Source organism: Devosia lucknowensis (assembly GCF_900177655.1).
GTDB classification, from domain to species: Bacteria; Pseudomonadota; Alphaproteobacteria; order Rhizobiales; family Devosiaceae; genus Devosia; species Devosia lucknowensis.
Window position 1 is genome coordinate 1,132,837 of the sequence record NZ_FXWK01000002.1, and the last position, 44,673, is coordinate 1,177,509.

Below are 44,673 nucleotides of genomic sequence, written 5' to 3' on the forward strand. Positions count from 1 at the left end.
GCATCAATTCGCCGCATGGCAAGAATCTCGTCGGCGCCTTTCACCAGCCCAAGCTGGTGCTGGCCGACCTTTCGGCCCTCGATACGCTCAGCGCCCGCCAGTTCGCCGCAGGCTATGCGGAAGTGGTCAAGTACGGGCTGATCGACGATCCTGATTTCTTCGAGTGGCTCGAGGCCAACAGGGCCGAAATCTTTGCCGGTGGCCCGGCGCGCGGCGAGGCCATCGCCCGCTGCTGCGCCCACAAGGCGCGGGTGGTGATCGAGGATGAGAAGGAAATGGGTGTTCGCGCCCTGCTCAATCTCGGTCACACATTCGGGCATGCGCTGGAAAAGGACACGGGCTATTCCGACCGCCTGCTGCATGGCGAAGGCGTCGCCATCGGCATGGTGCTGGCGCACGGCTTCTCCTGCAGGCTGGGCCTCGCGCCGGGCCAGGACAGCGGCCGGGTCGCGGCACACTTGAAGCTGGCGGGCCTGCCCACCACATTGGCTGATATCCCCGGAACGCTCGGCTCGACCGATACCCTGATGGCGGCGATCGCGCAGGACAAGAAGGTTTCGCGCGGGGCGCTGACCTTCATCCTCACCCGCGGCATCGGGCAGGCGTTCATCGAGAAGAACGTCGATCCCGACCAGGTTCGGGGATATCTCGAAGAGATGCGTGCGCTCTAGGCGGCCGGCAAAACCTCGATGGCCAGGGCGTGCACCCGGGCCTTCAATTCTGCTTCAAGCGCATCCATCACCGCACGGTGTTGCGCAACGCGGCTCATCCCGTCAAAATTGCGGGTCGCGATTCTGACACGAAAATGGGTTTCACCACCCTCCCGCCAGCCGGCGTGACCATGGTGGGACATGGATTCGTCGATCACCTCCAGTTGGGTGGGCGCGAATTTTTCGGTGAGCTTGGCGTGGATCGTGTCCGTCATGGACATGGGCTTTCGCCTTTCAAAAACGTCTGTAAAAGAACTAGCTAGGCACGATGAAACTGCAATCCAAGCTCTTCGACAACATTCGCATCCGTTCGCGCCGGGATGAAAAGCCCGAGCCTGTGGACGCGGTCTGCGATTGGGAAGGCTGCGAGGAACCCGGTGAGTTCAAGGCGCCCAAGGGCGTGCGGTCGGAGGGGCAATATCACACCTTCTGCCTCGAGCATGTGCGTCACTACAACAAGGCGTTCAATTATTTTGCCGGCATGAGCCCGGATGAGCTGGAAGAAGCGCTGCATGCCCCGCCCAAGGCGGAGTCGCGGTCGAGCTTTGCCACCGGCAATCCGAATACGGCGCGTGCCGCCGCTGGCCGTGGCAACGCGCAACTGGGCGACAAATACGGTGATCCCTTCGGCGTTTTCGCCCGCTACCGCTATCAGCAGTCCAAGCGTCCGGCTGCCGAACGCGTCAAGCCGCTCAACGAGCCGGACCGCCGGGCGCTGGAAACGCTGGGCTTCACGCGCCATGCCAAGTCCGACGAGATCAAGGCCGCCTACAAGGATCTGGTCAAGAAGCACCATCCGGACGTCAATGGCGGCGATGCTTCGTCCGAAGAGCGCCTGCGTTCGGTGATCGCCGCCTATACCCACCTCAAGAAGCAGGGCTTCGTGGTGCGCTGAAACCCGCTGCGGCGGCTAGTGCGTCACGCCATCCCCAGGCTACCCGGCTCGTCACAATGCTGCTATAGAGCCACCGCCTTTCAGAATTTCTTTCCGACCTTCCAAGAGCCCGACCATGACCGAATTCGCCAATCTGCCCGACCACGAATACAGCGCGCGGGAAATCTTCGGCATCGATACCGACATGAAGGTCATGGGCTACAAGGATCGCACCGACCACGTGCCGCCCGTCGACCCCGACTATCTGTTCGATCGCAATACCACGCTGGCCATCCTCGCCGGCTTTGCCTTCAACCGTCGTGTCATGGTCCAGGGCTACCACGGCACCGGCAAGTCGACCCATATCGAGCAGGTCGCGGCGCGCCTCAATTGGCCGCTGGTCCGCGTCAATCTCGACAGCCACGTGTCGCGTATCGACCTTGTCGGCAAGGACGCCATCGTTCTCAAGGACGGCAAGCAGATCACCGAATTCCGCGACGGCATCCTGCCCTGGGCCGTGCAGAACAATGTCGCGCTGGTCTTTGACGAATACGATGCCGGCCGTCCGGACGTGATGTTCGTGATCCAGCGCGTTCTGGAGCAGTCGGGTCGCCTGACCCTCCTCGACCAGAACCGCGTGATCGTGCCGCATCCGGCTTTCCGCCTGTTCTCGACCACCAATACCATTGGTCTGGGTGATACGTCGGGTCTCTATCACGGCACGCAGCAGATCAATCAGGGCCAGATGGACCGCTGGAGCATCGTGACGACGCTCAACTACCTGCCGCACGACAAGGAAGTCGGCATCGTCCTGGCCAAGAACAAGGCCTATGGCGAGAGCGAGAAGGGCAAGAAGCAGGTCGCCAACATGGTGCGCCTGGCCGATCTCACGCGCTCGGCCTTCATCAATGGCGATATCTCCACGGTCATGTCGCCGCGCGGTGTCATCACCTGGGCCGAAAATGCCGTGATCTTCGGTGGCGATATCGGCTTTGCCTTCCGCCTCACCTTCCTCAACAAGTGCGACGAACTCGAACGCCCCGTCGTGGCCGAGTTCTACCAGCGCGTGTTCGGCGAAGACCTGCCGGAATCGTCCGCTAACCTCGCCGTCATGGCTTAGTGTCGTAAGGCCCCCTCATCCGGCCTTCGGCCGGCCTCTCCCCCAAGGGAGAGGTGAAGGGGGCACCGAGTTTCTTGCCTTTCCCTTGGGGGAGAGGTCGCCGCGCAAGCGGCGGGTGAGGGGGCCTTCCTCACAATCGGCGAGCGTAATCATGGCAATTCCTCCGCGCAGCAAGCCCAACAAGCCCGACCAGACCCAGGCCTTCAAGTCGGCCATGGGCGCCACGGTGCGTGCGATCGGTGGCAAGGCCGACCTGGAAGTGACCTTCACCGCCGATCGGCCGTTGCTCACCTCGGATCGGGCGCGCCTGGCAAACCTGCCGCGCCTGCCCACCAGGCGTGACATCGCCATTGCCCGCGGCCAGGGCGACGCCATGGCCATGCGCCTTGCCAGCCACGATGCCGATGCTCACCGCAAGCGCAGCCCGATGGATCCGCAGGCACGCGCGGCATTCGACGCGCTGGAGCAGGCGCGCGTGGAGTCGCTCGGCTGCATCCGCATGCCGGGCATGGTGGGCAATATCCATGAAATGCTGGAAGACCGGCTGTTCCGCGCCAATTTCGCCGAGGTCGATGCCAAGGACGATGCGCCGCTGGCCGAGGCCCTGGGCCTGATCCTGCGCGAGAAACTGGCCGGCGTGGAGGTCCCGCCCTCCGGTCACGCGCTTGTCGACCTGTGGCGCAAGGAAATTGAATCCAAGGCCGGCACCTCCATCGATGCGCTGATCGACACCTATGAGGACCAGGACGCCTTCTCGAAGGCCGCCCGCAAGGTGCTGCGCGACCTCAACCTCATCGCCGAAAGCGATATGCAGGATCCTGCCGACAGCGACGAAGAGGCGGCCGAGGACAGCCAGCCCGAGCAGGCGCAGGGCGCCGATCAGGCTCAGGAGCAGGGTGACGGCGAAAACGAGCAGTCGGAAAGCGAAGAGGACCAGCAGGCCGGCGAAAGCGAAGAGACCGGCGACGTCGAAGGCATGGAGGCCGACATGGCCGACAGCGACGACGATGCCGAGGCAGAGGCCGGCGAAGATGCGCCGATGCCACCGCCCGCCAAGGACGGCGGCGAACGTCTCTCGAACCAGTTCAACTACAAGGTCTTCACGCAGAAGTACGACGAGATCGTCAAGGCCGCCGAACTCTGCCCGCCCGACGAACTCGACCAGTTGCGGGCGCTGCTCGACAAGCAGCTCGAAAACCTCGCCGGTGCAGTGGCGCGGCTTGCCAACAAACTGCAGCGCCGCCTGATGGCCAAGCAGAACCGGAGCTGGCAGTTCGATCTCGAGGAAGGGCTGCTCGACACCGCGCGCCTCACCCGCGTTGTCACCGATCCGTTGCAGGCCCTCAGCTTCAAGGTCGAGAACGACACCGATTTCCGCGACACCGTCGTGACCCTCCTGATCGACAATTCCGGCTCCATGCGCGGCCGCCCGATCACCATCGCGGCGATCTGCGGCGACATTCTCGCGCGCACGCTCGAGCGGTGCGGCGTGAAGGTGGAAATCCTCGGGTTCACGACGCGCGCCTGGAAGGGCGGCAAGTCGCGCGAAGCCTGGCTCGAAGCCAATCGCCCGGCCAATCCCGGCCGCGTCAATGATATCAGGCACATCATCTACAAGGCCGCCGACGAGCCCTGGCGCCATGCCCGCCGCAATCTGGGCCTCATGATGCGCGAAGGTCTCCTCAAGGAGAACATCGACGGTGAGGCGCTCGAATGGGCGCGCAAGCGCCTGATGGCACGGCCCGAGCAGCGTCGCATCCTCATGGTGATCTCCGACGGCGCTCCGGTCGATGACTCGACCCAGAGCGTCAATGCCGGCAACTATCTGGAAGCGCACCTGCGCCAGGTGATCGAGGACATCGAAACCCGCTCGCCGATCCAGCTGGTGGCCGTCGGCATCGGCCACGACGTGACGCGCTATTATCGCCGCGCCGTGACGCTGCTCGATGCCGAGGAGCTGGCCGGCGCGCTCACTGACGAGCTGGCAGCGCTCTTTGACGAGGAAATGCCCGCTCAGGCCCGGCGTCGGGGCCGGGGATGATCTGCCGCGTCGCGCTTGTCGCTGCCCTGCTGCTTCCGGTGGTCCCCGCGGGGGCCGTGGATGCGACGGTCAGCGCCGCGCCGGTGACGCGGTTCAGGGGTGCCGATCTCGACCAGCCGGTGGATAGGCTCATCTTCCGCGGCGGCATGACGCTGCAAAGCCCCGACGATACGTTCGGCGGCTTGTCGAGCGTATCCCAGACGGGCGCCGATCAGCGCGTCAGTTTCGTCACCGACAGGGGCAATTTCGTTGCCGGACAACTGGCCTATGACGAGGCCGACCGTTTGATCGGCTTCATCGGCGTCACCATCGAGCCCATGCGCAACTCGGCCGGCGACGTGCTGCCCCGTCAGTATGCGCGCGATGCCGAGGGCATGGACACGATCTGGCGCGACGGCGTGCCCGTGGCGGTGCGCGTGGGGTTCGAGCACCTGACGCGGGTTGCCGATTTCGCCATTACGGACGGGCGCCCGGGCGGTGCGGCGCGTGAAGTGCCCATTCCGCAGTGGCTGACCGACCTGCGCACCAATGAGTCCATCGAGTCGGTCTGCATCGCGCCCGAGGCGTCGCCGATTGCCGGATCGACGCTCCTGCTCACCGAAGAGGCGCTGGACGAGGACGGCAATCATCGCGGGGAATTCCTGGGCGTCAACGACAAGGGGCCCGTGACCTATGTCAATAGCCCGATCGTCAATCCTACCGACTGCAAGTTCCTTCCCAACGGCGACCTGCTTGTGCTCGAGCGGGGGGTGTCACTCTTCGCCTTCGTCATGAACCTCCGGCGCGTTCCCGCCGATCAGGTGAAGCCGGGCAATCTGATGAAGGGCGAGCTGCTGCTCTCGGCGCAGGGCGGCGAGATCGACAACATGGAAAGCCTCATGGTGCATCAGACGCCCGGCGGCGAAACGCGCATCCTCATCGGCTCGGACAATAATTTCAACGACTGGCAGCGCACCCTGATCCTGGAATTCGCGCTGCCCGAGTAGTTCCCACCGGGCCTCCCCCCGAAAGGCGGGGAGCGGCCGGCCCGTGCGTAAGCAAAATATCGAGACGAACGCGATGCGCTCCTCCCCCTTCGTCAGGGGGAGGTTGGGTGGGGTCCTGCGACTACGCCGCCACTGGAATCCGCTTCAGCACGAGATCGCGGACGGTCTTGTAGGGCGCGAGCATCAGCACCGCCATCACCAGCTTGACCAGGAAGTCTCCGAGGGCGAGCGACTGCCAGAGTTCCACCTCGGGGCCGACGCCGAGCAGCGGAGCGGGGAAGGCAAGCGAGGAATCCTCGAGCCCGAAGAAGCTGTCGATGCCGGCAAAGGCCGGCGCCATGGCCAGCGAAAAGAAGATCGCCGTGTCCAGCGCCGACGAGAACAGCGACGAGAACATCGGCGCGTGCCACCAGGCGCCATTGCGCAGCCGGTGGAAGATCGAAATGTCGAGCATCTGCGCGACCAGGAAAGCCGAGCCCGAAGCAATGGCAATGCGCGGCGTCGCCAGCCAGATCGAGAGGATCACCGCAACCACAAAGCCTGCCACGACCACGAGGCGGGCCCGTTGCGGCCCGAAGGCGCGATTGGAGAGGTCGGTGACGAGAAAGGCCACGGGGTAGGTGAAAGCACCCCAGGTGAGGATGTCACCGAGATTGATGCCCCCCAGCGTCACACCGACTGGAAATTGCACGAGAACGTTGGAGGCGGCGACCACGGCCACCATGGCGGCAACGGCCACCAGGAAACGAGACAGCATCGGACTGTACCTTTAATTGTCCGCGGCCGGCAGGAGACCGGTGCGGATGTCGTCATTTAGCAGGAAATTCCCGCCATCGTCACTACCCGGCTTGACCGGGTAGTCCAGGGGGCGCTGTCGCATCGTCTGGATTGCCCGGTCAAGCCGGGCAATGACGAAGGTGGAGACCCCAAAACAAAACCGCGCGGCGGTTGCCCGCCACGCGGTCGAAACTGGTCTGGAAAACCGCTTAGCCGGCGAGAGCGGCGCGGACTTCCTTCTTGATGCCCAGAGCCAGCGGCGACAGGTCGGCGTCGTCCTGCTTGATCAGGAAGGCATCGAGGCCACCGCGGTGCTCGACGGTGCGCAGTGCTGCAGCGGAGACGCGCAGCTTGACCGGACGGTTCAGCGCTTCGGAGAGCAGCGTGACGTTGATGAGGTTGGGAAGAAAACGGCGGCGGTGACGGTTGAGGGCGTGCGAAACGGTGTTGCCCATCAAAACGCCCTTGCCGGTAAGCTCGCAGCGACGTGCCATTGGTGATATCCTTGTTTGTGTAAAGGTCCTGCGTGGCGGGATCGTCCCGCTACGGGCCTCGATTGTGATGAAATCCCGCGCTCTTTAGAGAATTGGGGGCTGCGCGTCAACCCGAGCGCCGATTCAAGCGCCCGCGAGCGCCTTGCTTCAGCCCCGAGGGAGCGGCACCTTCTGACGATCCAGTGATTCGTTTGCCCGCCGGGATGCGCGGGCATCCTGCAGCCGAGAAGACCCAACGTGATCCGACCCGCCCTCGCACTCTTCACCGTGCTCGCCCCGCTCGCCGTCCACGCAGCCGAGGTGGACGCGCGCGCCAGTTACGTCGTCACCGTGGGTGGTATCAACGTGGCGCTGGTCGATGTCGGGCTCACCGACAATGGGCGGCAATACGGGCTGGATGTGTCGGCGCGGGTCGCCGGCCTCGGAACGGTCGTCGCGAGCGGCACCGCCAATGCCAAGGCGACCGGCTCTTCCTCCGGATCGACGCTGCAGTCGGAGACGTTCGCGCTCGAGACCAAGGCCAATGGCGAGACCTTCAACGTCAATGTCGGTTATGACGGCCGCAATGTCAGCACGTTCCAGGTCAATCCGCCGGTGCTCGATTCCTACGACCGGATCCCGCTCGAGCGTCGCCACCTCAATGGCGTGGGCGATTTTCTGTCGGCTTTCGTGATCAAGGGGACGGCCCTCGACCGCAGCCTCTGCGACCGCACGCTCAAGATTTTCACCGGCGTCGAGCGCTTCGACATCAAGATGGGCTTTCTCGACAATGACGAGGCCACGTCACCGCGGACCGGCTACCAGGGTCCCCTCGTTGCCTGCTCGGTCGATTACCAGCCGATCTCCGGCCATTTCGAAAGCTCGGAAATGACAACCTACATGGCTGAGACCAGCCGGATGATCCTGTGGTACGCGCCGCTCGGGCAGACCGGTTACTTCATTCCCTACCGCGTCAACATCGGCACCAGCATGGGCGACCTGTCGATCGTCCTGACCCGCGCCCAGAGCTGACGCTCGACCCACTGTCCCGTAATCGGACGGTCAAAAGCTTTTTTGACAATTTTGCAGTTTTAGGTGGCCGCAGCACGCGGGGCCAAAGGTTAACCTATGGTCAGCAAGTACCCGCGCAGACGCTAAGTTTCCGTCAGCATCTGACCGGTAAACGTCAAATTTAACCGCATATTCATGGGTTTTAACCGGTTTCCTACCTAGGACGCTGGCTGTGCCGCGCCATAGCCCCGTGGCCGGTCGAGACGTACCATATGTGGTGGAGAACAAACCTGCATTGGTGATTCAGGCCCGATTCTGTCTCCGTTCGTTCCGGGTTTGGTTCAATGGTAAAGGTCCGCGCCGGTCCGGGAACATTAATGTTCCAAAATGATTCAAGGACTTACACTCTCACCTGGTGTGGCCGGGTACGCATATCATTCGTGGATCCCGTCATGGGAACGAGGGGTCTTGCGCTGAAGGCAGCGACGCCGGAAGCTTCGCAGATGTGCCAATCCGAGACGTCAACCGGATTTATCGTCAATGCCCGCAGCAAAAGCCCAGGCGGTCCTGGGCGGACCGAATAAAAATTCAAAAAATGTCGGTGTGCGAGAGGTTTACCTCCTGTTCAGGTTTGCGTCTCCCAGCGCCAGTTTAACCCATTAGCAATCAATCTGAAGCATTTGGCCCCCTCAAGGACGAACTGCTGGCACCATTAGGCGTGAGTTGCGTATTGCCTTGGTTTCTCACCACCATATCTAGCCGTGAACAAAACAGGATTGCGCGCTTCGCGTCGATTCGGTTCTGTTTCGTTCCTATTTCGTTCTGTCGTTGAATTGTCGTGGCGATTTGGTGACAAAACTGTCCTTTGCTGGGACAAGTCCGTGATGCCCCTCGCAAGCGTGGCGCGGACATCCTAGATAGGAAGCAATGAGCTTTTCTCCCGCCCACACGGTCAAGGCGATCCTTGGCCCGACCAACACCGGCAAGACCTATTATGCGATCGAGCGCATGCTGGCCCATCCCACGGGGATGATTGGCCTGCCGCTGCGCCTGCTTGCCCGCGAGGTGTACCAGCGCGTCGTGGAGCGGGTCGGTGAACAGGCCGTGGCGTTGATTACCGGCGAAGAGCGCATCGTGCCGGTTAAGCCGCGATACTGGGTGGCGACAGTGGAAGCCATGCCGATGGATATTCACGTTGATTGCGTTGCCATCGACGAAATCCAGACGGCCATCGATTTCGATCGCGGCCATGTCTTTACCGACCGCATCCTGAAGGCGCGCGGCTTTCATGAAACGCTGCTGCTTGGTTCGGGCACCATGGCCAATGTGGTCAAAAAGCTCGTCCCGCATGTCGAAATTATCGACCGGCCGCGCTTCTCGCAGCTTACCTATGCCGGCTCCAAAAAGATTTCCCGGCAGCCGCCGCGCTCCGCCATTGTCGCATTTTCAGCGCGGCAGGTTTACGCCATCGCCGAGCTGATCCGTCGCGAGCGGGGCGGCGCTGCCGTGGTCATGGGGGCGCTCAGCCCGCGCACCCGCAATGCCCAGGTCGAGCTCTACCAGAACGGCGATGTCGATTTCCTCGTGGCCACCGACGCCATCGGCATGGGCCTCAACCTCGACATCCACCACGTCGCCTTTGCCGACGACACCAAGTTCGATGGCCACCAGTCCCGGCCGCTGACGCCGGCAGAACTGGGACAGATCGCCGGACGGGCAGGGCGGCACAGGCACAACGGCACGTTCGGCGTCACCGGTGGCACCGAGAATTTCGACGAGGAACTGGTCGTCCAGCTCGAAACGCACGACTTCGAACCGGTGCGGCAGGTGCAATGGCGCAACAGCAAGCTCGATTTCTCTTCCATCGAGCGTCTGCGCCACTCGCTCGAGGAGCCGCCTGAGGATCGTACGTTAACCCGCGTGCCCGTCGCCAAGGATCAGCACGCGCTCGAATTCGTCGCGCGCAATGAGGCCGGAGCGCTGGCGCGTGGCCATGATGCGGTCAAACTGCTCTGGGAATGCTGCCAGATTCCCGACTATCAGGGGATATCACCGGCCGCTCACGGCGAAATCGTCACCCGGATCTATTCGGATTTGAAACGAAATGGATCGGTCAAGGCAGACTGGATTGCCGAGCAGGTGCGGTTTTGCGACAATGCGGAGGGCGACATTGACACACTCAGCAATCGGATCAAGCAAATCCGGACCTGGACCTTTGTCGCGAACCGCAAAAACTGGCTTGAAGACCCTACCTATTGGCGCGAAAAGACGCGAGACATTGAAGACCGCCTGAGTGACGCTCTGCATGAGCGACTCACGCAACGGTTCGTCGATCGGCGCACCAGCGTGTTGCTCCGCCACCTGAAAGACAAACGTATGGTATCTCCCGAAATTAACGAGCGCGGCGAAGTCAGGCTGGAAGGCCATCTCATCGGCACGCTCGAAGGCTTCCGCTTCACCTTGGCCCGCAACGATGGCGACGTGGACGCCAAGGGTTTGCGCAGCGCAGCCGACTCGGTGGTCGCCCCGGAGATAGGCCATCGTGCCGAACGGCTCGCCGGTTCGCCAAATGAAGAATTCGTGTTGGCCACCGATGGTCGACTGCGCTGGCGCGGCGAGATCGTGGCCGAACTGGCCGAGGGTGACAGCCTCTATCGTCCGCGCATCATCATGCTGGCCGACGAGACGCTGACCGGCCCGGATCTGGAAAAGGTTCAGGATCGCCTCTCGCTCTGGCTGCGCCATCACATCAACACCGTGCTCGAGCAGGTGATGACCCTTGAGGCGCCGGCCGACATTGACGGTACGGCCCGGGGCTTGGCCTATCAGCTGTTCGAGAATATCGGGCTCCTGCCGCGCTCAGCTGTCGCCGACGAGGTCAAGGGCCTCGACCAGGATGTGCGTGGCAAGCTGAGGAAACTCGGCATCAAGTTCGGCGCCTATCACCTCTACCTGCCGCTTTCGCTCAAGCCCGCGCCGCGCGAACTTGCCCTTATCCTGTTTGCACTCAAACACGGCGGCATTCGCCAGCCCGGCGTCACCGATATCCCGCATATCGTGCTTTCGGGCCGCACCTCTTTCGTGGTCGATCCAGAAGTCGACGCGCGCCTCTACGAGGTCGCGGGCTTCAAGGTCGCCGGCGGTCGCGCCGTGCGCGTCGATATCCTTGAACGTCTAGCCGATATCATTCGTCCGTTGATCGCCATCGATGCGGGCCGTCCGTATGCGGGCGACCTGCCTGCGGGCGCGGCTGAAGGCAATGGTTTCCGCGTCACCGTGGAAATGACCAGTCTGCTGGGCTGCTCGGGCGAGGATTTCGCCTCGATCCTCACGTCACTGGGTTATCGTGTCCGCCGCACTCCCAAGACTGCCGCCGCCGTTCCGGCAGAAGCGTCGGCCGAAGTGCCCGCGCTGGAGGCTTCGCTCGATGCTGTGGCCGCAACCGTCGACCCTGTCGACGAACCTGCCGTGATTGAACCACCGGCGCCGCTTCCCGATGTCGCGGAGGGTGCGGTGCCCGATGCCGCGCCGGCCGATGCTGCTCCCGCGGAGCCCGAATTCGACGAGGTATGGTTTCCGGGTCGTCGCAACAGCGAACAGCGGCGCCATGAGCCGCGTGGTCGCCGCGATAGCGACGCCGAAGGCCAGCAGGGCCGTCGCAACGATCGTGCGCGGCCATCGGGCAAGGGCCCACGCCGTCCCGAAGGCGAGGTGCAGGACCTGAGCAAGGCCCGTCATCTTCAAAAGGGCAAGGGACGTCCGGACAACCGGCGCCCGGACGACCAGAAGGGCGAGCGCGCGCGGTTCCAGCCACAGCGGGAAGAGCGCAAGGAAAAGGCTTTCGATCCCGACAGCCCCTTTGCCAAGCTGATGGCGCTCAAGGCGCCCAAGGGCCAGTAGCGATTGGCAGGGCCGGGCGACATACCGCTTCGCAAGGAGCGGCTCGACCGGTTCCTGTTCTTCTCGCGCGCCGTCAAGTCGCGCACCCTGGCGCAGAAAATCATCGAAGGCGGTGCGGTCCGTGTCAATTCAGAACGCACCGATCGTACCGACCATAAGGTTGGCGCGGGTGACGTGCTCACCATGTCTATCCATGGACGCATCGTCGTCTGGCGCATACTCGATCCCGGCACGCGGCGGGGACCCGCCAGCGAAGCACACGGCCTTTACGAGGACATGTCTCCGGCTCCGATGCCGCGTACTGCGCTTTCCCCCTACGATGCGACCATTGCCGAACGCTCTCCAGGCGCCGGACGGCCGACGAAAAAAGAGCGGCGCGAGGTCGATCGCCTGCATGGATCCGACGAGGAATAGGCAGTCGTTTCCCGGCGGCGGCCAGATGCGCCAAACCGTCTCCCTCGACAGCCTTGCGAGTGCGAAGAAAACGGTTTAGCACCGAACGCGTTGAGACAGGTGGGCTGACCTGCCCCAAGGGTCAGGCCGCGCACAAACGGGATCGCCTCCTAGATGACCTACATCGTCACCGACAATTGCATCGCCTGCAAATATACCGACTGCGTGGAAGTGTGTCCGGTGGACTGCTTCTATGAGGGCGAGAACATGCTGGTGATTCACCCGGACGAGTGTATCGACTGTGGTGTCTGCGAGCCCGAATGCCCGGCCGAAGCCATCAAGCCCGACACCGAAAGCGGTCTGGACGAGTGGCTCGAACTCAACCGCAAGTTCTCGGTGGCATGGCCTAATCTAACGGAACGGCGCGATCCGTTGCCCGAAGCAAAAGACCGCGATGGCGAGGCTGGAAAGCTTGAAAAGTATTTCTCCGAGGCCCCCGGCGAAGGCGACTGATGCGCCTCAACTAACGCGAAAAATCCAGACGTGACAATCTGTTGTCACTGTCTCACCACATATGGCCGTCCGCCGGGCGGCCCGTTCGCACTGGTGTGATTCGTTCTTTTTGATTCTGCTGAAAAATTGTGCTATGGTCTCACCATATGCAGTTGAGCCCGTCACCCAGCACGTGCCGTAAGGCACGATTTTTTTGACACCAGACAGTGTGGATGCATGACGTTCCGGCAAAGCGGTTCCGGAGCGACATGGGGTTTGACTGCGCGATGCGCCCGGGTTGGGCGCCAAACGAGTAGGAATGGCAGGTCCTTGCCGCAAGGAACCGGCCATTTGGGGCGTCAATAAGGAGTTCCAGCATATGGTAGCCAAGAAGCAGCAGCAGCGGCTCGGGTTCAAGACGGGTGAACACGTGGTTTATCCCGCCCATGGCGTCGGCATGATCACCGCCATTGACGAGCAGGAAGTCGCTGGCCTGGTTTTGGAGCTGTTCGTCATCAGCTTCGAGCAGGACAAGCTGACCCTTCGCGTACCCGTGGCCAAGGTCAAATCTGTCGGCATGCGCAAGCTGGCCGAGGAAGACGAAGTGAACAAGGCTCTCGACACGGTCACCGGCCGTGCCCGCGTCAAGCGCACCATGTGGTCGCGCCGCGCCCAGGAATATGAAGCCAAGATCAATTCAGGCGACCTGATCGCCATTTCCGAAGTGGTCCGCGATCTGTACCGTTCCGAAGAGCAGCCCGAGCAGTCCTATTCGGAACGCCAGCTGTTCGAGCAGGCCATGGATCGCATGAGCCGAGAGATCGGCGCCGTGCGCAAGTTGACGCTGACGGAAGCTGTGCAGCTGATCGAAAAGCAGCTCGCCAAGAGCCCCAAGCGGACCAAGGCCGATGCGGCCGAGGCCGAAAGCGACGAGGAAGCTGCATAAGCAGCCTCCAACGCGAATTGGAGAGGCCGGTGGAAACACCGGCCTTTTTTATCGTCTAGTCCGTCCCTCCAGAGCGGCCGCCAGCTTGGGCGCGAAATGCTCGGCCGCGTAGCCGATCGAGAGCGGCGTATAGAACCAGAGCGCAGCCGCCAGGGCGTCCTCGCCTTCGCCCGGGAACACCGAGCGGCCTTCTTTGAAGAGACGCGTGTTCGCGTAGGTGGAAATGTCTTCGATCTCCGCCTGCTTTCCATTGGGCCATACGACCACGTCGAGGCGGTCCAGCTCGTCGGCCTTTTCGGCGCTGAGATAGATCCAGCCAGCGTCGTCGGCCATCTCGTCCAGTTCCCCGGGGAAGCTGAAGCCCAGGCTCTCGAGAAACCGCGTCGGGGCGTGCTGGCTGGCCCACAAGGTAAATTGCCCGTCCCGCAGGTCGGCCATCGAGGCGGTGTGCCCGGAAAATTGCGGATACTTGGCCCGTAGGGCGGCCAGCCGGGCATCGAGATCGGCGGCGATGGCATCGGCCTTGTCGGTGGTGCCTGTCGTTGCCAGCGCGATCAGTTCGAGCTGCTCCTGCCAGGGCGCGCCGTAATCGTCGAAGCCCTGGGGCGTGGCGAGGACAGGCGCAATCTGGCTCAGCAGCTCATAGGTCGCTACATCGAGCTCGTAATAGGTCGCGACAATCAGGTCCGGGTTCTGGCTGGCTATCCATTCGAGATCGACTTCATAGCCCATCAGGACCGCCGGCTCGGCGCCCACTGTGTCCCGTGCCGCTTCAGCCCAGGGCCAGGTCGCGTAGGGTTGCTCGCCCCACCATTCGTGCACGGCAACCGGTGCCACGCCCAAGGCATAGAGGAAATCCTGGTCGTTCAGGCCCAGCGAAAGTACGCGCTGCGGCGCTTCGCTTATGGTGATCTCGCCCTTGGCGTGGGTCAGGGTTACGGGGAAAGGCTGGGAAAGAGCCGGGCTCGCCAGCACAAGCGTGGCGAGGGAAATAAGCATGGAGTGACGCATGTGAGCTCCCACGATAACAGTCGGAGCGATGTATCCCATATTACATGACTATCGCAATCATGTTAAATTCTGTGTCGTCAGGCGAAGGCGGGAAGGGCGGCGCCGGAAGCACCGCCCTTTGTGGTCAGAACTCGTCCCAATCGGCGGAGATGGCAGCGTTTCCGGCGCTGAGATAGCGCGCCACGCTGGGTGACTTGGCAATGGGTCGCGGCGCCGGCTGCGCCTTGGCCTGGGGGGCGGCTTCGTGTCCACCCAAGCGGAAGATATCGACAATCCGGTCCAGTTCGCTGGCCTGCCCCTCGGTCTGCTCGATGGCGGCGTTGGTTTCTTCCACCAGCGCTGCGTTGTGCTGGGTCATCTCGTCCATCTGCCGCACGGCGATGGCGACTTCGTCGATGGCGGAGGCCTGCTCCCGACTGTCGCGGGCGATGCCGTCCATGAGAGCGTGGCTGGAGCGCGCCATGTCCAGCATCAGGGTCAGCTTCTCGGCCGCATCGACCACCAGGCGCGAGCCGCTCGCCACTTCGCTGGCGCTCTGCTCCACCAGTTGCTTGACTTCGCGCGAGGCCTCGGCGGTGCTCTGTGCCAGGCGGCGGACTTCCACCGCCACCACCGCAAAGCCCTTGCCGGCTTCGCCGGCACGTGCCGCTTCCACCGAGGCATTGAGCGCCAGCAAGTTGGTCTGGAAGGCGATATCGTCGATCAGCCCGATAATGTTGGAGATCGAGGCCGAGGATGCGGAAATGCGTTCCATGGCCGCGGTGGTGTCGGCCATGACCTGTCCACCGTGTTCGGCTTCACGCGTCAGATCACCCGATGCCTTGCTGGCGTCGCCGGCACGCTTGGCGTTCTGCTGCACGGTGCCGGCCAGCTGTTCCATGGCGGCGGAGGTTTGTTCGATGGTTGCCGCCTGGCGCGTGGTGCGCTCGGCAAGGTCGTTGGCGCCCGACAGGATTTCTCCCGTTGCCGTCTTGAGCGTGCGTGAGGTGCCACGCAGGCGGGTGACGATTTCCGTCAGCCGGTCCGCGACTGCGTTGGTATCGTCCTTGAGACGGGCGAATGCGCCCTCGTAGTGGCCGTCGACTCGCGGTTCGAGATTGGCATGGGCCAGGGCCGACATGACCGCGCCACTTTCCTGCAGGCCGCGATCGACGGTCTCGATCAGGCCGTTGACGCTGGTGGCGATTGCCTTGAAGCCAGCGTCGTCGAAACTCTCGGAGACCCGATAAGAGAAGTCGCCCTGTCCGGCAGCGCTGACCGCGGTATGCACCTCGGTCGCGAGGCGGTCCATGACCTGCGCGCGATCGGCCAGTGCCTTGGCGCGGTCCTTTTCCTCCGCGCTCAAAGCGGCGATCTGGCGAGCGTTCTCGCGGAACACTTCGACGGCGCGTCCCATGTTGCCGATTTCGTCGCGGCGCGCGGCTTCGTCGATTGAGACGTCGAGGTTGCCTTGGGCCAGCAGCGCCATCTTCCCGGTCAGCGCCTTGACCGGGACGACGATGGCCCGGCGACCGATCAGAATGGAGAGCACCAGCCCCAGCGCGATGCCGATGCCAGCGGTCGTCACGACGATCACCAGTGCAATATTGGAGCCGGCCTCGGCTTCGGCACGCATGCTGCCCATGCGCTCGCCCGAATAGGCGCTGTAGAGCTTGACGGTGTCGGTCACCACCTTCTGGGCCGCCAGGGCCTCGTCAAGGGCCGCGGTGATACGCGTCGCATCGCCCGAAGGGGTGACTGCCAGCATGGCGTCGATCTTGCCGAAATAGCTGTCCATCACCGGCTTCACATCCGAGAGCAGACGGAGCTCCTCGGCATCGGCCGCGGCCTCGATAAGGGGGAAGCGAGCGCGCATTTCTTCGGTGCGGCGCGCGGCTTCTGCGACGAAGTCTTCGGTGCGCTCCGGCGCGCGCGCCAGCTGATAGGTCATGCGCGAGATCGCGATGATGTCCATGCGCAGGTCCATGGCTTCGCGCGCGGCTTCTTCCTTGGCACCGACGGTCAGCATGGTGTCGCGCAAACTGGTGATTTCGCGCCAGGACACGCCACCGAGCGCAAGCGCAGCGATGGCCATAACCAGAATGGTCAGAAGGAACTTATGGAGGATGGGGAGGTCTTTGAGCGACATGACAGCCTTGATCCGCTTCTGCGGGCAATTGGAGATCGGTACCGACGTCCACTTCGGCCGGGTCTGTCTAGCTTTACGTGGCTAATTTTCCGTTAGTCGACGCCTGCCCGCCAAGCGCTTCACAGTCTGAAACGACCGGAAAGGATGGCGTCCCTGACCCGTTCGAGAGCCGCATCCCGGCCAAGGCCGCCAACATCGAGCACAGACCTCTCATGCGCACCGAGATCGGCGAATTCGGCATGAAGGGACGCGACCACATCGGCGTCGCTGAGGCTGTCGCCGGCGCGCAGGGTGCAGCGTGCCACCGCTTCTCCGACACTGGTCCGAAGCACCAGATAGTGCAGGGGCGTGCCGTGCGCGGCGAAGGCTTCGAGCGCCCAGGGGCGGATTACCCCATCGAGCAGCACGCAGTAGCCGTTGCGCGCATAGGTGGCCGCGACACCTGCGGCGATCTCCATGATCATTCGATTCTGCCGGTGCGCCTGCGGCAGCCACGGGTCGATCTTGCCGGTTTTGATGTAGCCCCAGAAATCGTCCGAATGCAGATGCACCTTCGGACCGCCCTGCATGTGGGCCAGTGCCTCGGCGGTCGTGGTCTTGCCCGAGCCGGGATGGCCCGAAACGATCACGATCTCGCCTTTGGGAAGATCTTTCATGTGTCCTTCACCCATTGCAGAAGATTTTCAGTGCCCAGACCGTCAACGTCATGATGAGCCTCCAAGGGCGTCCTTCATGCTCACCGTGGCGCTGCCCGGCTTGAGCGGCTTCTGTTGGCTTTCATGGGGCACCCAGCCTGCCAGCCAGATGATTTCGAGCGTGGCCCGGACGCGCCCGTCGGCATCGGCATCGCGTTCCGCGTAAGCCTGGGTGGCTGCGGCCAGAAGGGCGCGCGTCGCCATACGGCGTGGCCGGTCTGAGAGCGGATTGGATGCGCCGAGTGCCTTGAGTTCGGCCATGAGCGCAAAGGGCGTCGCATAACGCACGCGATGGGTTTCGACATCGGCCACCGGCAGGGCAAACCCGGCGCGCTGCAGGAGGGCGCCGGCGTCCCGAACCTGTGCCATGGGAGCCACGCGCGCGGACGCGCCGCCCGAGACCTGAAGGTCGGCGGTGAGGAATGCTTCGCGCAACTCGCTGAGGCTGTCGCCGCCCACGAAAGCGGCCATCAGCAGCCCATCCGGTGCGAGCAGGCGGCGCAACCGAGCCAGATGCCCCGGCACGTCGTTGACAGCCTGCAGGTGCAGCAACGTCACGATCAGGTCCTGCTGTCCCTCGGGTAGCTGGGGGAAGTCTTCGCCGCTGAACGCGTCGACGCGCTGGGCCCTCACCGGGCCGTTGGCGGTGAACAGCGTTTCGGGCAGCGTGGCCGCGTCCGGGCCGATGATGATCGCGCGTGAAAAGTCGCGCATATAGGCACTGAGGCGGTCTGCCAGGTCTTCGAGCACCAAGTCGCGTACGAAGTTTTCGCCATTCTTGCGGCGTCGCAGGTTGCGGATGATCTGGAGATCGTCGAAGAGGCGGGGCGGAGTGGTCATGGAGGGGGCTTTCGCCAAGGCCGTCTTGAGGGCAATATCGCCCTTATGGACACGGGGGCAGGGGAAGTCAAAGCGGCCGGGCAGGGATTGCGGCTGGGGCAGGGGCTGATGGGCCTCGGGCGTCAGCTGCTCGACCAGCTCTATCCGCCTGCCTGCATCGCGTGCCAGGCGCCCCTGGCTGCAAGCAATGCGCTCTGTCCATCCTGCTTTGCTGGCCTCAAACAGATTTCGATGCCGTTGTGCCCGGTTCTGGGCATTCCCTTCGATTCCGACATCGGCGCCGAGGCGCGGTCTGCCGAGGCCCTCGCCGATCCCCCGCCGTTCCAGGCCGCAAGGGCAGCGGTTCGCTATGGCGACATAGCAGGCACGCTTGTCAGCCGCCTCAAGTATGGCGACCGGCCGGAACTGGCCCAATTCTGTGCCCGGCTGATGCAGTCGGCGGGAAGCACATTATGGGAGGCGAGGCCTATCATCGTGCCGGTGCCTTTGCATGCGAGCCGCCTGCGGCTGCGTCGCTACAACCAATCGGCATTGCTTGCCTTGGAACTCGCTACGCTCACGGGGCTCCCGGTCGATGCGCACCTGGTGCGACGCCACCGCAACACGCTTCAGCAGGTCGGTCTTTCCGGGGATGGCCGCCTGCGCAATGTTCAGGGCGCCTTCTCGGTCCATCCGCGCTTCATGGAGCGGCTGCAGGGACGCCCGGTGGTGCTGGTCGACGACGTCTACACGACGGGCGCGACAGTCAAGGCGGTCACGCGGGTCCTCCAGCGCGCGGGTGCTTCCGAGGTGAACGTTCTCACCTTTGCCCGCGTTGTCATCGGCGATGAACTCCCCATATAAAGGGACACTCAATGACTTCCGGAGCCTGATGCACATGGCCAAGGTCGAAATCTACACCACCCCCACCTGTCCTTATTGTCATGCCGCCAAGGCGCTGCTGAACGACAAGGGCGTGGACTATACCGAGATCACAGTTCTCGATCCCGCGCTGCGCGAAGGCATGACGCAGCGCGCAAATGGTCGTCGTACCGTGCCGCAGATCTTTATTGGCGAGACCCATGTCGGCGGTTATGACGATATGGCCGCGCTGGACCGGCAGGGCGGTCTAGATCCGCTGCTTGCCCTGTAGGCACCCATGAAGATCGCCGCCATCCAGATGCGTTCGGGGCTCGATCCCGACGCCAATCTTGCCGCACTCAAGCCACTGCTGGCCGAGGCTGCTGAGCAGGGTGCCACCTATGCCCTGACCCCCGAAGTGACCCTGATCTTTCCCGAAAACCGGGACCAATTGCGATTGGCGGCAGCCCCTTTCGAAGGGCACAGGCATCTGGCCGAAGTCGGCGATCTTGCCCGCCAGCACGGCATGTTTGTGCACGTGGGCTCTCTCCCCATCCCGCTCGAGGATGGCCGGTTTGCCAACCGCTCCGTACTGTTCGGGCCGGATGGGCAGCAGCTCGGCACGTATGACAAGATCCACCTTTTCGATGCCGATATCGCCGGGCTCGACGCGTATCGCGAAAGTGCGACCTACAAGGGCGGCGACGAGGCGGTGGTCGCGGCGGTCGCGGATTTCCGGCTCGGCTTTTCGATCTGCTACGACATGCGCTTTCCAAGGCTCTATAATGCGCTCGCCAATGGCGGAGCGACGCTGATCGCTGTACCGGCCGCGTTCACCGTGCCGACGGGGCAGGCGCATTGGCACGTCCTGCTCCGGGCGCGCGCCATCGAGACTGGCTCCTATGTGATCGCGGCGGCGCAGGGCGGCGTGCACCAGAATGGCCGCGCGACCTATGGGCATTCGCTGGTGGTCGACCCCTGGGGACGCATCATCGCCGAGCTCAACCATGACGAACCGGGCGTGCTCGTTGTCGACATCGATGCGGCAGCGGTTGCCGAAGCTCGGCAGCGGATACCGGCACTGGCAAACGCCCGGGACTTTGCTCCGCCGGGTTTGCAGAGCTGAGGAGAGCGCCTATATGCTCTTCCAAGAGGCTCGTATCCGCCACACTACAGATCGACTACGCCCGTGATCCAGTATTCGCTTCAATGCTCGAACGGCCATCGCTACGAAGCCTGGTTCAAGAGCGCTTCGGCCTATGACGAGCAGCAGGCCCGTGGGATTGTCACCTGTGCACAGTGTGGCGACGCGCACGTCGAAAAGGCTCCAATGGCGCCCAATGTGGCGCGCACCGACAGGGATCGGGTTCCGCTGAGCGCTGCTCATCCCGATGCAGCCAAAATGCGCGACATGCTGCGGCTCTACCGCCAGAAGGTGATCAGCGAGGCCGAAAATGTCGGCGACCGCTTCGCCGACGAGGCCCGTAAGATCCATTTCGACGAAGCCGAGGCCCGCGGCATCTATGGACAGGCCACGCATGACGAAGTCGCTGGACTGATCGAGGATGGCGTCGCGTTCCTACCGCTCCCCGATGTGAGCGACGACAATTGAGCGTTTCCACCAGATCGGGGTTCGACGCCGCATTGGGCGCGCTTGGCGGCGTGACCTTTGTCGATCAGTGGGAAGCGCGTGTTGCCAAGGTCGGCGGCAAGGTGTTTTGCCTCCTCTCCGATGCGGCTCCGCACCGGATGACCCTCAAGTGCGGTGAGAACAGTTTCGATATCCTGACGGCGCTGGAGGGGATCGATCAGGCGCCTTACTTTGCCAAGCGCCAATGGGTGTCGGTGACACCAGGCGCTTTGCCCGATGACGATCTTCTGGCCTATGCCGCGCGCTCGCATGCAATCGTCGCGGCAGGCCTTACGAAAAAACTTCGGACGGAACTGGGCATAGCCTGACGTCTTACGTCCTCCGAACCCCATACTATCTCAGTGGAGACATCTGACATGACCACACTCGACGCTTCCCAGTCGGGCAGCTTTGCCATCGGCGGCGATCTCACGGTCAACCGCCTCGGTTTTGGCGCCATGCGTATTACAGGCGAGGGCATATGGGGCCCGCCGAAGGATCGAGACGAAGCCATCCGCGTGCTCAAGCGCCTGCCCGAGATCGGGGTAAACTTCATCGACACGGCCGAGAGCTACGGCCCCTACATCAGCGAAGAGCTTATCGGTGAGGCGCTGGCGCCCTATTCCCAGGGAACGATAGTTGCCACCAAGAGCGGATTGACCCGCACCGGGCCGAACGTCTGGCCGCCTTTGGGTCGACCGGAGTTCCTGCGTCAGGGCGCGCTCATGAGCCTGCGTCGACTGAAGGTAGAGAGCATCGATCTCTGGCAGCTTCACCGCATCGACCCGAAGACGCCGCGCGTCGAGCAGTTCGAGGCCATCGCCGAACTGCAGAAGGAAGGCATCATCCGCCATGCCGGCCTTTCCGAGGTCAGTGTCGAGGATATCAAGGAGGCCCAGAAGTACTTCAAAGTGGCCACGGTTCAGAACCTCTACAACTTCGCCAATCGCAAGAGCGAGGACGTGCTGGACTATTGCGAAGCGAATGGCATCGGCTTCATTCCCTGGTTCCCGCTGGCCGGCGGCGATCTCGTCGAGGGTCATGAGAAGGCGCATGAGGTGATGAACCGGCACGGCGCCAGCGGCAGCCAGATCGCTCTGGCCTGGCTTCTGCGTCGTTCGCCGGTCATGCTGCCGATCCCCGGCACGGGCAAGGTCAAGCATCTGGAGGACAATGTCGCTGCGGCTACGATCAAGCTCAGCGACGAGGATTTCGAGACGCTCGACGCCATCGGCCGCCGCTAGCGGACCAGAGTTTGCCTCGCTACCAATCCAGCGCCGCTCCCCGGACGTAGTTTCCGGGAAGCGTCAGAAGGCAAACTGAAGTGGCCAAGTCCGAAACCTCCCCCCGTCCGGTTACCCGGCGCCGCAAGTGGCGCTGGGGCTGGATCGTCCTGTTCCTGATTGTCGCGGGTGCTTGCGCCTACGCGCTGGTCGAGCGGCCCTGGGAGCCGAAGCCAAAGGCGGTTGCCACCGAAACGATCGCGCCCGCGCCGGTCACTCAGGTCCTGGCGGTCAACGGCCGGATTGCGGCACGGAAGTCAGTCACCATTCGGTCGGCCGTTTCAGCGCAGGCTCTTTCCGTCAATGCCGATGTTGGGGATGTGGTCGAGGACGGCGAAGTGCTCGTGGCCCTTGATGCCTCTGTCGTCCAGGCCCAGGTGCAACAAGCCCGCGCAGCGCTCGATGCGCAGCAGGTTAAGCAACGCCAGGCGGAAGCAACCGCCTCCCGCAGCCAGGCCCTCGGCGACAATGCCACGCGCGCCAGCCGCGAAGAGGCTGAACTGGCGCTCGCCGCGACCGTCAACGAAACCGCAAGACTGCAGGCTGCGCTGGAGCAGGTGGAACGTCAGGTCGCGCAATATTCGGTTCAGGCGCCCATGAGCGGCGTTGTGCTGTCGCGCGGCTTCGATCAAGGGCAACTTGTCGATACCCAGACCGAACTCTTCGTGATTGCCGATACGGCCGACCTCGTGGTCGAAACCGATGTCGACGAACTCTATTCCTCGCGTGTCAGCACCGGGCTCAAGGCCATGCTGAAGCCCGTTGGCGCCAGCATTGCACAGGAAGGGACCGTAACCTTCGCTGCTCCCACCGTCGATCCGTCGACCGGTGGGCGGGCCATCAAGATTACCTTCGACGATCAGGTGACCCTGCCCATCGGCCAGACGGTCAATGCCAATGTCATCGTCGATGAAGTGCCCGATGCGCTCTCGGTTCCGCGCAGCGCCATCATCACCAATGGGGCGCAGAGCCACGTACTGGTGGTGGACGGCGGCGTCGCAAGTGAACGCTCCATCGTCTTCAACGACTGGCCGGCCGAGCGTGTCATCGTCACCGAGGGCCTGTCGACGGGTGATGTCGTGATCGTCGATCCCACGGCCCTCAAGTCAGGTGACCTGGTGACGGCGGAGTAAGGCCATGATCTACGGCATCAAGATCGCATGGCGCTATCTTACCTCCAGCAAGACCCAGACCGGTCTGCTCGTCGCGGGCGTGGCCACAGGTGTCTTCGTCTTCATCTTCATGAGCGCCCTGATCGGCGGGCTCGCGATCTATCTCGTGCAGCAGACGGTTGGCGATATCGCCCATGTGACGCTCGAAGCGCCGAGCCGCGATGCCGGACTGCTGCTATCAGACGGCAGCGAGGCGCTGCTGGTTCAGCAGAAGTCGAGCGGACAGCGTGATACGCTGCGAACCGCCGATGCCTTCCTTCCCGGCGTCGAGGCCATGCCCGGGGTCAAGGCCATATCACCGCAGATCGTGGGCAATGGCTTCGTGATCAGGGGCCAGTCGCGCGCACCGGTTTCGGTTACGGGCGTCGAGGGCGACAAGGTCTCGGTCATCGCCGATATCGCCGGACGGCTGGTCGGCGGCGATACGATACTGACCAACAATACCGTCATCCTGGGTAAATCCCTCGCCGATGACCTCGGCATCAGCGTGGGACAGGTCATCCGGCTGCAGTCCGACCGCAATGTCGAACGTGCCCTCGTGATTTCGGGAATATTCGAGCTCGGCGTCGAGGCACTCGATGCGCGTGCGGCCTTCGTCAGCACGGCGACAGCGCGGACGTTGTTCGAGCTGCCGCAGGGTATCAGCCGGGTCGAAATCAAGCTGGACAACCTTGATGATGCCGATGCATTCGCCCGTCGCATTGCCGCAGAAACTGGCCTCAAAGCCACCCCCTGGACCGAAGGGAATGCGCAACTGCTCAGCGGCCTGCGCGCGCAGGCCAATTCCGGTAATCTCATCAAGGGTTTTGCGCTGGTCACGATCATCATCGGCGTCGCCAGCGCGCTGCTGCTCTCGACCTATCGCCGGCGGCCCGAAATCGGGATCATGCGGGCTTTCGGCGCCTCGCGGGCCTTCGTGGTCGGCGTCTTCGTGCTGCAGGGCACGCTGATTGGGCTGCTGGGCGGCCTTCTCGGCGCGGGGCTGGGCTATCTGGCGCTGTCACCTTTTCCCTTGCCCGAAAATGCTTCGGCTGGCGGATTGCCCATTGATGTCCGGCAAGGCGCCTATGGGCTCGCCATCACGCTCACCACCGTGGGTGCCATTCTCGCGTCGATCCTCCCGGCTCGCTCCGCTGCCCGGGTCGACCCAGTTTCCGTGATCGGCCAATGAGCACGCTCGTCGAAGTCACCGACCTCATCAAGACCTATGGTGAGGGCGAGGCCGAAACCCGCGTGCTCAAGGGCCTCGACATGGCGTTGCAAGAGGGAGACCTGGCCGCACTTCTGGGACCATCGGGGTCAGGCAAGAGCACCCTGCTGACCATTCTCGGGACGTTGATGCAGCCGACCAGCGGGCGCCATGTCATGCTTGGTGAAGACCTGACGCGGGCCAAGGACACGGCGCTCACCGAGTTCAGAAACCGCCATATCGGCTTTGTCTTTCAATTTCACCACCTTCTGCCCGACTTCACGGCGCTGGAAAACGTCATCTTCCCTACCGCCATCGCCGAGGGGCGCGAAACCGCCAAGGCCAGGTCGCGTGGTGAAGAACTGCTGGAGCGTGTCGGTCTGGGGCACCGCATGGATTTCCGGGCCACTCAGCTCTCGGGCGGGCAGAAGCAGCGCGTCGCTATTGCCCGTGCGCTGATGAACCAGCCCGAACTGGTTCTCGCCGACGAACCCACCGGCAATCTCGATCGCGAGTCGGCCGAGCAGGTGATGGAGCTGATCGGCGAAATCAATGCGCAGGAGAAAACTACCTTCCTGATCTCGACACATGACGAGAAAATCGCAGCGGCCTGTCGCCGCCAGATCAAGGTAGTGGACGGCAAGACCGTATCGAGCTGATGGCGATTTCGGGGGGTTAGGGTCGGCCCGATAGGGAGGGTGGAATCCCCGCTATCGAGCCTGACCAGTTCAGCTGTCTTGGCAGACCGCTGAGTGGCTGGGCGCGTACTAGCACCGTATGCAGGGCTTGTCACGCGTTTGTCGCAATAACGCTTTGACGCATACCGGATGGTACCGTCCTCGGGTCGAGCCCGGGGGCGGACCTGTGATGCGGTGCCCTCAGTTCCAGAGCTTGTCGATCGCGGCCGTGTCGCGCACGGCGCCCTTGGCTGCCGACGTCACCAACGCAGCGTATGCCTTAAGTGCCGTCGTCACCTTGCGCTTGCGCGGGTGTGCGGGCTTCCAGCCGAGCTTGTCCTGCTCGGCACGGCGGGCAGCCAGTTCGGCGTCCGAAACGAGCACGTTGACGGTGCGGTTAGGGATGTCGATCTCGACCATGTCACCTTCACGCACGAGGCCGATGGCGCCGCCTTCGGCCGCTTCGGGCGAAGCGTGACCGATGGACAGGCCCGATGTGCCGCCTGAGAAGCGGCCGTCCGTCAGAAGGGCGCAGGCTTTGCCCAGGCCCTTCGATTTCAGGTAGCTCGTGGGATAGAGCATTTCCTGCATGCCGGGACCGCCCTTGGGGCCTTCGTAGCGGATGACGATCACGTCTCCTTCCTTGATCTCGTTGGAGAGGATCGCCTTGACGGTGGAATCCTGGCTCTCAAAGACGCGGGCCGGGCCGGTGAACTTGAGGATCGATTCATCGACGCCGGCGGTCTTCACGATGCAGCCATCGAGCGCGATATTGCCCTTGAGGACTGCCAGTCCGCCATCTTTGGAGAAGGGGTTTTCGGCCGAGCGGATAACGCCATTGGCGCGGTCCGTGTCGAGATCGGTCCAGCGGTTGGACTGCGAGAAGGCTACAGTCGTACGCACGCCGCCGGGTGCGGCCATGTAAAAATTGCGCACGGCTTCGGAATTGGTGCGGGAGATATCCCATTTGTCGATCGCATCGCCCATGGTCGCGGCGTGGACTGTCGGTTCCTTGCGATTGATGAGACCAGCGCGATCGAGCTGGCCGAGGATGGCAAAAATTCCGCCGGCGCGGTGGACGTCTTCCATATGCACGTCGTTCTTGGCCGGAGCAACCTTGGACAGGACCGGGACGCGACGGCTGAGGGCGTCGATGTCGTCCATGGTGAAATCGACGCCGCCTTCATGGGCAGCAGCGAGGATGTGGAGCACCGTATTGGTCGAGCCGCCCATGGCGATATCGAGAGCCATGGCGTTTTCGAACGCTTGTTTCGTGGCGATCGAGCGCGGCAGCACGCTCTCGTCTTCCTGCTCGTAGTAGCGGCGGGCGAGGTCAACGATCAGGTGGCCGGCTTCCTGGAACAGGCGCTTGCGATCCGAGTGCGTCGCGAGCGTCGAGCCGTTGCCGGGCAGGCTGAGACCCAGGGCTTCGGTGAGGCAGTTCATCGAATTCGCAGTGAACATGCCAGAGCACGAACCGCATGTGGGGCAGGCGGCTTCTTCGACGGCCTGCACTTCCTCGTCGGTGTAATGATCATCGGCAGCCATCACCATGGCATCGACGAGGTCGAGCGCCTGCAGCTTGCCCTTGACGATGGCCTTGCCCGCTTCCATCGGCCCGCCGGACACGAAGACCACCGGGATGTTGAGACGCATGGCAGCGTTCAGCATGCCGGGCGTGATCTTATCGCAATTGGAGATGCAGACCATGGCGTCGGCGGTGTGGGCGTTGACCATGTATTCGACCGAGTCGGCGATGATGTCGCGGCTCGGCAGCGAATAGAGCATGCCGTCGTGGCCCATGGCGATACCGTCGTCGACGGCGATGGTGTTGAATTCCTTTGCCACACCGCCGGCTGCCTCGATCTCACGCGCCACCAACTGGCCCAGGTCCTTGAGATGCACATGGCCTGGCACGAATTGGGTGAAGCTGTTCACCACAGCGATGATCGGCTTGCCGAAATCGCCGTCCTTCATGCCGGTCGCGCGCCACAGGCCACGTGCGCCGGCCATGTTGCGACCATGAGTGGTTGTGCGGGAACGATAGACGGGCATGACCAAATCCTCGGAATGCTGCCAGTGGGGCCGGTGTGTTGCGCCTTCATTAAACCCATTCCGCACAGGCGGCAAGAATAACCGTACCGTCGGGTACGGTCAGCGGCAGGGGAAAAATTCACGATCCCGTGTCGAAATTGGCGTTCATGCTTCGTCGTTGTGATTGAGTACCGTCGCAGACACAGGAGACATCAGATGCGCTACTTTATGAGCATCATTCCACCGGCCGACCTCAAGCCCGAGGATATTTCGCAGGGATTGATGGATGCGATGAGCCCCTGGATGGAAAAGCGTCTCGCTGACGGCAAGCTGATCTCCACTGGCGGGCTGAAGTCAGCGGATGAAGGACGCCGGCTGGTCGGCCAGACCGGTGAGCCCGTGATCACCGACGGCCCCTATGCAGAGGCCAAGGAGGTCATCGGCGGCTATGCGGTATTTGAAGCTGCCGATCTCGACGGAGCGACCGAGCTGGCGCGCGAATTCATGCAGATGCATATTGAAAACGGCATACCGGGCCTCGTGCTTGAACTGCGCGAAATTGCAGGCGGCGCCAACTTCTAACTAGAACTTGTAGCGCAGTCCCACAGTCAGGGCATTCGTGCCGTCAATATTGGCAATCGTGCCAAATCCGCCGGATCGGTGCTGCAATCGCCCGAAGGCTTCCCACTGGGGATGGTCATCGTGTGACACCGCAATCTCGGGCGCGAGATAATAGAGGATGGCGGCACTTTGGCCTGCTGCCGCCGTCCGCTCGGTTTCAACGCCGATCGTATCGGTCACGGCCGAAAGGCCAAAGGTGACCGATGGCACGATGTTCATATCCCCGAGCTCGATCTCGGTGAGGCGCCCGACGAAGCCTGCCCAGGCCTCGGCAGAACTCGGCGTGCCAAGGCGCAGGCCGAGACCTGCTTCCAGGCCGAGTTGAAAGCTCTGATAGCCATAGATGAAACGCTGATAGCCGGCGCCCACGAACACATTGGATTCCAGCTCCCACCGCCAGGGCTGGATCGCATCGCTGAAATACCCTGCCGTGAGCGGGCCGCCGAATACGAAAATGCTCTCGTCCGAGGCTTCGTCTGCCTGTTCGGCGGCCACCGGCGTGGCCAGCAATCCCATAGCGCACAGGGCGATCAGCGCAAATTTTGTTTTCTTCATAGTTCGCCATCTTGCCCCAAACTGAACGGACCAATGGTCCGGGTAGCAGATGGTTCCGCTGTCACCTCATCACAATCGCCAATTTCCGATCACAAATTGCCATTGAGAATCATGGAGATGCGCAAAGCCGCAACAAATGGCAGGTTTGCGGTGTTACAGCGGTCGAAGTTCTGGTGCAGCCGCATCGAACTTTGTCTTTTCCGCGCAATTGCTACGCAACAATGCGAATGGCGCTTCGCCAAGTGACGGTGTGAAACTGCCCGTGCCCGATGATTTTAGGCCAGATAAACAACGCGAAAACAACGAAGTATATTGTGTTTAACCAAGGCGGTTTACGGGGCGAATACGCTGATTTCAGAGGCTAAGTATTAGTTCTGATTTCTGATTCTCCGATCCGCCCGATCATCATTTCACGGTGGCAGTAGCCATCGCTTCAGGGAGATGATGATGTTGTACAAGCGTATGATTGCCGCGGTGATGGTTTCGGTCGTCCTGGTTCCGGCCGTGGCTTCAGGACAGGGGCTTCTCGATGGCGTACTGGGCGGCGGCTCGGGCGGGTCGGTTCTCGGTCTGGTTGGTGGCGGCGATAGCGGTGCTTTGATCACGGTGGAGTCCGGCAATGCCGGCACATCAGGGGCCGTCAACCTCGGTCTTGGCGGCAGCCAGGGCGTGGTAACGGCCAATGTCGGCGCCAATGAACCGGTCATCGGAGCGCAGGTGCTCGGACCGCAGGGCGTGGTCGATGTCGACCTCGACCTTGGCGACGTCCGGGGCAATGTCAATGTCGGCGGGCCGAACCTGATCGACGTCAACCTCGGCCTGCCCCGCAGCGGAAATGGTGGAAACGGGGGTAATGGCGGCAATGGCGGGAATGGTGGAAACGGTACGGGCCAGAACGGCATGAACGGAACCAATGGCAACAATGGTAACGTCATTAACCGCAACGCCTCCTCGGGCGCACCCGGGATGGCCGCCTGCTCGGGATACAACACCAACCAATTGGTTTCGCTCTTCAGCAGGAGCACGACGCGCGGCTGGAACCGGGCGACCGGCATTCAGCTCGTGCCGATAAAGGTCTGCGCCGATCTTCGCCGCCAAGTGGCCGGCTGGCTCGCATCCAATCGCGACTACCACAACCTGCTCGGCGCGGTATCCCAGGATCCGCTGGTCAACGCGGCACTGAGCCGGACCCAGTACCAGCCCGGTCACGTGCTTGGCGTCGAAAAGCAGGGTTCGACACTCGTGGTCTACGTGTTCTGATCCTGCCTCCGATCGGACCCGTACGGGCCGGCCGCCTCCCCCGGGCTGCCGGCTCGTTCATTGCCGAGCAGGCCGCGCAGCAAGCACCATGTAGTTGATGGCCATGTCGGGCGACATCCGCCACTCGTCGGCGATCGGGTTGAACGTCACCCCGGTGTGGTCGATCACCCGCAGGCCGTTGCGGCGCAGTTCGGCGCCGATTTCTTCCGGCGTCAGGAATTTCTTCCAGTCATGCGTGCCACGCGGCAGCCAGCGCAGGACATATTCGGCACCGATGATGGCCAGCGCCCAGGCCCGCGCCGTGCGGTTCAGCGTGGCCGTGAACATGAGGCCGCCGGGCGACACCAGGTCGGCACAGCTTTTCATGTAGAGCGGCACATTATCGACATGCTCCACCACCTCCATATTGAGCACGACGTCGAAGCGTTCGCCCGCCGCCACCAGCGCCTCGCTGGTGGTCACCCGGTAGTCGACTGCCAGCCCGGATTTTTCGGCGTGAATGCGCGCGATGGCGATGTTGCGCTCGGCGGCGTCGACGCCGGTGACGGTCGCGCCCAGCCGGGTAAGCGGCTCGCACAGCAATCCACCGCCGCAACCGACATCGAGAATGCGGAGCCCTTCAAACGGCCGGATCGATTGGGAATCGCGGCTGAAATGCCGGATCAGGTTGTCGCGGATATAGGTCAGGCGCACCGGGTTGAATTTGTGCAGCGGCTTGAACTTGCCCTTGGGGTCCCACCACTCTTCGGCCATGGCCGTGAACTTGGCGATTTCGGCGTCGTTGACGGTGGTCTGGGTCATGGGAGGCTCCTTGCGGTGACATATGACCCAGCCAGGGTGGCGCGGGCAAGGCGCTGCCGCGTCGCATCAGAGGCCGGCCTCGAGCATGTCCCTGCGATAGACCGCCTTGTAGTTCCAGCCGCTCTGGATGCGCGGGTCCTCGGGAATCGTGTCAAAGCCGTCCGGCTGGTCGCTGAAGTAGAAGCGGTATTCGGTGCCCGACGGTGCTCGGGAAAGCGCTTCGAGAAAGGCGGTCGGCAATGCAAAGCAAGGGCCGCCGAGGCAGGTGTCGATCACCAGCTCGCCCTCGTAGCGCGTGGCGCCGTCCCACCATTCCTGCGAGCGGACCAGGTCGTATCCCTGTATCGCCACGCCTTCCTTAGGCGGATGGAGCAAGAAAGTGACGGTGCCATCGCGCATCCGGTCGGCGCCCTCGCCGAATGTCATCAGCCGCACTTCGTCGCCCATGCTGACTCCAAGCACGGCGTAGAACCGCGTCCCCATGCCGAGCGCCTCGTAGCGGCCGGGCAGGTCGAGCAGATCAAACACCGGTTCGAAGGTTGGCGTGGCGAGCTGGTCTCGGAACCAGTTCTCGCCGGGTGTAGACGATTCAATGCGTCGATAGCCGAATTGCTGTGCGATCATTTCAAAGACGATCGTATCGGTGACCCCAAGCGAGCTATCGATCAGCGACTTCAGGTAGAAGCCGCTTTCTCCATCAGCGTAAATACCAGAGGGGTCGCCGTCGCCGATAAGACCGCCTGTGCCTCCAAGGCCGCCGAGACTGCCGTCCCCAAAAATGCTGTAGCCAGTATCTCCTACATTGGCCTCATCGATCAGCGTGCGGGCCAACTGGCTGGCAGATTGAACGAAGCCGGGCCAGTTCGCCTCGCCATAGAGCGGGCTGATCATGTTTTCGTACGCCATGGCGGCATTCTGCTGTTCAGCGCTGATCTCACCAAGCTGGTAGGCGATCATCAGGTCGGCATAAACCTGAAGCGCGATTTCGCCACGCAGGGGCACGATCATGCTGGCGGTGCGCGCGGGATCCGCGCAGTCGATCTCTCCAGCTACGGCACTCGCCTCAGTATCGATGCCGTCGAGCTGGGCATAATACTGTTCGTCCGTGAGCTTGCCGGACTTGTAGGCCTCGTAGAAGGACAGTGGTTCAAGCAGCTTTTCCTCGATGGTGCCGAGGCGGTGCCGTTCGAAAAATGCTAGAAAATGGCATCTGTCGTCCAGGGCAACGGCGGTCCGAAAATCGGTGAAGGCCTGCATCTGAGCGTCTTGGGCAAAGCCGGGCGAAGAAAACAACGACAGAATAATCGACAACGTCACGACACGGCGCATGTGGCTCTGCTTCCCCGATACAGCTGCTCACAAGTCTATTGAAATAGAACGCTCGTCAATATTGCTTGCAGTGCGCGCGCGCTCCGCCGCTGCGGTCTTGCCCATTGATCGCCCACGCGCTTTGTGGCATGTCCCGCGCAACAACAAGCGTACCGCCGGGTTCGGCCCGGTCAGCGGGGAAAAGCAGTGGCCCGTATCGTCGTCAAGTTTGGCGGAACATCCGTCGCCAGTGTCGAGCGCATCCGCAATGCGGCGCGCCACGTGAAGCGCGAGGTCGAAGCCGGCAACGAAGTTGCCGTCGTGGTTTCGGCCATGTCGGGCAAAACCAATGAACTCGTGGGCTGGGTCAACGAAGCCAGCAAATTCCACGACGCGCGCGAATACGACGCGGTGGTCGCTTCGGGCGAACAGGTCACCGCCGGGCTCATGGCCATCGTGCTTTCGGAAATGGGCATCCAGTCGCGCAGCTTTGCCGGCTGGCAGGTGCCGATCCACACCGACGATGCGCACGGTGCGGCGCGGATCACAGATATCGATCCGACCGAGCTCGACAAGCGCATGGCGGATGGCTGGGTCCCCGTGATCACCGGCTTCCAGGGCGTTTCTCCGCATGGGCGCATCACGACGCTCGGGCGCGGAGGCTCGGATACCTCGGCCGTAGCGGTGGCCGCCGCCGTCAAGGCGGATCGGTGCGATATCTATACGGATGTGGACGGCGTTTACACGACCGACCCGCGCATCGTGCCCAAGGCTCGGCGCCTCACCAAGATTTCCTTCGAGGAAATGCTGGAAATGGCCTCGCTCGGCGCCAAGGTGCTGATGATCCGCTCGGTGGAAATGGCCATGGCGCACAAGGTGCGTCTCACCGTACGCTCCAGTTTCGATGACCCGGACGCGCCGCAGATCGCGCCCGACGGCACGCCCGGCGTTCCGGGCACTCTCGTCTGCGATGAGGAAGAGATCATGGAAAAGCAGATCGTTTCGGGCGTGACGCTCGCCAAGGCCGAGGCCAAGATCACCCTGCGCGACGTCAAGGACAATCCCGGTGTCGCCGCTGCCATCTTCGGGACGCTGGCCGACAAGGGCATCATCGTTGATATGATCGTGCAGAACATCGCCGATGACGGCGCCACCACAGATATAACCTTCACCGTGCCCGACAGCGAATACGACAAGGCCGTCAAGGCGCTGGAAGACAATGGCGGGCGCTTTGAATATGCGCGCCTGTCCGGCTCGAAGGGCGGGGCGAAGGTCTCGGTCGTCGGCGTGGGCATGCGCAGCCATGCCGGTGTGGCTTCCTCGATGTTCAAGGCCCTTGCCGACAAGGGCATCAATATCCAGCTGATCACGACGTCGGAAATCAAGACCTCGGTTCTGATCGATGAAGAATATGCCGAGCTTGCGGTTCGCGCTTTGCACACCTATTACGGTCTGGACAGACAGGACGCCTGATCCTTTTCGAGGGGAATAGGGCCGCGTCCTGAAACAAGGGGGGCGGCTGTGCGGGCCGCCATTGACGAGGCATGGTCACGACCATTGGCGGCCCACGGGTGCTGCTGAGGCAATTGCGCGAGACGATGGCGGAGCCGCTGGCTTCGCAGGCACGTCTCGACAAGATCGTCGACCTGATCGCCGACAATATGCGGGCCGACGTCTGCTCGTTCTACGTGCTGCGCGACGACGGCGCGCTCGAGCTGTTCGCCACCCACGGCCTCAAGGCCGAATCGGTCCACCTCACGACGCTTCGCCTCGGCGAGGGCCTGGTCGGCCTGATCGCAGCCGAAGCCGAGCCGCTTAGCCTCGACGATGCGCCCACCCATCCCGGCTTTGCCTATCGCCCGGAAACTGGCGAAGACCGGTATAATTCCTTTCTCGGGGTGCCGGTGCTGCGGGCCGGCCAGACGCTGGGCGTGCTCGTCGTGCAGAATGCCGAGCGCCGCCACTACGGCGAGGACGAGACCGAAGCGATGCTGACCACGGCCACAATCCTGGCCGAGATGATCGCTACCAGCGACTTCGACAACCTCATCAAGCCGGGGTCCGATATCGACCTCAGGCGGCCTCGCATGTTCAACGGCGTCAGCTTCACCGACGGAATCGCCCTGGGAAAAGTGGTCCTCCACGACCCGCGCGTCGTCGTGACCAATTTCATCGCCGATGACACCGATGCCGAAAAGCAGCGGCTCGACGCGGCACTCGAGACCATGCGCGTGTCGATCGATGCCATGCTCGACCATGGCGACATGGCCGGCGGCTCGGACCACCGCGAGATTCTCGAAACTTACCGCATGTTCGCCAATGACCGTGGCTGGGTGAACCGGCTCATGGAGGCGATCGACAACGGATTGTCGGCGGAAGCGGCAGTCGAGCGCGTGCAGAATGATACGCGCGCGCGCATGCTGCGCCAGACCGATCCCTACATCCGCGACCGGCTGCACGATCTCGACGATCTGGCCAATCGGCTGCTGCGGGTGCTGACCAATACCAGCCAGCCGGCGCAGCGCGAACTGCCCGATAACGCCATTCTCGTCGCCCGCAACATGGGGCCGGCGGAACTGCTCGAATACGATCGCACCAAGCTGCGGGGCGTGGTGCTGGAAGAAGGCGGCGCGACCGCGCATGTGGCCATCGTGGCGCGCTCGCTGGGCGTCGTTGCCGTGGGGCAGGCGCAGTCCATCGTCTCCATGTGCGAGACCGGCGACGACATCATCATCGATGGTTCGGCCGGGCAGGTGCATCTGCGGCCTACGCCCGAGGTCGAACAGACCTATGTCGACAAGGTGCGCATTTCGGCCAAGCGCCGGGCACACTATGCGGCGCTCAAGAAAAAACCGAGCGTCACCCGTGACGGCGTGGAGATCACGCTGCTGCACAATTCGGGGCTGGTCGCAGACCTGCCGATGCTCGACGATACCGGGGCGGCCGGGGTGGGGCTGTTCCGCACCGAGCTGCAGTTCATGATCGCCAGTCGGCTGCCGCGCCTCAGGGAACAGGCCGACCTCTACGCCGAAGCGATGGCCATCGCCGGCGACCGGCCGATCGTGTTCCGTCTGCTCGATATCGGCGGCGACAAGGTCTTGCCCTATCTTCGCGCGACGGCCGAGGAGAACCCGGCCATGGGTTACCGCTCGATCCGGCTCGGCCTCGACCGGCCCGGCCTCCTGCGCACGCAGGTGCGAGCGCTGTTGCAGGCCGCCAATGGCCGGGCGCTCAAGGTGCTGGTCCCCATGGTCACCGAGACCTTCGAGTTCGTGCTCACCCGGCAGGTGATAGACAAGGAAGTCGAGCGGATGAAGCGGGCGGGCCTGCCAGTGCCGTCGCGGCTCGAAGTGGGCGCCATGGTCGAGGTACCATCGCTGCTGTTCGAGCTCGACCAGATCCTGCCCGAAGCCGATTTCGTTTCCATCGGCTCGAACGATCTCGTCCAGTTCCTGACTGCGGCCGACCGCGCCAACCCGCGCGTTTCCAAAGCCTATGATCCCATCGCCCTGCCGCGTCTGCGAGCCATCCGGCTCGTCGTCGATGCGGCGGCGCGCCACAATGTGCCCGTCACCATGTGTGGCGAGCTTGCCGGCAAGCCCATGGAAGCGCTGGCGCTCATGGCCATCGGCATGACGCGGCTGTCCATGGGGCCGGCCTCGATCGGGCCGATCAAGGAAATGATCCTTAATCTTGATCTCAAGCCCATTCAGGACGCTGTCGCCGCGGCGCTTAGCGTCGGCGCCGACGGGCTCACGATCCGCAAATTGCTCACCCAATGGGTGGGAAAGCAGAACCTGCCGATGGGCTAGGCCGGGCAATGGCCGCTTGATGTTGGCGGTCAGCCTCATTAAACGCTCGGTGTCACCCCGGCGACGCTCGGGGTCCATGTTTTGAATTACCTGCAAGTCTGGCGTGTCGCGCCTGGATTTCGGCCAGCGCCGTAATGACTTGGTAGGTGTGACGAGGGCGTTGGCCCGCAGGAATAAACGATGCCCAGCCTGCCCCAGGACAAGCTCGATGCGCTCGAAACCCGCTTCCAGTACATCGAAGCGGCACTGTCTGGCGGCGCCAGTCCGGACGAGTTGGCCAAGCTTTCCAAGGAACATTCCGACCTCAGCGAGATCGTGGGCCAGATCACAGCCTACAAGAAGGCCCAGCGCGACCGGGCTGAAGCAGAGACGCTGCTCAAGGGCGGCGACAAGGAAATGGCCGAGATGGCCGAGGCCGAAATCGAGGCCCTCGACGAGGCTCTGGAAGGGCTCGAACAGTCCATCCGCATTCTGCTCCTGCCCAAGGACGAAGCCGACGAAAAGTCCATCATCCTCGAAATCCGCGGCGGCACCGGCGGCGATGAGGCCGCGCTGTTCGCCGGCGATCTCTTTCGCATGTACGAGCGCTATGCGGCGACCCGGGGCTGGAAGGTCACGGTCATGGAAGAGAGCCCCGGCGAAATGGGCGGCTTCAAGGAAATCATCGCCAATGTCTCGGGCAGGGGCGTTTACGCCCGCATGAAGTACGAGAGTGGCGTTCATCGCGTCCAGCGCGTTCCAGCCACCGAAGGATCGGGCCGCATTCACACGTCTGCGGCCACCGTGGCGGTGCTGCCCGAAGTCGAGGACATCGACATCGAAATCCGCAACGAGGATATCCGCATCGACACGATGCGCGCCTCGGGCGCGGGCGGGCAGCACGTCAATACGACGGACTCGGCGGTGCGTATCACCCATATCCCGACCGGCATCGTCGTGACGTCGGCGATGAAGTCGCAGCATCAGAACCGCGCGCAGGCCATGATCGTGCTGCGCTCGCGGCTCTACGAAATGCAGCGCGAGGAACGCGACAGCGCGCGTTCGGCAGAGCGCAAGGGGCAGGTGGGGTCGGGCGACCGGTCCGAGCGCATCCGCACCTATAATTTCCCCCAGGGTCGCGTCACCGATCACCGGATCAACCTCACGCTTTACAAGCTCGACAAGGTGGTGGCCGGTGAAGCGCTGGACGAGCTGATCGAAGCGCTGATCACGGAGAACCAGGCGGCGCAGCTCGCGGCCATGGAGCAGGTCAACTGAGCATGGATCCGAGCATAGGCGCGCTCTGGCGCGGCTGGCGTGACGTCCTTTCCCGTCTCGGTTTTCAAACCGCAGCGCTCGATGCCAAGCTGCTGGCCGGTCATGCTCTGGGTCTGGATGCGCTGGGCCTCGCCACGCGCGAGGGAGATGCCGTGTCGGATGCCGACGCGGCCCTGGTTGCCGCCTTGATGCAGCGCCGCATGAGTGGCGAGTCGGTCGGCCGCATCATCGGCATGCGCGAATTCTACGGATTGCCGTTTGCGCTCAGTCCAGCAACGCTCGAGCCACGCCCCGATACCGAACTGCTCGTCGATCTGGCGCTGAAGCAGTTGCCGCAAGGCGGGCATCTGCTCGATCTGGGCACCGGCAGCGGCTGCATTCCCATTGCGGTGCTGGCGAACCGCAAGGATGCGCGCGGCCTCGCAACCGATCTCAATCCCGACGCGCTGGCGATGGCACGGGCGAATGCCGAGCGGAACGGCGTGGCGGATCGGCTGGATTTTGCGCAAGGAAACTGGTTCGAGGCGTTGGCCGGGGAAGGGGCCCAACAGCCGATGCTTTTTTCTCCTTCCCCTGCTTCAGCGGGAGGCCGGGTGGGGGTGTCGGAGGATGCATTTGACCTCATCCTCTCCAATCCCCCCTATATCGCTTCATCCACCGTCGACACCCTCTCACCCGAGGTCAAGGACTTCGACCCCCGCCTGGCACTCGATGGTGGTCCCGATGGGCTTGCGCCCTATCGCATCATCGCCGCCGAGGCGAAGGCCCATCTCTCGCCCTCTGGCGTCGTGCTGGTCGAAATCGGCTACGACCAGGCGGGGGATGTCGCGGCTTTGTTCGAGCATCACGCATTTGCCGGGATTGCCGTTCACAAAGACCTCAATGGCCTTGATCGTGTGATTTCGGCGCACCACTTGAAGGACAAGTAAATCGTCCGAACGGCCACATTACAATTTGTGCTGGCCAAGCCCGGGCGAAGCGGCTAATTTAGCGATGCTGTCAATGGCGCATCATGGGCGCCGCGGCGATCACACCCGATCCAGATGTATGCAGCTGCGAAGAGCAGCGCGGTTCCGGCGATCCGGAACGACGCGAGGGACGGGACGGAACTTCCGTAGGTTGCCGCCGACCGCATTCGGTCTTCATGAAGCCAGACCAATCCCCGCACGGTGCGCAGTTATCACCGCCGGGGTCGCGGGACGGATCGGGCCAAATTGCACCGATCGACCCCATGATGTGACGCTTAACTTCTAGAGTTAGACAAAGCGACCCGATGAGACCTAACCAGAACAAGAACCGGCAGCGTGGCCGGAACGGCGGACGCAAGCATGTCAATCCGCTGTCGCGCAATTACGAAAGCAACGGCCCCGATGTGAAGGTGCGCGGCAACGCCGCCCATGTCGCCGAAAAATACCTGCAGCTGGCGCGCGATGCCCAATCTTCGGGCGACTCGGTCATGGCCGAGAATTACCTCCAGCATGCCGAGCATTATTTCCGCATCGTTTCTTCCGCCCAGCAGGCCCTGAATGGCCAGCGGGACGGACAGAACCCGGACGAAGTCGATTTCGACGACGACGCCAACGACGTCAATTCGCGCTTCTCCTCGCCCCAGCCGCAACACCAGGTTCAGCAGGGTAATGAGAACGAGATCGAATCGGCCAAGCCCGAAGTGCAGCAGCAGCCCCAACCGGCCGATGAGCCGGTCGCCGCTGCCCCGGTGGACGGCGATGCCGAGCAGGCACCGCGCAAGCCGCGCGAACGGCGTCCGCGACGCCGCCGGCCGGCTGGGGGTGAAGGTGCTGCCGATCCGGCGAGCGCCGAGCAACCCGATGTTCCGGGCCTGCCGGCTTTCCTCACTGGAAACGCTGCCGAGTAAACAGAAGCCGGGCCAAGTGCCCGGCTTTTTCGTTTTCCGAGCGCGTGCCCTGGGACCGACTTTTTGTGCCTCTCCCCTTTTGTTCGGCCCGCCAGCACTTACATAATCGGGCGAAGGAATGTGCCGATCCGGGCATTCCTCAAACGACGCTTCCGCCGCTCTCTGGCGCTTCGGGCCAGGGGACGGGCGAGACAAGGAGAGTTGCATGAATATCGAGAAGTACAGCGAACGCTCGCGCGGCTTCATCCAGAGCGCGCAGACCGCCGCGCTGGGCAAGGGGCACCAGCAGTTCAGCCCGGTGCATCTGCTCAAGGTGCTGCTTGACGACGACCAGGGCATGGCCAGCGGCCTTATCGAACGCGCCGGGGGCGACCCCAAGGCGGTTCGCGCCGGCGTCGAGGCTGCGCTCAACAAGATTCCCAAGGTTTCCGGCGATGCCGGCCAGCTTTATCTCAGCCGCGAATTGGCGCGAGTCTTCGACACAGCCGAGCAGGCCGCCCAGAAGGCCGGCGACAGCTTTGTCACGGTCGAGCGGCTGCTGCTGGCCCTCGTCATTGAAAAGGATACGGATGCCGGCAAGATTTTGGCTTCGGCCGGCGTCACGGCCCAGGGCCTCAATAGTGCCATCGAAGCCATCCGCAAGGGCCGCACCGCAGATTCCGCCTCAGCTGAAAACAGCTATGATGCGCTCAAGAAATATGCGCGCGACCTGACCCAGGATGTCCGGGAGGGAAAGCTCGATCCGGTGATCGGACGCGACGAGGAAATCCGCCGCACCATCCAGGTGCTGTCGCGCCGCACCAAGAACAATCCCGTGCTGATCGGCGAACCGGGCGTGGGCAAGACGGCGATCGCCGAGGGCCTTGCGATCCGCATGGTCAATGGCGACGTTCCCGAATCGCTCAAGAACAAGAGCCTGCTCGCACTCGACATGGGCGCCCTGATTGCCGGCGCGAAATATCGCGGCGAGTTCGAGGAGCGCCTGAAATCCGTATTGAGTGAAGTGCAGTCGGCAGAAGGGCAGATCGTGCTCTTTATCGACGAGATGCATACCCTGGTCGGTGCCGGCAAGAGCGAGGGCGCGATGGATGCGTCCAATCTCCTCAAGCCTGCCCTGGCGCGCGGTGAGCTGCACTGCGTGGGCGCGACGACGCTCGACGAGTATCGCAAGCATGTCGAGAAAGATCCGGCCCTGGCCCGGCGCTTCCAGCCGGTGTTCGTGTCCGAGCCGACTGTCGAAGACACGATCTCGATCCTGCGCGGGCTCAAGGAAAAGTACGAGCTTCACCACGGCATCCGCATCGCCGACTCCGCGCTGGTGAGTGCGGCGACGCTATCGAACCGCTACATCACTGATCGCTTCCTGCCCGACAAGGCCATCGACCTGATGGACGAAGCGGCGGCGCGGTTGCGCATGGCCGTGGATTCCAAGCCCGAGGCCCTCGACGAACTCGATCGGCGCATCATGCAGCTCAAGATCGAGCGCGAGGCGCTGAAGAAGGAAACCGACGACGGCTCGCGGACGCGGCTCGACCGGCTCGAGCAGGACCTCGCAGGCCTCGAAGAGCAGGCTCAGACTCTGTCGGCCAAATGGCTGGCGGAAAAGGAGCGCCTGCAGGGGTCAACAAAGCTCAAGGAAGAACTGGATGCTGCGCGCTCGCAGCTCGAGATCGCGCAGCGCCAGGGTGATCTGGCAAAGGCCGGCGAGCTCGCCTATGGCGTCATTCCCGATCTCGAGAAGCGGCTCAAGACCGCTGACGATCCCAATGGCGACGGCAAGCCGGACCCGTTAATGGCCAAGGAAACGGTCGAGCCCACCGATATCGCGCAGGTCGTGTCGCGCTGGACCGGCATTCCGGTCGATCGCATGATGGAAGGCGAGAAGGAAAAGCTTCTGCATATGGAGGCGACCCTTGGCGGCCGCGTCATCGGTCAGGCCGAAGCGGTGGCGGCGGTGGCCAAGGCCGTGCGGCGCTCCCGCGCGGGCCTGCAGGATCCCAATCGCCCCATCGGTTCGTTCATGTTTCTCGGACCCACGGGCGTGGGCAAGACCGAGCTGACCAAGGCCCTTGCGCAGTTCCTCTTCGACGACGAGACCGCGATGGTGCGCCTCGATATGTCGGAATTCATGGAAAAGCACTCCGTCGCTCGCCTGATCGGCGCCCCTCCGGGCTATGTCGGTTACGACGAAGGCGGGGTGCTGACCGAAGCCGTGCGGCGGCGGCCCTATCAGGTCGTGCTCTTCGACGAGATCGAAAAGGCGCATCCCGATGTCTTCAACGTCCTCCTGCAGGTGCTCGACGACGGGCGGCTGACGGACGGGCAGGGACGGACGGTCGATTTCCGCAACACAGTCATCATCCTCACGTCCAACCTCGGGGCCGAATACCTGGTCGATCTCAAGGACGGGGAGTCGGTGGAGCTGGTGCGTGGCAAGGTGCTCGACGCGGTGAAGGCGGCGTTCCGCCCGGAATTCCTCAATCGCATCGACGAAATTCTGCTGTTCCATCGCCTCGGCCGCGAGCATATGGGCAATATCGTCGACATCCAGTTCAGCCGGCTCGAAAAGCTGCTGAAGGACCGCGACATTTCCCTGGCGCTGACGCCCAAGGCCCGCGAATGGCTGGCCAATGAAGGGTACGATCCCGCCTATGGCGCGCGCCCCCTCAAGCGCGTCATCCAGCGCGCGGTGCAGGACGAGCTGGCCGAGGAAATTCTCTCCGGCGCGGTATCGGACGGGAATCGCGTGGTCGTCGATGCCGACGACAGCGGCATCGTGCTGCTGCCGGGCGCCTCCGCTTCGGCCATTGCCGCGGCCTAAGGCTCTGTTCAAACATGAAGGCCGGTCTAATGACCGGCCTTCTTCTTGTGTTCATGCCGATTCTGTAATAGAACAAAAACAGAACTTAGGTGGAGGGCGTGATGGCCGACAAGCTTGACTACATCGAGTTTCCCTCGACGGACCGTGCCGCGAGCAGTGCGTTCTTCGAGGCCGCCTTTGGCTGGGGTATCACCAGCTATGGTCCGATCTACGATGGCATCGAGGGAGCGGGGATCGATGGCGGTGTCGATGCCAGTGCCGATCGCGTCGCGACGACCATGGCCATCGTGCGCACCAGCGATCTCGATGCGGCCGAGCAGAGGGTGCTGGCGGCCGGTGGCATCATCACGCGAGCGCAATTCGATTTTCCGGGCGGGAGGCGCTTTCACTTCCGCGAGCCGGGCGGCAACGAGCTCGCCGTCTATGTTGCCCGCGACTAGTTATTGCGCCTGAGCAACCGTGACCGGGGCGGGTTCACGCGCCATGAGGTCGTTGATCTGGGCGATCGTCTGGTCGAACTCGTCCCGATACTGGGCGGCCAGAACATTGTCCTTAGGCAGTTTGACGCTGAGCGGGTCGACCAGGTTGCCGTTGATCAGGATCTCGAAATGCAGGTGCGGGCCAGTCGACTGGCCGGTCGAGCCGACATAGCCGATCACCTGGCCCTGGCGGACGCGACTGCCGGCGCCGAGGCCGTCGACAAAGCGCGACAGGTGCCCATATGCCGTCTCGTAGCCGTTCACGTGCTGAATTTCGATCTTGTTGCCGTAGCCCGACTGCCATTTGTAGTAGCTGATGACACCATCGCCGGCTGCGTAGATCGGGGTGCCGGTGCGGGCCGCGAGATCGACGCCGGTATGGAGCTTGCGGGTCTTGAAGATAGGGTGGATGCGATAGCCGAAGCGCGAACGGAGCGTACCGCCGCCTTCCAGAGGGCGACGGTTGAGGAAGCGCTTGCCGGTCTCGCCATCCGGATCGTAGAAATCGACGGTGCCATCGTCGGTGGAGAACCGGTAAAGCTCGCGCTTGCTGCCCGAGAGGTTGAGGCTCACATAGAGCAGCTCGTCCTCGCCGCCCGTGCCCGTTTCACCGGCTTCCAGGATCTCGATCGTGTCGCCCGCGGTGATGCGCTTGGTCATGTCGATATCATAGGCAAACATGCCGATAATGCGCTCGATGGTCTCGTCGCTGAGGTCGTGCTTGCGGCCCGTTTCCCAGATGGACCGGTAGACGGTGGGCAGGTTGCCCACATTGATCTGCTCGACGTCCTCGGTCGGAAATTCGACCCAGTCCGGCTGCAGGCCGACGACATACTGGCCGTTGTCGCTCAGGGCGACGGTCGCGATATGACGCTCACCGGGCGCGCCGTCGGGCCGGTAGATCGACATGCGATAGGGGACCAGGCTGTCCCCCGACTGCGACAGCGGCCCGTAAAGGATGCGCAGGCGCAGGCCCGTCGGGAGGCCGCCAGCCGGAATGAGATTGGCCAGTGTATTTTCCACCATGCCGACCTGCGCGGCGGTAAAGCCATTGCGCAGCAGGCTGTCGCGCAACGGTCCTTCCTCCCGAACGGTCAGAAAGCGTTCGGTGCGGCCCATGCCTTCACCGGATGCCTGGGTCGATTTGGGAACGACGGTGACGTTCTCGGCCACGCCGCTGACAGCGGAGGCAGAAGCGGAAAGATCCTGAACGCTTGGCGCCAGCGACGCATACGCAAGCGCCGGGATGCCGCCATCGACCGAAACGTCCGCGATCGCCATGGTGCGCACGAATTCGGCGGCACTCTGATCGGTCACGGCGCGGGTCGGCACGAAATTGGCTGGCATGCCGGACTGGCTGACGGCCACCTCGCCGTCGACATCGGTGCCATAGACGTCGGTGGCGATATCGAGCGCTGCACTGGTAATAGGCTGCGTCTTGTTCAGAATGGCCACCGGATCATAGGCTGGGACATCCGCGGAGAGTGATGTGCCCGTGGTCGCGAGGGTGGCGCGAATGCGAACGAAAGGCTGGTTGCGGATGATCTCGCGACCATCGACGGTCTGGCGGGTCGAGGCTTCAATGATTTCCTTGTCGGACCGTGTGGCGGCGACCGGGCGCAGCCGGGACGTCTTGGACGTCAGATCCGTCGCCATCTGCTGGTTGACTTTGGGGGCGGCCAGATTGAGCGCCGCATAGGCAGTAGAGAACGTGTCCTGGCCCTGGAAGGATACATAGAGCGCAGCGCCCATCAGCAGGACGCTGGTCAGGCCTGTCATAACGGTGCCGCTGAGCCAGGCGAAGCTGAGTTCGCGCCCTTGCGGGATTTCACCGTCGGTGGACTGTACGGTCAGAGCCGGGCTGTCCTCGAAACCGGTGGAATGCAGCAGTGCTACATGGCGTCGTCTTTGCGTTGCGTTCAACGCTTCATCCTTCAAACCATGGTCAGGGTCGGTTCTGCAGCCGGTCTTGGCCAGCTCTGGTGCTCACGCGCCGCGCGTAACCTACGTAGGCGCGCGCATGTTCGCAATACTTGCGCCTATCGACCACAAATGCGGCAAAACTGGGAGTCGCGGCCTTTTCCCTGCATGCCGCTGCGGGGTGCACCGAAAAGGCGGTCGCCACCAAAATCTATCCCCAGGCGCGGCAAAGCCCTTTAATCTCCGGCGCCTTGGTCGAGTTATCCACATTGCGGACTGAGCCCGAACAAGAAAAATGGCATTTTTTCATGAGGGGGCTTCCCAAGCGAAAAGCCTGCCCCTATAACCCGCCCATCGCTAAAGAGCGCGGCGCCAAACGGCGGCGAACTTGGAAGCAAACCATTGAAACGAAATGAAAATTTGGTTTCGGGTTTTCGAGTTTCGGATCAAAACGAAAAACGAAAATAGGGTGTTGACAGACGAAAACGTCTCGATTAAAACCCGCCACGCTGACGACGCCGAGCGGTTTCGCTCCCACTGTTCAGCGGATCTCTGAAAGGGCAGATATGCTGCCGGGCAACCGGATGGGGTATCTTGTTCCTTGAAGGAATACGGAAGTTTTGCTTCCAAGTGACGTTTCTGCCGGTGACGGCGATGGGTCAGCTCTTTGACATTGTGAAGAAAAGAAGAAAGAGAAACGTGGACGGCGAGGTTCTTGCGAACTGGTCTAGATGCAAATCC

41 protein-coding genes (1 of these 41 only partly in view) are annotated in these 44,673 nt (G+C 62.9%); 28 read left to right on the plus strand and 13 right to left on the minus strand.

Annotated features, from left to right (window positions below):
- Nucleotides 1-671, plus strand: partial view of a 3-dehydroquinate synthase gene (gene aroB / locus CCK88_RS17950; RefSeq protein WP_086471906.1) — the 3' portion only. Its footprint begins 445 nt before the window's first position; 671 of the gene's 1,116 nt are visible here — the last part of the coding sequence; the start codon falls outside the window, past its left edge; it ends in the stop codon at nt 669-671.
- Here aroB and CCK88_RS17955 read toward each other — a convergent pair.
- On the minus strand, nt 668-931 hold the full coding sequence (locus CCK88_RS17955; RefSeq protein WP_086471907.1) for a BolA family protein: 264 nt from the start codon (nt 929-931) through the stop codon (nt 668-670). The genes aroB and CCK88_RS17955 overlap by 4 nt on opposite strands.
- A gap of 47 nt (nt 932-978) precedes the next feature.
- On the opposite strand from CCK88_RS17955, the gene CCK88_RS17960 reads away from it, so the two are divergent.
- The 4 genes from CCK88_RS17960 to CCK88_RS17975 all read left to right on the plus strand — a co-directional run bounded on the left by CCK88_RS17960 (nt 979) and on the right by CCK88_RS17975 (nt 5,731).
- Nucleotides 979-1,605 (plus strand): J domain-containing protein, encoded by a 627-nt coding sequence (locus CCK88_RS17960; protein ID WP_086471908.1) that lies wholly within the window; start codon nt 979-981, stop codon nt 1,603-1,605.
- A gap of 115 nt (nt 1,606-1,720) precedes the next feature.
- Nucleotides 1,721-2,704, plus strand: coding sequence for a cobaltochelatase subunit CobS (cobS, locus tag CCK88_RS17965; protein WP_086471909.1), 984 nt, complete (start codon nt 1,721-1,723; stop codon nt 2,702-2,704).
- 151 nt (nt 2,705-2,855) lie between these two features.
- Nucleotides 2,856-4,745 (plus strand): cobaltochelatase subunit CobT, encoded by a 1,890-nt coding sequence (cobT, locus tag CCK88_RS17970; protein ID WP_086471910.1) that lies wholly within the window; start codon nt 2,856-2,858, stop codon nt 4,743-4,745.
- The gene (locus tag CCK88_RS17975; RefSeq protein WP_086471911.1) at nt 4,742-5,731 is read left to right on the plus strand and encodes an esterase-like activity of phytase family protein; all 990 of its coding nucleotides are present in this window, start codon (nt 4,742-4,744) and stop codon (nt 5,729-5,731) included. Before cobT ends, CCK88_RS17975 begins: the two co-directional genes overlap by 4 nt.
- Nucleotides 5,732-5,852: 121 nt before the next feature.
- On the opposite strand, the gene CCK88_RS17980 is transcribed toward CCK88_RS17975, so the two are convergent.
- Both CCK88_RS17980 and rpmB read right to left on the minus strand, forming a co-directional pair.
- On the minus strand, nt 5,853-6,488 hold the full coding sequence (locus tag CCK88_RS17980; RefSeq protein ID WP_086471912.1) for a queuosine precursor transporter: 636 nt from the start codon (nt 6,486-6,488) through the stop codon (nt 5,853-5,855).
- 229 nt (nt 6,489-6,717) lie between these two features.
- A complete protein-coding gene (gene rpmB, locus CCK88_RS17985) occupies nt 6,718-7,002 on the minus strand; it encodes a 50S ribosomal protein L28 (protein ID WP_086471913.1) in 285 nt (94 codons plus the stop codon).
- A gap of 237 nt (nt 7,003-7,239) precedes the next feature.
- Between rpmB and CCK88_RS17990 the strand changes: the two genes are divergently transcribed.
- The 5 genes from CCK88_RS17990 (at nt 7,240) to CCK88_RS18010 (ending at nt 13,723) form a co-directional block, all read left to right on the plus strand.
- Entirely contained in the window at nt 7,240-8,013 is a 774-nt protein-coding gene (locus CCK88_RS17990) for a DUF3108 domain-containing protein (RefSeq protein WP_170926547.1), read from the plus strand.
- 906 nt (nt 8,014-8,919) lie between these two features.
- A complete protein-coding gene (locus CCK88_RS17995; RefSeq protein WP_086471915.1) occupies nt 8,920-11,892 on the plus strand; it encodes a helicase-related protein in 2,973 nt (990 codons plus the stop codon).
- Nucleotides 11,893-11,895: 3 nt separating this feature from the next.
- Nucleotides 11,896-12,306: an RNA-binding S4 domain-containing protein gene (locus tag CCK88_RS18000; RefSeq protein ID WP_244557581.1), complete on the plus strand. Its 411-nt coding sequence runs from the start codon at nt 11,896-11,898 to the stop codon at nt 12,304-12,306.
- A gap of 153 nt (nt 12,307-12,459) precedes the next feature.
- On the plus strand, nt 12,460-12,798 hold the full coding sequence (fdxA, locus tag CCK88_RS18005; protein WP_086471916.1) for a ferredoxin FdxA: 339 nt from the start codon (nt 12,460-12,462) through the stop codon (nt 12,796-12,798).
- Between the two features lie 358 nt (nt 12,799-13,156).
- The gene (locus CCK88_RS18010; protein ID WP_086472037.1) at nt 13,157-13,723 is read left to right on the plus strand and encodes a CarD family transcriptional regulator; all 567 of its coding nucleotides are present in this window, start codon (nt 13,157-13,159) and stop codon (nt 13,721-13,723) included.
- Between the two features lie 48 nt (nt 13,724-13,771).
- Here the strand turns inward: CCK88_RS18010 and CCK88_RS18015 are convergent, their stop codons facing one another.
- The 4 genes from CCK88_RS18015 to CCK88_RS18030 form a co-directional block, all read right to left on the minus strand.
- A complete protein-coding gene (locus CCK88_RS18015; RefSeq protein ID WP_170926548.1) occupies nt 13,772-14,734 on the minus strand; it encodes an ABC transporter substrate-binding protein in 963 nt (320 codons plus the stop codon).
- Between the two features lie 124 nt (nt 14,735-14,858).
- Nucleotides 14,859-16,862 carry a methyl-accepting chemotaxis protein gene (locus tag CCK88_RS18020; RefSeq protein WP_244557582.1) on the minus strand — a complete coding sequence of 668 codons (2,004 nt, stop codon included), beginning with the start codon at nt 16,860-16,862 and terminating at the stop codon, nt 14,859-14,861.
- 119 nt (nt 16,863-16,981) lie between these two features.
- Complete coding sequence (locus tag CCK88_RS18025) at nt 16,982-17,518, minus strand: AAA family ATPase (protein WP_086471918.1); 537 nt, start codon at nt 17,516-17,518, stop codon at nt 16,982-16,984.
- Nucleotides 17,519-17,566: 48 nt separating this feature from the next.
- Nucleotides 17,567-18,397, minus strand: coding sequence for a class I SAM-dependent methyltransferase (locus tag CCK88_RS18030; protein ID WP_170926549.1), 831 nt, complete (start codon nt 18,395-18,397; stop codon nt 17,567-17,569).
- 45 nt (nt 18,398-18,442) lie between these two features.
- Here CCK88_RS18030 and CCK88_RS18035 point away from each other — a divergent pair, with 45 nt between their 5' ends.
- From CCK88_RS18035 to CCK88_RS18075, 9 genes are all read left to right on the plus strand, one after another.
- A complete protein-coding gene (locus tag CCK88_RS18035) occupies nt 18,443-19,240 on the plus strand; it encodes a ComF family protein (protein WP_244557583.1) in 798 nt (265 codons plus the stop codon).
- Nucleotides 19,241-19,274: 34 nt separating this feature from the next.
- A complete protein-coding gene (grxC, locus tag CCK88_RS18040; protein ID WP_086471920.1) occupies nt 19,275-19,529 on the plus strand; it encodes a glutaredoxin 3 in 255 nt (84 codons plus the stop codon).
- A gap of 6 nt (nt 19,530-19,535) precedes the next feature.
- Nucleotides 19,536-20,363: a carbon-nitrogen hydrolase family protein gene (locus CCK88_RS18045; RefSeq protein WP_086471921.1), complete on the plus strand. Its 828-nt coding sequence runs from the start codon at nt 19,536-19,538 to the stop codon at nt 20,361-20,363.
- A 63-nt stretch (nt 20,364-20,426) separates the two neighbouring features.
- The gene (locus tag CCK88_RS18050) at nt 20,427-20,849 is read left to right on the plus strand and encodes a DUF1178 family protein (RefSeq protein ID WP_086471922.1); all 423 of its coding nucleotides are present in this window, start codon (nt 20,427-20,429) and stop codon (nt 20,847-20,849) included.
- The gene (locus CCK88_RS18055; RefSeq protein ID WP_086471923.1) at nt 20,846-21,196 is read left to right on the plus strand and encodes an MmcQ/YjbR family DNA-binding protein; all 351 of its coding nucleotides are present in this window, start codon (nt 20,846-20,848) and stop codon (nt 21,194-21,196) included. Before CCK88_RS18050 ends, CCK88_RS18055 begins: the two co-directional genes overlap by 4 nt.
- A gap of 48 nt (nt 21,197-21,244) precedes the next feature.
- Nucleotides 21,245-22,111 carry an aldo/keto reductase gene (locus CCK88_RS18060; protein ID WP_086471924.1) on the plus strand — a complete coding sequence of 289 codons (867 nt, stop codon included), beginning with the start codon at nt 21,245-21,247 and terminating at the stop codon, nt 22,109-22,111.
- Nucleotides 22,112-22,191: 80 nt separating this feature from the next.
- Complete coding sequence (locus CCK88_RS18065; protein WP_086471925.1) at nt 22,192-23,283, plus strand: efflux RND transporter periplasmic adaptor subunit; 1,092 nt, start codon at nt 22,192-22,194, stop codon at nt 23,281-23,283.
- 4 nt (nt 23,284-23,287) lie between these two features.
- Nucleotides 23,288-24,493 carry an ABC transporter permease gene (locus CCK88_RS18070; protein ID WP_086471926.1) on the plus strand — a complete coding sequence of 402 codons (1,206 nt, stop codon included), beginning with the start codon at nt 23,288-23,290 and terminating at the stop codon, nt 24,491-24,493.
- Nucleotides 24,490-25,170 (plus strand): ABC transporter ATP-binding protein, encoded by a 681-nt coding sequence (locus tag CCK88_RS18075; protein ID WP_086471927.1) that lies wholly within the window; start codon nt 24,490-24,492, stop codon nt 25,168-25,170. Before CCK88_RS18070 ends, CCK88_RS18075 begins: the two co-directional genes overlap by 4 nt.
- Before the next feature lie 219 nt (nt 25,171-25,389).
- On the opposite strand, the gene ilvD is transcribed toward CCK88_RS18075, so the two are convergent.
- Nucleotides 25,390-27,243 (minus strand): dihydroxy-acid dehydratase, encoded by a 1,854-nt coding sequence (gene ilvD, locus CCK88_RS18080; RefSeq protein WP_086471928.1) that lies wholly within the window; start codon nt 27,241-27,243, stop codon nt 25,390-25,392.
- 195 nt (nt 27,244-27,438) lie between these two features.
- Between ilvD and CCK88_RS18085 the strand changes: the two genes are divergently transcribed.
- Nucleotides 27,439-27,804, plus strand: coding sequence for a YciI family protein (locus CCK88_RS18085; protein ID WP_086471929.1), 366 nt, complete (start codon nt 27,439-27,441; stop codon nt 27,802-27,804).
- Here CCK88_RS18085 and CCK88_RS18090 read toward each other — a convergent pair whose 3' ends face one another.
- Nucleotides 27,805-28,398, minus strand: coding sequence for a hypothetical protein (locus CCK88_RS18090; RefSeq protein ID WP_086471930.1), 594 nt, complete (start codon nt 28,396-28,398; stop codon nt 27,805-27,807).
- 447 nt (nt 28,399-28,845) lie between these two features.
- Here CCK88_RS18090 and CCK88_RS18585 point away from each other — a divergent pair, with 447 nt between their 5' ends.
- Nucleotides 28,846-29,658, plus strand: coding sequence for a hypothetical protein (locus CCK88_RS18585; RefSeq protein ID WP_140049044.1), 813 nt, complete (start codon nt 28,846-28,848; stop codon nt 29,656-29,658).
- Nucleotides 29,659-29,715: 57 nt separating this feature from the next.
- On the opposite strand, the gene ubiG is transcribed toward CCK88_RS18585, so the two are convergent.
- Nucleotides 29,716-30,459: a bifunctional 2-polyprenyl-6-hydroxyphenol methylase/3-demethylubiquinol 3-O-methyltransferase UbiG gene (ubiG, locus tag CCK88_RS18100; protein WP_086471932.1), complete on the minus strand. Its 744-nt coding sequence runs from the start codon at nt 30,457-30,459 to the stop codon at nt 29,716-29,718.
- 66 nt (nt 30,460-30,525) lie between these two features.
- Nucleotides 30,526-31,788, minus strand: coding sequence for a hypothetical protein (locus CCK88_RS18105; protein ID WP_086471933.1), 1,263 nt, complete (start codon nt 31,786-31,788; stop codon nt 30,526-30,528).
- Nucleotides 31,789-31,974: 186 nt separating this feature from the next.
- On the opposite strand from CCK88_RS18105, the gene CCK88_RS18110 reads away from it, so the two are divergent.
- The 7 genes from CCK88_RS18110 (at nt 31,975) to CCK88_RS18140 (ending at nt 41,973) form a co-directional block, all read left to right on the plus strand.
- A complete protein-coding gene (locus CCK88_RS18110) occupies nt 31,975-33,240 on the plus strand; it encodes an aspartate kinase (protein WP_086471934.1) in 1,266 nt (421 codons plus the stop codon).
- Nucleotides 33,241-33,311: 71 nt separating this feature from the next.
- On the plus strand, nt 33,312-35,579 hold the full coding sequence (gene ptsP / locus CCK88_RS18115; protein WP_086471935.1) for a phosphoenolpyruvate--protein phosphotransferase: 2,268 nt from the start codon (nt 33,312-33,314) through the stop codon (nt 35,577-35,579).
- Between the two features lie 180 nt (nt 35,580-35,759).
- Complete coding sequence (gene prfA / locus CCK88_RS18120; RefSeq protein WP_086471936.1) at nt 35,760-36,836, plus strand: peptide chain release factor 1; 1,077 nt, start codon at nt 35,760-35,762, stop codon at nt 36,834-36,836.
- Nucleotides 36,837-36,838: 2 nt separating this feature from the next.
- Nucleotides 36,839-37,765, plus strand: coding sequence for a peptide chain release factor N(5)-glutamine methyltransferase (gene prmC, locus CCK88_RS18125; RefSeq protein WP_086471937.1), 927 nt, complete (start codon nt 36,839-36,841; stop codon nt 37,763-37,765).
- Nucleotides 37,766-38,109: 344 nt separating this feature from the next.
- Nucleotides 38,110-38,712 carry a DUF4167 domain-containing protein gene (locus CCK88_RS18130; protein WP_086471938.1) on the plus strand — a complete coding sequence of 201 codons (603 nt, stop codon included), beginning with the start codon at nt 38,110-38,112 and terminating at the stop codon, nt 38,710-38,712.
- A gap of 205 nt (nt 38,713-38,917) precedes the next feature.
- A complete protein-coding gene (gene clpB, locus CCK88_RS18135) occupies nt 38,918-41,533 on the plus strand; it encodes an ATP-dependent chaperone ClpB (RefSeq protein WP_086471939.1) in 2,616 nt (871 codons plus the stop codon).
- 101 nt (nt 41,534-41,634) lie between these two features.
- A complete protein-coding gene (locus CCK88_RS18140) occupies nt 41,635-41,973 on the plus strand; it encodes a VOC family protein (protein WP_086471940.1) in 339 nt (112 codons plus the stop codon).
- On the opposite strand, the gene CCK88_RS18145 is transcribed toward CCK88_RS18140, so the two are convergent.
- Complete coding sequence (locus tag CCK88_RS18145; protein WP_140049045.1) at nt 41,974-43,935, minus strand: M23 family metallopeptidase; 1,962 nt, start codon at nt 43,933-43,935, stop codon at nt 41,974-41,976.
- Between the two features lie 354 nt (nt 43,936-44,289).
- Nucleotides 44,290-44,673 (minus strand): hypothetical protein (locus CCK88_RS18590; RefSeq protein WP_210189965.1); only part of this gene is annotated, 384 nt, incomplete at its 5' end.

Excerpts from the sequence above, each read along its gene's own strand:
- CCK88_RS17955 (WP_086471907.1), bottom strand. The coding sequence starts at position 931 with ATGTCCATGACGGACACGATCCACGCCAAGCTCACCGAAAAATTCGCG.
- CCK88_RS17960 (WP_086471908.1), top strand. The coding sequence starts at position 979 with ATGAAACTGCAATCCAAGCTCTTCGACAACATTCGCATCCGTTCGCGC.
- cobS (WP_086471909.1), top strand. The coding sequence starts at position 1,721 with ATGACCGAATTCGCCAATCTGCCCGACCACGAATACAGCGCGCGGGAA.
- cobT (WP_086471910.1), top strand. The coding sequence starts at position 2,856 with ATGGCAATTCCTCCGCGCAGCAAGCCCAACAAGCCCGACCAGACCCAG.
- CCK88_RS17975 (WP_086471911.1), top strand. The coding sequence starts at position 4,742 with ATGATCTGCCGCGTCGCGCTTGTCGCTGCCCTGCTGCTTCCGGTGGTC.
- CCK88_RS17980 (WP_086471912.1), bottom strand. The coding sequence starts at position 6,488 with ATGCTGTCTCGTTTCCTGGTGGCCGTTGCCGCCATGGTGGCCGTGGTC.
- rpmB (WP_086471913.1), bottom strand. The coding sequence starts at position 7,002 with ATGGCACGTCGCTGCGAGCTTACCGGCAAGGGCGTTTTGATGGGCAAC.
- CCK88_RS17995 (WP_086471915.1), top strand. The coding sequence starts at position 8,920 with ATGAGCTTTTCTCCCGCCCACACGGTCAAGGCGATCCTTGGCCCGACC.
- fdxA (WP_086471916.1), top strand. The coding sequence starts at position 12,460 with ATGACCTACATCGTCACCGACAATTGCATCGCCTGCAAATATACCGAC.
- CCK88_RS18010 (WP_086472037.1), top strand. The coding sequence starts at position 13,157 with ATGGTAGCCAAGAAGCAGCAGCAGCGGCTCGGGTTCAAGACGGGTGAA.
- CCK88_RS18015 (WP_170926548.1), bottom strand. The coding sequence starts at position 14,734 with ATGCGTCACTCCATGCTTATTTCCCTCGCCACGCTTGTGCTGGCGAGC.
- CCK88_RS18020 (WP_244557582.1), bottom strand. The coding sequence starts at position 16,862 with ATGTCGCTCAAAGACCTCCCCATCCTCCATAAGTTCCTTCTGACCATT.
- CCK88_RS18025 (WP_086471918.1), bottom strand. The coding sequence starts at position 17,518 with ATGAAAGATCTTCCCAAAGGCGAGATCGTGATCGTTTCGGGCCATCCC.
- CCK88_RS18030 (WP_170926549.1), bottom strand. The coding sequence starts at position 18,397 with ATGACCACTCCGCCCCGCCTCTTCGACGATCTCCAGATCATCCGCAAC.
- CCK88_RS18035 (WP_244557583.1), top strand. The coding sequence starts at position 18,443 with ATGGACACGGGGGCAGGGGAAGTCAAAGCGGCCGGGCAGGGATTGCGG.
- grxC (WP_086471920.1), top strand. The coding sequence starts at position 19,275 with ATGGCCAAGGTCGAAATCTACACCACCCCCACCTGTCCTTATTGTCAT.
- CCK88_RS18045 (WP_086471921.1), top strand. The coding sequence starts at position 19,536 with ATGAAGATCGCCGCCATCCAGATGCGTTCGGGGCTCGATCCCGACGCC.
- CCK88_RS18060 (WP_086471924.1), top strand. The coding sequence starts at position 21,245 with ATGACCACACTCGACGCTTCCCAGTCGGGCAGCTTTGCCATCGGCGGC.
- CCK88_RS18070 (WP_086471926.1), top strand. The coding sequence starts at position 23,288 with ATGATCTACGGCATCAAGATCGCATGGCGCTATCTTACCTCCAGCAAG.
- CCK88_RS18075 (WP_086471927.1), top strand. The coding sequence starts at position 24,490 with ATGAGCACGCTCGTCGAAGTCACCGACCTCATCAAGACCTATGGTGAG.
- ilvD (WP_086471928.1), bottom strand. The coding sequence starts at position 27,243 with ATGCCCGTCTATCGTTCCCGCACAACCACTCATGGTCGCAACATGGCC.
- CCK88_RS18085 (WP_086471929.1), top strand. The coding sequence starts at position 27,439 with ATGCGCTACTTTATGAGCATCATTCCACCGGCCGACCTCAAGCCCGAG.
- CCK88_RS18090 (WP_086471930.1), bottom strand. The coding sequence starts at position 28,398 with ATGAAGAAAACAAAATTTGCGCTGATCGCCCTGTGCGCTATGGGATTG.
- CCK88_RS18585 (WP_140049044.1), top strand. The coding sequence starts at position 28,846 with ATGTTGTACAAGCGTATGATTGCCGCGGTGATGGTTTCGGTCGTCCTG.
- ubiG (WP_086471932.1), bottom strand. The coding sequence starts at position 30,459 with ATGACCCAGACCACCGTCAACGACGCCGAAATCGCCAAGTTCACGGCC.
- CCK88_RS18105 (WP_086471933.1), bottom strand. The coding sequence starts at position 31,788 with ATGCGCCGTGTCGTGACGTTGTCGATTATTCTGTCGTTGTTTTCTTCG.
- ptsP (WP_086471935.1), top strand. The coding sequence starts at position 33,312 with ATGGTCACGACCATTGGCGGCCCACGGGTGCTGCTGAGGCAATTGCGC.
- prfA (WP_086471936.1), top strand. The coding sequence starts at position 35,760 with ATGCCCAGCCTGCCCCAGGACAAGCTCGATGCGCTCGAAACCCGCTTC.
- prmC (WP_086471937.1), top strand. The coding sequence starts at position 36,839 with ATGGATCCGAGCATAGGCGCGCTCTGGCGCGGCTGGCGTGACGTCCTT.
- CCK88_RS18130 (WP_086471938.1), top strand. The coding sequence starts at position 38,110 with ATGAGACCTAACCAGAACAAGAACCGGCAGCGTGGCCGGAACGGCGGA.
- clpB (WP_086471939.1), top strand. The coding sequence starts at position 38,918 with ATGAATATCGAGAAGTACAGCGAACGCTCGCGCGGCTTCATCCAGAGC.
- CCK88_RS18140 (WP_086471940.1), top strand. The coding sequence starts at position 41,635 with ATGGCCGACAAGCTTGACTACATCGAGTTTCCCTCGACGGACCGTGCC.